Origin of the sequence: Streptomyces sp. NPDC004266, assembly GCF_042874095.1 — a bacterium.
In the GTDB taxonomy this organism is placed as follows: domain Bacteria; phylum Actinomycetota; class Actinomycetes; order Streptomycetales; family Streptomycetaceae; genus Streptomyces.
In genome coordinates this window covers 609971-656257 of sequence record NZ_JBIAMM010000003.1, presented here as the reverse complement: position 1 = coordinate 656257, position 46287 = coordinate 609971, and the positions used below count along the sequence as shown (strand labels likewise).

The following is a 46287-nucleotide window of genomic DNA, read 5'->3' as shown; positions in this document are numbered from 1 at the left end:
GTAGTAGGTAAGCGATGGGGTGACGCAGGAAGGTAGTCCAGCCCGGGCGGTGGTTGTCCCGGGGTAAGGGTGTAGGGCGCTGTCTAGGCAAATCCGGACAGCATGAAGCCTGAGACCTGATGCCGAGCCGATTGTGGTGAAGTGGATGATCCTATGCTGTCGAGAAAAGCCTCTAGCGAGTTTCATGGCGGCCCGTACCCTAAACCGACTCAGGTGGTCAGGTAGAGAATACCGAGGCGTTCGGGTGAACTATGGTTAAGGAACTCGGCAAAATGCCCCCGTAACTTCGGGAGAAGGGGGGCCACGCCTGGTGACGGAGTTTTCCTCCTGAGCTGGGGGTGGCCGCAGAGACCAGCGAGAAGCGACTGTTTACTAAAAACACAGGTCCGTGCGAAGCCGTAAGGCGATGTATACGGACTGACGCCTGCCCGGTGCTGGAACGTTAAGGGGACCGGTTAGCTTGGTTTCGACCAGGCGAAGCTGAGAACTTAAGCGCCAGTAAACGGCGGTGGTAACTATAACCATCCTAAGGTAGCGAAATTCCTTGTCGGGTAAGTTCCGACCTGCACGAATGGCGTAACGACTTCTCGACTGTCTCAACCATAGGCCCGGTGAAATTGCACTACGAGTAAAGATGCTCGTTTCGCGCAGCAGGACGGAAAGACCCCGGGACCTTTACTACAGTTTGATATTGGTGTTCGGTTCGGCTTGTGTAGGATAGGTGGGAGACCGTGAAGCCGTGACGCCAGTCATGGTGGAGTCGCCGTTGAAATACCACTCTGGTCGTGCTGGATGTCTAACCTCGGTCCGTGATCCGGATCAGGGACAGTGTCTGATGGGTAGTTTAACTGGGGCGGTTGCCTCCCAAAGGGTAACGGAGGCGCCCAAAGGTTCCCTCAGCCTGGTTGGCAATCAGGTGTTGAGTGTAAGTGCACAAGGGAGCTTGACTGTGAGACCGACGGGTCGAGCAGGGACGAAAGTCGGGACTAGTGATCCGGCGGTGGCTTGTGGAAGCGCCGTCGCTCAACGGATAAAAGGTACCCCGGGGATAACAGGCTGATCTTCCCCAAGAGTCCATATCGACGGGATGGTTTGGCACCTCGATGTCGGCTCGTCGCATCCTGGGGCTGGAGTCGGTCCCAAGGGTTGGGCTGTTCGCCCATTAAAGCGGTACGCGAGCTGGGTTTAGAACGTCGTGAGACAGTTCGGTCCCTATCCGCTGTGCGCGTAGGAATATTGAGAAGGGCTGTCCCTAGTACGAGAGGACCGGGACGGACGAACCTCTGGTGTGCCAGTTGTCCTGCCAAGGGCATGGCTGGTTGGCTACGTTCGGGAGGGATAACCGCTGAAAGCATCTAAGCGGGAAGCCTGCTTCGAGATGAGTATTCCCACCTCCTTGAGAGGGTAAGGCTCCCAGTAGACGACTGGGTTGATAGGCCGGATGTGGAAGCCCCGTAAGGGGTGGAGCTGACCGGTACTAATAGGCCGAGGGCTTGTCCTCAGTTGCTCGCGTCCACTGTGTTAGTTCTGAAGCAATGAACTCCCGTGCCGGTTGAGTTCAACTTCATAGAGTTTCGGTGGTCATAGCGTTAGGGAAACGCCCGGTTACATTCCGAACCCGGAAGCTAAGCCTTTCAGCGCCGATGGTACTGCAGGGGGGACCCTGTGGGAGAGTAGGACGCCGCCGAACAATTTTTAGCCTCAACCCCCGGACTCCGTCCGGGGGTTGAGGCATTTTTGCGTTCATTTCCTTTTCAGGCCGGCGTGACGAGGTGGGTGTCGTAGGCCAGGATGACCGCCTGGACGCGGTCCCGGGCGCCGGTCTTGGCGAGGATGCGGCCCACGTGGGTCTTGACCGTCGATTCCGCCAGGTGGAGGCGTTCCGCGATCTCCGTATTGCTCCATCCCTTGCCGATGACCGTGAGGATCTCGCGTTCCCGGTCCGTGAGGGAGGCGAGGCGGGCGTCCTCGGGCTGCGGGGTCGTCGTGGGGGAGGCCGGCAGGTGGTGGATGTAGGCGTCCAGGAGGCGGCGGGTGAGGCTCGGGGCGACGACCGCGTCGCCGCCGGCCACCGCGCGGATCCCCGCGAGGAGTTCCTCCGGCTGGGCGTCCTTCACGAGGAAGCCGCTCGCGCCGGCGCGGAGGCCGTCGTACGCGTACTCGTCGAGGTCGAAGGTCGTGACGATCAGGATCCGGCTCCGGGCGCCCGTGGCGATGACGCGGCGCGTGGCCTCGATGCCGTCCAGGCCGGGCATCCGGATGTCCATCAGGACGACGTCGGGGTGGTGCCGGTCGACCAGGCGGATCGCCTCGGTGCCGTTCGACGCCTCGCCGACGACCGTCATGTCGTCCTGGCTTTCGAGCAGCATGCGGAAGCCGAAGCGCTGCATCGGCTGGTCGTCCGCGATGAGAACGGTCGTCACGAGGGGGTGTCCTCCCGGGGGAGTCGGAGCCGGACGGTCCAGCCGCCGGTCGGCAGCGGGCCGCATTCGAGTGTGCCGTCGTAGAGGGCCGCGCGCTCGCGCATTCCGGTGAGCCCCTGGCCGTGGCCCCGGGCGGGGGCCGGGGCCGTCTCACCGGTGTTCGTGATGTCCGCCCGTACGTCGTCCGCTGTGGAGGTGAGGGTCACCCGTGCCTTCGCTCCCGTGCCCGCGTGTTTCAGGGTGTTCGTCAGGGCTTCCTGGACGACGCGGTAGACCGTCAGCTGGGCGCCCGGCGGGAGGGGGCGGGCGGTCGGGTCGTCGTGGGTCTCGAACCGTACGGGCAGGCCTGCCTTCCGTACGCCGGTGATCAGGGTGTCGAGGTCGGCCAGGGTGGGCTGGGGGTCGCGGGCCGCGTCCTCCTCGTCGTCGCGCAGGACGCCGAGGAGGCGGCGGAGTTCGGCGAGGGCCTGACGGCTCGTCGTGCCGATGGCTTCGAGGGCCTGGGCGGCGCGCTCGGGGTTCCTGGCCGCCGCGTAACGGCCGCCGTCCGCCAGGCCGGTGATGACGGACAGGTTGTGGCCGATGATGTCGTGCATCTCGCGGGCGATGCGGGTGCGTTCGGCGGCCGCCGCGAGCCGGACCTCCTGGTCGCGTTCGATCTCCAGGCGACGGGCGCGGTCGACGAGGCCGGCGGTGTAGTCCTTGCGGGAGCGGACCGCGATGCCGAGGAGGGCGACCAGGGCGTACGCCCACAGGGTGGGGACGACGCGCTGGTCCCAGGACTCCGAGGTGAAGCGGACCGCTCCCGTCACGAGCGGCGGCAGGATCAGGGCCAGGGACCACAGGAGCGCGCGGGGCGGGCGGCTGAGCGCGATGTGGAAGAGCGGGAGCATCTGGAGGTACGCGGCCTGCAGGAAGGCCCCCGAGCCGTCGCTGACCAGGGTCGCGCCGGCCATCACCGCCAGGACGGCCGTGGGGTGACGTCGGCGCCAGTACAGCGGCAGGGTGAGGGCCAGGGAGAGGGCGACCACGAGCCAGGCCGGGACGGACGGGTCGCGGGCGGTGTTCCGCCAGCCGCCGGCCGCGTCCACGAGGGCCGCGGTCGTCCAGAGGAGGGCCACCGCGGCGTCCCACACCCAGGGGCGGTTCTCGTCGAAGGCCCGTACGCGGGCGAGGAGGCGCTGGGCGTGTCTGCTCGGGCCCGTCGTCCCGGGCGGCTGCGGTGTCTCCTCCGTGATCACGCCGTCATCATCCTCATACGTCCCGGCGGTTGAGCAACAGGGCGGGGACGGCGAGTGCCGCGGCGGCCCACAGGAGCAGGGCGAGGAGGGCCGCGCCGGGCGAGGCCGCGCCCGGGAGCGGGGTCGCGGAGCCGAGGACGCCGGCCGCCTGCGTGGGGAAGTACCGGACGACGGTGTCCATCGCCGCGTACGGGAGCATCCCGAGGATCTCCGGAACGATCAGGACCCCGCCGACGAAGGCGCCGATCGCGCCCGGCACCGAGCGGAGTGCGGCGCCGAGGCCGAGGGCGATCAGGCCCAGGAGGGTGACGCCGGCGGCGTTGCCCGCGACGGCGGCGAGGACGCCGTCGTCGGTGAGGGAGGCGGCCTGGTCGGTGTCGGAGAGGAAGATCTGGGCGGTGAGGAAGGTCAGCAGGGCGGCCGTGAAGGAGATCGCGAAGACGGCGGCCGTGTAGACCGTGGCCTTCGCCCACAGGACGGGGAGGCGGCGGGGGACCGCCGTCAGGGAGGCGCGGATCATGCCCGTCGCGTACTCGCCGGCGGTGACGAGGATGCCGAGGACGGCGAGGGCGATGCCGCCGAGCTGGGAGCCGTACAGGGTGAGGACGACGGTGTCGACGTCGGAGTCGCCGCCGTCGGAGGTGTAGGTGGCGCCCATGAGGATGCCGACGCCGAGGAGGAGGGCGACGGAGGCGAGGACGGTGATCCAGGTGGAGCGGACGGTCCGGAGCTTGTGCCACTCGGAGCGGAGGACTCGGGACGGGGTGAGGGCGGGGGTGGTCATGCGGGGGCTCCCTGGTACTCGACGGAGTCGCGGGTGAGGTCCATGAACGCCTGCTCCAGCGAGGGGGCCTGCGGGGTGAGTTCATGGAGGGGGACGGCGTGGGCGGCGGCCGTGCGGCCGATCTCCGGCGCCTCCAGGCCGGTGACGAGGAGGGTGTCCGGTCCCTCCGTGGTGATCCGGGCGTCGGGGAGGAGCGTGCGCAGGCGGTCCGCCTCCGGGGTGACGACCTTGACGCTCGCGCCGCCCGAGGCGCGGACGAGTTCGTCGACGGTGGTGTCGGCGAGGAGGCGGCCCTTGCCGATGACGATCAGGTGGTCGGCGGTGAGCGCCATCTCGCTCATGAGGTGGGAGGAGACGAGGACGGTACGGCCCTCGGCCGCCAGGTTCTTCAGGAGGGTGCGGATCCAGAGGACGCCCTCCGGGTCGAGGCCGTTGACCGGTTCGTCGAGGACGACGGTGGCCGGGTCGCCGAGGAGCGCGGCAGCGATGCCGAGGCGCTGGCCCATGCCGAGGGAGAAGCCCTTGACGCGTTGGTGGGCGACGTGGGTGAGGCCGGCGAGGGCGAGGACCCGCTCCACGCGGGCGCGTGGGATGCCGTGGGTGTGGGCGAGCGCCATGAGGTGGTGGTGGGCGGAGCGGCCGGGGTGCACGGAGCGGGCTTCGAGGAGGGCGCCGACGTGGGTGAGCGGGGCGCTGTGGGCGGCGTAGGGGCGGCCGTCGACGGTGGCGTGGCCGCGGGTGGGGGCGTCGAGGCCGAGGATCATGCGGAGGGTGGTGGACTTGCCGGCGCCGTTGGGGCCGAGGAAGCCGGTGACGGAGCCCGGGCGGACGGTGAAGCTGAGGTCCTGGACGACGGTGGTGTCCCCGTACCGCTTGGTGAGGTTCTCTGCTCGGATCATGCCTTCGACGCTAGGGAGCGGGCGGCGGCGGGGCGTCGGACCCGGGGCGGGTGTGCGGCGGCGGGCGTAGTACCCGGGTACGACGGGGAAAAAGGCCTTGTCAGGGGGGTGTGGGGCTCGCCAGGATCGGTGGCATGGACTATTCGATACGCACCATCCGCGCCGACGAGTGGGAGAAGACCCGCGAGATCCGGCTGGCGGCCCTTCAGGACCCGATCGCCCACCTGGCGTTCCTCGACACGTACGAGGCGGCCGTGGAGCGGTCCGACGACTTCTGGAAGGAGCGGGCGGAGGGCGCGTCCGAGAGCGGCGACGGGAAGGTGCGGCAGTTCGTGGCCGAGGCGCCGGACGGCAGCTGGGCGGGCACGATCTCGCTGCTCGTGGAGCGGCCGTCGGACGAGGTGCGGTTCGGTGAGGCGGCGAAGGTCGACCAGACGCACATCGTGGGTGTGTACGTGCGTCCCGAGGCGCGGGGGACCGGGGTGATCGACGCGTTGTTCCAGGCGGGGGTGGAGTGGTCCTGGACGCTGCCGGCCCCGGAGGTCGCGCGGGTCCGGCTGTACGTCCACGAGGAGAACGCGCGGGCGGCGGCGTTCTATCGGCGGTTCGGGTTCGTGGCGACGGGGGACACGGTGGCGGTGCCGGGGTCCGAATCGGCGCTGGAGCTGGAGTACGAGTTGGTGCGACCCTCGGCGGGTGCGGGTGCGGGTGCGGGTGCGGGTGCGGGTTCGGGTTCGGGCTCGGGCTCGGGAGCCTAGGCGCGGCTGGGGGTGCCGTCCGTCGTGCCCACCCGTTCCGCCCCAGCGGAACGACTGCCCACAACGGAGTTCGGCCAGCGGGTCTTGGCCTGTTCCTCGGAGCGCATCAGGGCCAGCGTCGGCAGGCCCTGGCCCTTGCCCGTCTCCAGGAGGTCCGGGAGTTGGGGGAGGGGGGCGACGGCGGCCACGTCGTCGAGGACGAGGGTGAGTGGTGGGTCGAGCCGACCGTCGGATGACCGTGCGGCCATGCGGCGGCCGTGCTCGACCACGCTTGCGGCGAGGGCCGTGAGGAGCGGCATCGCGCCGGGGTGGGTGCGGGGATCCTCGATCGCCTCGCCCACCACGTAGAGCGTGCCCCCTTCGGCGAGGAAAGATGCGAGTGCCAGCGAATCAGTTCGATTCGGTACGCACGCCTCCCTGATGTGGATCGAGGAGAGGGCCGCGAGCGCACGTGCCGTCAGTTCCTGTGCCAGGCGGCGGCTTTCGGGGTGCGCGGTGAGCGCCGATTCCAGGAGGCCCGCCATGCCCGAGGCGGCCTTCGGGTGGCTGCGGAGGACGCGTACGGGCTCGTGGGCGCCCGCGCCCTGCGCCCAGCGGTGGACCTGTCGGAAGGGGCGGCCGTCGACGGCGGCGGCGTGCAGCCAGCAGCGCAGGAGCGTCTCCGCGGTGTCGGCGGTGGCCGCGTCGAGGCGGGAGTGCGGGCGTACGGGGGCGAGGAGGGCGATCGCCCGTTCCTGTGCCACCGCCGGGTCCTCGCAGTGCTCGGACGGTGACCAGTGGAGCCGTGCGGGGGTGTCGCAGAGGTGGCCGGGGTCGTGCACCAGGACCGGGCCGAGTTTGCCGCGGGCGTCCTTGGTGGAGGACCAGACGGCGGGGTCGGAGGTGACGACCAGGGCCGGGCCCTCGGCGTCCAGGATCGCCTGTACGGCGGCCGGGCGGCGGGTCTCCGGGGGGCCGTAGACGGTGCGGGGGGTGGCTATGGGGGCGGGCGGTGCGGTGGCGGGTGCGACCACCGGTGCCGGGGCGGGTGCGGGTGCCGGGGTCGGTGCGGGTTCGGGTGCCGGGGCCGGCGTCGGCGCTGTGGCCGGTGCCGGGGTCGGCTTCGGGGGGAGCTCCTCCGTCGGGCGGCGCGGGGTCGGGGGTGCGGCGGGCTCCTGCCGTACGCCCGCCTCCTCCCGTACCCGTGCGGCGGTCGTCCCGTACGCCCCCGCCTTCCGGTGCGCGCGGACCGCGCGCCAGCGGGCCAGGGTGCCGAGGACGAAGACGGCGAGGACCATCAGGATCATCGCCTCGCCGATCACCAGGCCCCAGAAGAGGCCGTACCCCGACAGCTGGTCCGGTGGGGTCGCCGGCCAGGCGGCCGGGAGGTCCGTCGGTGCCGTCGCCAGGGTGCGCAGGGCCGACGGGGTGCCCGTGAAGGCGACCCCCTGCGGCCAGGCGCCGTGGGCGAAGAGGCCGGCGAGGCCGGTGGCCGTCCACACCAGGACCGTGAGACCGAGGAGGAGGGCGATCAGGCTGAGGAGCAGCCCGTCGGAGATCCCTCCGCCTCCCTTCCGCGCCTGTTCCATCTATGCCACCGTCGACTGCGAAGTGCCGTTCATCTGCTGCTCGATGAGGATCGCCCGCTGTTCCGTCTCCCACTCCAGTTCCGGGTCCGTGACGGAGGACTCGGTCATGGCGCGGTCGGTGTAGACGAGGGGGCGTTCCTTCTCGGTGATGAGGTGTTTGACCACCTGCACGTTGCCGTTGACGTCCCAGACCGCGATGCCGGGGGTGAGGGTCGGGATGATCTCGACCGCCCAGCGGGGCAGGCCCAGGACGCGGCCCGTGTTCCGCGCCTCGTCGGCCTTCTGGGCGTAGATGGTCCGGGTGGAGGCCATCTTGAGGATCGCCGCCGCTTCCTTGGCCGCGGCGCCGTCGACCACGTCGCTGAGGTGGTGGACGACGGCGACGAAGCTCAGGCCGAGGCGGCGGCCGAACTTCAGCAGGCGCTGGAACAGCTGGGCCACGAAGGGGCTGTTGATGATGTGCCAGGCCTCCTCGACGAGGAAGATGCGCTTCTTCCGGTCGGGGCGGATCCAGGTGTGTTCGAGCCAGACGCCGACGATCGCCATGAGGATGGGCATGGCGATGGAGTTGCGGTCGATGTGGGACAGGTCGAAGACGATGAGCGGGGCGTCCAGGTCGATGCCGACCGTGGTGGGGCCGTCGAACATGCCGCGCAGGTCGCCGTCGACGAGGCGGTCGAGGACGAGGGCGACGTCCAAGCCCCAGGCCCGTACGTCGTCTATGTCGACGTTCATCGACTCGGCCGATTCGGCCTCCGGGTGGCGCAGGCGCTCGACGATGTCGGTGAGGATCGGCTGCCGGTCGGTGGTGTGCTCGGTGACGTACGCGTGGGCGACCTTGAGCGCGAAGCCGGAGCGCTCGTCGAGGCCGTGGCCCATCGCCACCTCGATGATGGTGCGCAGGAGGGCCAGCTGGCCCGTCGTGGTGATCGACGGGTCCAGGGGGTTGAGGCGGATCCCGGAGTCGTTGGCGACCATCGGGTCCAGGCGGATGGGGGTTATCCCCAGCTCCTGGGCGATGAGGTTCCATTCGCCGACACCGTCCTCGCCCTGGGCGTCGAGGACGACGACCTGCCGGTCGCGGAAGCGGAGCTGGCGGAGCACGTACGTCTTCTCCAGGGCCGACTTGCCGTTGCCGGATTCGCCCAGGACCAGCCAGTGGGGGGCCGGGAGCTGCTGCCCGTACAGCTGGAAGGGGTCGTAGATGTAGCCCTTTCCGCTGTAGACCTCGCGGCCGATGATGACGCCGGAGTCGCCGAGGCCCGGTGCGGCGGTCGGCAGGTAGACGGCCTGGGCCTGCCCGGTGGAGGTGCGGACGGGCAGGCGGGTCGTCTCCACCTTCCCGAAGAGGAAGGAGGTGAAGGCTTCGGTGAGGACGGACAGCGGATCTCGCATGGGTCTGTGCCCCTTCGGCCCTAGCGGCGGATGCCGGTCGCGAACGGCAAGGTGTTCACAAAGGCCCGGTGGTGCTCGCGGTCGCACCACTCCAGCTTCAGGTACGACTTGCCGGCGGAGGCCCTGATCGTGCGCTTGTCCCGGGCGAGGGCCTCGGGCGAACGCGACGACACCGTGATGTACCCGACGAGGTTCACTCCTGCCGCGCCGCTGGCGAGATCTTCACCCCGCTGGTCGAGTCGTCCGTGGGCGGCGATGTCGCGGGGGTCGACCGTGCGGTTCATCTTGGCGGCGCGGCTGGCGTCGGCCTCGTCGTTGGTCTTCTCGGTGAGCATGCGCTCGATGGCGACCTCGGTGGGCTCCAGGTCCATGGTGACGGCGACCGTGCGGATGACGTCCGGGGTGTGGACGAGGAGCGGGGCGAGGAAGTTGACGCCGACGGGGGTCATCGGCCACTCCTTGACCCAGGCGGTGGCGTGGCACCAGGGGGCGCGGGTGGAGGACTCGCGGGTCTTGGCCTGGAGGTACGTCGGTTCCATCGCGTCCAGCTCGGCGGGCCAAGCGTTTCGTTTCGTCATGGCCTGGATGTGGTCGATGGGGTGGTCCGGGTCGTACATGGAGTGCACGAGGGACGCGAGCCGGGACTGGCCGAGGGGCTGGCGGACGCGGATGTCGGCCTCGGCGAGGCGGGCGCAGATGTCGGTGAGCTCGCGGGCCATGACGACGGCGAGGCCGGCGTCGCGGTCGAGCTTGCGGGCGCCGGAGGCGTGGCGGGCGGCGCGGGCCATGGCGTTGGCCTCGGCGGCGAGCTCGCGGGTGTAGTGCATGCAGGCGACGAGGTAGGCGCGGTGCTGCTCGCTGGAGGTGGAGACCATCGACTGGAGCTGGTCGTACGACTCCTGGAGCCACGCGGGCGCGTGCGGGTCGCCGCGCTGGCCGACGTCCTTGGCGTGCGCGTCGGGGTCGGCGGGGAGGGTGCGGGCGAGCATCTGGAGGCGGGTGACGAAGCCGTCGCCGTTGGCCACGTGCTTGAGGAGGGTGCCGAAGCGGTCGACGAGGGCCTCCTGGTCCTCGCTGTCGCGCAGGCCGACGCCGGGGCCCTCGATCTCGATGGCGGCGGTGACGGTGCGGCGGTCGGCGTGCAGGAGGACGGCGATCTCGTCCGGGCCGAAGGGGGCTGCGAGCCAGCCGACGTTGCCGATGCCGGGGGGCGGGCCGATCTCGACCTCGCGGCCGTCGAGGCGGGTGCCGGCCTCGTGGGCGACGGAGCGGTAGGTCGTGCCGCGCTTGAGCATCCGTTTGTAGCTGCGGTTGATCTCGAACCACTTGTAGAACGTGCGGTGCTTGTACGGGAGGTACACGGCGGCGATCGCGAGCATGGGCAGGCCCGCGAGGAGGACGATCCGCAGGGGGAGGAGGGGGACGAGGAGTCCGCTCATCATGCCGAGGAAGGCGCCGACGATGATCAGGGCGATCTCGCCGGTCTCGCGGTTCTTGCCGACGATCGCGTTCGGCCGGGCACGGCCGACGAGATACGTGCGACGGGGCGCGACCGGCTGGGACTGGGTCGTCAACGCCCTGCACCTCCAGAGTTCTTGCGGTTGCTGTGCGGGGTACCCGCGGTGGGACTGCTGCTACGGGGCGGGGGCGTCGAGCCGCCGGTGCCGCCGGCGCCACCGCCTCCGCCGCGGCTGCTGTGCGCGGCCATGCCGCCGGAGACGGGGTTGGCGGGGCGGGGGGCGGAGCCCTGGGACTGGCCGCCGCCGCTGTCGCGGGTGCTGTGGGTCTTGATGCCCTGGGAGACGAGGGACGCGGGGGAGGAGATGACGGCCGCGGCCGCGTTCTCGCCGGCGCGGTGGAGGCGGTTGTCGCGGGAGGCGGCGATCTCGTCGCCGAAGCCGGGGACGAAGCGGTAGATCATCGCGGAGGCGAAGATGGCCAGCAGGATGATCGACAGGCCGGAGACGACGGCGGAGACCGAGTCGGGGCCGGTGCCGGAGGAGAGCGCGCCGGCGAGGCCGAGGACGATCACGATGACCGGCTTGACCAGGATGATCGCGATCATGATGCCGGCCCAGCGGCGGACGTGGCCCCACATGTTCTTGTCGACGAGGCCGGAGTAGACGACGACGCCGAGGAGCGCGCCGACGTACAGCAGGACGGCGCGGAGGAACAGCTCCAGGTAGAGCACGCCGGCGGCGAGGACGGTCACCAGGGACACGATGATCAGCATGATGGGGCCGCCACCGATGCTGTCGCCCTTCTGGAGGGCCTCCTTGAAGCTGCCGAAGAAGATGTCGGTCTGCTCGCCGGTGCCGGAGGCGATGACCTCGGTGATGGCGTCGGTGGCGTTGACGACGGTGTAGAGGATCAGGGGCGTGAACGCGGAGGCGAGGACCGTCAGCCAGAGGAAGCCGATGGCTTCCGAGAGGGCCGTGGTGAGGGGGACGCCGCGGACGGCCCGCTTGGCGACGGCGAGGAGCCAGAGGAGGAGGGTGAGGAAGGTGGCGGCGGCGAAGACGATCGCGTAGCGGCCGAGGAACTGCATGTTGGTGAAGTCGACGTCGGCGGTCGCCTTGACGGCCTTGGAGAGCTCGTCGACGACCTTGATGGCGGCGTCGGCGAAGCCGCGGGAGAGGGAGGTGAGGGGGTCGAGGGCGGTGGTGGGGTCGGTGACGGGGGTTTTGCCGGCTCCGCCGCCGGTTCCGGCACGGCCGTTCTCGCAGTAGTCCCGTGCGGGGCCGCGGATCAGGTCGCAGGGGTTGTTGCTGCCGGTCGGGCCGGGAGTTGGCGTGGGTGTGGGGGCGGCGAGGGCGCGGCCGGCGAAGAGCACGACGGCCGTCTGTGCCGCGCCGAGCGCAGCGGCGATCCTGGCGAGGCGCGGGAGGTGCTTACCGGGCATAGGTGAAGCCTCCGAACTGACCGACCGCGTCGCTCATCTCCTCCGCCGTGGACGCCCGCTGGTCCCGGCCGACGGGCACCGGACCCTCCTTCTGGTCGAAGCCGGTGACCTTCCAGTCGCCGTCGACCCACTGCAGCTCGTACGAGCCGGTGTACCAGGCCTCGGAGACGGGGTTCTTGGAACCCTCGCCGGCCATGCCGAAGAGGGACGAGTACCAGACCGACACCGTGGCCCTGTCGTCCGTGTAGCTGTCGACCCTCGCTCCCACGGGGACGGTGCGGGAGATGAACGTCATGCCCTGCGGGGCGGAGCCGTCGTCCTGGAGACCGATCCGGCTGAGGAACCCCTTGTCGGCGTAGACCTTGTCGAGGTCGCTCTGACGGGCGGCGGCCACGGCGGGCGCGTACACGGTGTGCACGATCTCGTTCCGCGTCGAGGCGCTGAACATCTCCGCCGACCCCAGCGCCACCGCGTAGTTCGTCGCCGCGCTCTGTGCGCCCTGGTCGTCGTGGCTGTAGCCCGTGGGGATCGCGCCGTTCTTGCCGGTGACCGGGCGGACGCCCGTCGCGGCGGTGGGGGCGGTCCTGTCCGGTGTGCCGGAGCGGGCGCCGGCCGCGTCCGCCGGTTCGCCGCCGCCGCGGTTGGCGAAGGCGATCGCGGCGATGAGGAGGACCACCACGCCCACGACCGTGATGAGGGATCGGGAGCTGCGGACGGGGCGGCGGGCGCCGCCGTAGACGTCGCCGCTGTTGCCCTCGGGCAGGCGGGTCCGGGTCTGGCCCGAGCCGCCCACGCCGCCGAAGCTGTCGTGCTCGTCGCCGGGACTCATGCCGGGTACGCCCCCTCACTCGTTCGCGGGTACGGCCGTGCTTCAACATGACTGGGCATCAGGGAACGCATTCTCAGGAAGGTCGGGTCCGACGGGAGATCAGACGGCCATCCCGTACACGATGGTGAACAGCGTCCCCAGCGATCCGATGATGAAGACGCCGGTCAGGCCGGCGACGATGAGGCCCTTGCCCTGTTCCGCGCTGAACGTGTCCCGGAGGGCGGTCGCGCCGATGCGCTGCTTGGCCGCTCCCCAGATGGCGATGCCGAGGCAGAGCAGGATGGCCACGGCCATCACGACCTCGATCATCACCTTGGCCTCGTTGCCCAGGCTCCCGAAAGGTCCCCAGTTGGGGGCGATTCCACCGATGATGGTGGTGATGTCGCCCTTTTCGGCCGCCAGGTACATATAACTCACCGCCCCTGTTGGGTACTTGTGCGCCCTTGCCGGACGGCATGGGTCATCGCCCTATCTTCGCTGATGAAACCGCCCACGTGTGACGGCTTGGCGGCTCTCTTTACCCGATCCCCGCACACTTGACCGGTCTGACCGTCTTGACCTGCGGTGGTGTGGCCGGTTTCCATGCGAAGAAGCGTATGGTCACTCTGTGTATCACGGAGAGTGACTCCGGGCAATGATTGTCGTTGTTGCACTCTTGGGGCCGCGTCAGACGCCATCCCCTCGCGGTGCCTCGGCGCCTAGACTGACCGCCCGGGCGTACTGCCATGAACCGAGGGGTGGTTGACGGTGCGTAGGGCTGGCAAGGCCTGGTGGTGGGCCGGCGGGGGGCTGGGGGTCTGTCTCGGTCTCGTCGCCCTGCTCGTGGTCGGCACGTACTCCGCGGCGGCCGGCATCGCCGGTGGCGCGGGTGCCAAGAACGGTGCCGTGGCCCTCGCGAAGGGCTCCGTCCCCGCCCTCTACCAGGGGCTCGTGCAGCGGTGGGGGAACCTGTGCCCCGCCATCAACCCGGCGCTGCTCGCCGCCCAGCTCTACCAGGAGAGCGGCTGGAACCCGCGAGCGGTCTCCCCGGCCGACGCCCGGGGCATCGCCCAGTTCATCCCCGGCACCTGGGCCGGGCACGGCATCGACGGCGACGGGGACGGGGACCGGGACATCTGGGACCCGCAGGACGCCATTCCGTCGGCCGCCTCGTACGACTGCGAACTCGCCGGCTACGTGAAGGACGTCCCCGGGGACCCGGCGAACAACATGCTGGCCGCGTACAACGCGGGCGCGTACCGGGTCATCAGGCACGGCGGGGTGCCGCCCATCAGCGAGACGCAGAACTACGTCCGCATCATCCGGTCCCTGGAGAAGAGCTTCGCCCGGCCGGTGGGCCGGGTCGCGCCCTCGCAGCAGGCCGCGGCCGCCATCCACTACGCGCAGCAGAAGCTGGGCACCCCGTATCTCTGGGGCGGTACGGGCACGGCCGCGCAGAACGGGCGCTTCGACTGCTCCGGGCTCACCCAGGCCGCGTACGACAGCGTCGGCGTGCAGCTGCCGCGCGTCGCCAACGACCAGTACAACGCCGGTCCGCACCCGGGCCGGGACGAGCTGCTCCCGGGCGACCTCGTGTTCTTCTCGGACGACCTGACCAACTCCCGGGCCATCCGGCACGTCGGCATCTACGTCGGCGGCGGCTACATGATCGACGCGCCGCGCACCGGGGCAGTGATCCGCTTCGACCGGATCGACACCCCGGACTACTTCGGGGCCACCCGGGTCACCCAGGAGGGCGCGGCGGCGCTGCCCACCCATCTCCCGCAGGCCTGAGGGAGGCAGACGGGGCGTCGGACGGCCTTCGGGGCGTATCGGGCATGGCTGGAACTCTCCGTCATGCGCGGGCCCTGGGCTGCGGCGGGCCGTCACTCTTCGATAACGTCGGCATGATCCACCGGAGAGAGCGGAACGTACGCCTCAGGCGGTTCGTTCCCTGATCCGACCGCTCTGACCACGGGGGTTGGAAACCAGACACGAGAGCAAGGGGCCGCAGCAGATGGCTGGACTCGCATCGGACGGCTCGAACCCCGATGTCGGCCTGCTCTACGACATCAACGGGCTGGCCAAGGCCGCTCCGCCGTGGTTCGACCGCGTCATGGAGTTCGTCGGCGAGTACGGGATCGTGCTCGCGATGGTCCTCGTCGTGCTCTGGTGCTGGTGGAGCGTCCGCAGGCGCGGCACCCTCACCGACTCCGTCTCGGCCGTCGCCGGGCTCGTGTGGGCCCCGCTGGCGGCCGGAATCGCCCTCCTGGTCAACATCCCCATCCGCGGCTTCGTCGAGCGCCCCAGACCCTTCAGGGACCACCAGGGTCTGGAGGTCCTCGTCGACGGGAAGACGGACTTCTCCTTCGTCAGCGACCACGCCACGCTGACGATGGCGCTCGGCGTCGGCCTCTTCGTCGCCCACCGCCGGTTCGGCCTCGCCGCCATCGCCCTCGCCCTCGCCGAGGGCTTCGCCCGGGTCTACATGGGCGTCCACTACCCGACCGACGTCATCGGCGGCTTCGCCCTGGGCACGGCCGTGGCGCTGCTCCTCGCCCCGGTCGCGCTCGCCCTGCTGACGCCCGTCGTCTCCGCCGTCGCCCGCTCCGGCCGCGGCGCCCGGCTCGTCCGCTCCCGCCGGGGCGACGCGGCGCGCCGCCACGAGACCGTCGGCATCCCCGAGACCCGGCTCGGCGGCACCGCCGACACCGGCCGGAACGACCTCGCCGCGTAGGGCCGATCCGGGGGCCCGGTCCTAGGAGTTGCTCGCCCGCAGGTGTTCCGCCGCGTCCGTGCGGGCCTTGTCGCGGGATCTGCGGGCCGGTCCCGTCCAGCCGCAACTGCACCGTGCCAGCGCGAACGATCCGCGCTCCGTCGTCGTGGTGGTGTGGGAGGAAGCCTGCGCGTGCACCCCACCACCGTACTGCGCGTGACGGCACGCCCCCACCGTCGTTATGCGGATCGGGTGTCCCCGGGCCCGCGGGCCCCGGGAAGGGCGGTGCCGGGCGAACAGCGGTGAGGCGTTGGGGGTTGGCGGCGATGGTGGTGCAGCGGTACGGGCGTCCGCAGGGCTTCGGGAGCGGGGCGTTCGCCGCCGCCGTCCTGGTCGGCTCCCTCGTCGGGACCGCGGCGGTCACGGGCTGCGCCGCCCCCCAGGACCCGAAGGCGGCGGCCGCCGACTCCGCCCTCGCCGTACGGAACGCCGCCGACGTCCTGGCGAGGGCCGGCACCTCCAAGGCGAGCACCTCCATGGAGATGGCCGCCGGCGGGACCCGGGTCACCATCCGCGGCGAGGGCGGCTACGACTTCCGGCGCCGCACCGGGCGGCTCCAGGTGCTGCTGCCGAAGGACCCGGCGGGGGCGAGCGAGCACCGGCCGATCACCGAGCTCCTCATCCCCGGCGCGCTCTACATGAAGAACAGGGGTGCCGGAGTGCCCGCCGACAAGTGGGTCCGCATCGACACCACCGCCCTCGACGACGGGAACTTCGTCACCAACGGTGCCACCGACCCGGCCGCCGCGGCGGAGCTGCTGCGGGGCGCCCGCGAGGTCACGTACCTCGGCGAGGTCGATCTGGCAGGGGTGAAAGTCGGCCACTACCGGGGCGTCGCCGACATCGCGCACGCCGCCCGGGCCGCCTCGCCGCAGCTGCGCGGGGTGCTCGCCGCGGCGGCGAAAGGGTTCGCCAAGGACACGGTGCCCTTCGACGCGTACCTCGACGGCGAGGGGCGGCTGCGGAAGGTGCGCCACCAGTTCAGCTTCAGCAACCAGGGCCGGACGGTCGCGGTCGCCTCGACGACCCTGCTGTACGGCTTCGGGGTCCCCGTCGAGGTGACGCTGCCGGACCGCCGGGACATCTACGCGGGGAAGATCGAGGCCTGACCCGGCCGTGGCGGCACGGAGCAGCGGTACGGACCATCGGCAAATGGTCCAGACGTGTCATGTGCCCTACGCGTCGCCGTACCTACGCTGGGAGACCGCTGGGAGACCGACGCCGGCAGGAAGAGGTGGATGCGCGTGGCCCCGCCCGGTACAGCAACCGTGCCCGCAGACCCGGACCGCGTCGCCCTCGCGGAGATCGAGCTCTGCGGCGAGCTGATCATCGCGGCGTCGGCCGCGGACGGGGAGCGGCTCAGCGCCGACCGGATCGACGAGGTGCTGCGGGTGGCGGCGGAGCGGGCCGCGGAGGAACTCTGACGGACACGGCCCCGCCCCGCCCGGCTCAGGTGCGCATCATGCGGGCGATGGCCTTCGTGGCCTCCTCGACCTTCTCGTCGATGCCCGTGCCGGTGGCCGCCGCGTCCGCGACGCAGTGCCGCAGGTGCTCCTCCAGGAGCTGGAGGGCGAAGGACTGGAGGGCCTTCGTCGAGGCCGACACCTGCGTGAGTATGTCGATGCAGTAGACGTCCTCGTCGACCATCCGCTGGAGGCCGCGGATCTGGCCCTCGATCCGGCGCAGCCGCTTGAGGTGCTCGTCCTTCTGCTTGTGGTATCCGTGCACGCCGTGGTCGTGCCCGTGCGCGTGGTCGGCCGGCTCGACGGCCCCGACGGCCTCGGGGGTGACCTGGTCCGCCTCGGTGGTCGTCATCGCGTCCTCCCGTTGTCCAGAAAAGGGGGTGTATACCCCTCGTGGGTATATGGTACCGATCCCCGCCGATCCGGGCGGGGGCCCGTGCAGTTCACTGTGCCTGATGGGCGACACTGAGAGACGCCGGTTAGCCGTGGCCGGATGATGCGCCTAGCATCAGCCTGACCGAAACCCAGCACACCCGAGGACCTCACGTGCGATTTCGTCTGACCCCCAGGGAGACGAGCTTCTACGACATGTTCGCCGCGTCCGCGGACAACATCGTCACGGGCTCCAAGCTCCTGATGGAACTGCTCGGAGCGGAGCCTTCCGCCCGGGCCGAGATCGCGGAGCGGATGCGGGCAGCGGAGCACGCCGGTGACGACGCCACCCACGCGATCTTCCACCAGCTGAACTCCTCCTTCATCACGCCGTTCGACCGCGAGGACATCTACTCCCTCGCGTCGTCCCTCGACGACATCATGGACTTCATGGAAGAGGCCGTCGACCTGGTCGTCCTCTACAACATCGAAGAGCTCCCCAAGGGTGTCGAGCAGCAGATCGAGGTCCTGGCCCGGGCCGCGGAGCTGACCGCCGAGGCCATGCCGAACCTGCGGACGATGTCCAACCTCACCGAGTACTGGATCGAGGTCAACCGCCTCGAGAACCAGGCGGACCAGATCCACCGCAAGCTGCTCGCCCACCTCTTCAACGGCAAGTACGACGCCATCGAGGTGCTGAAGCTCAAGCAGGTCGTGGACGTGCTGGAGGAGGCGGCCGACGCCTTCGAGCACGTGGCCAACACGGTGGAGACCATCGCGGTCAAGGAGTCCTGAGCTTCGTGGACACCTTCGCTCTGATCGTGACCATCGGGGTCGCGCTCGGCTTCACGTATACGAACGGCTTCCACGACTCCGCCAACGCCATCGCCACCTCGGTGTCGACCCGGGCGCTGACCCCCCGGGCGGCGCTGGCGATGGCGGCGGTCATGAACCTGGCGGGCGCCTTCCTCGGCAGCGGCGTCGCGCACACCGTCAGCAAGGGTCTGATCGAGACGCCGACGGGCAATTCGGGGATGGGCATCCTCTTCGCCGCGTTGCTCGGCGCGATCGTCTGGAACCTGGTCACCTGGTACTTCGGTCTTCCCTCGTCCTCCTCGCACGCGCTCTTCGGCGGCATGGTGGGCGCGGCGCTCGCGGGTGGCACGGAGGTCATCTGGTCGGGCGTCCTGGAGAAGGTTGTCATCCCGATGTTCCTCTCCCCGGTCGTCGGCCTGATCGCCGGTTACCTGGTGATGACCGCGATCCTGTGGATGTTCCGCAAGGCGAACCCGCACAAGGCCAAGCGCGGCTTCCGCATCGCGCAGACCGTCTCGGCGGCCGGCATGGCGCTCGGCCACGGCCTCCAGGACGCGCAGAAGACGATGGGCATCGTGGTGATGGCCCTGGTCATCGGCGACGTGCAGAGCGCGGACGCGCCGATCCCGGTGTGGGTGAAGTTCGCCTGCGCCGTGATGCTCTCGCTCGGTACGTACGCGGGCGGCTGGCGGATCATGCGGACCCTCGGCCGCAAGATCATCGAGCTGGACCCGCCGCAGGGCTTCGCCGCGGAGACGACGGGCGCGTCGATCATGTTCGTCACCGCCTTCATCTTCAAGGCGCCGATCTCCACGACCCACGTCATCACCTCGGCGATCATGGGCGTGGGCGCCACCAAGCGCGTCAACGCGGTCCGCTGGGGCGTCGCCAAGAACATCGTCCTCGGCTGGTTCATCACGATGCCGGCGGCGGCGATCGTCGCCGCGGTGAGCTACTACGTCGTGCAGCTGATCTTCGGGTAGGACCCTCCGGACGTGGTCGGGCCCGGCTCCCCCGTGGGGGAGCCGGGCCCTTCGTCTTGCGGTGGCACCGCCATGCAGCACCACAAGACGGGTCTTATCCGAAGCGGCCGGAGATGTAGTCCTCGGTCGCCTGGACGCTCGGGTTGGAGAAGATGCGCTCGGTGTCGTCCAGCTCGATCAGCTTGCCGGGCTGGCCGACGGCCGCCAGGTTGAAGAAGGCCGTACGGTCCGAGACGCGGGCGGCCTGCTGCATGTTGTGCGTCACGATGACGATCGTGAAGCGCTCCTTCAGCTCGCCGATCAGGTCCTCGATGGCGAGGGTGGAGATCGGGTCGAGGGCCGAGCAGGGCTCGTCCATCAGCAGGACGTCCGGCTCGACCGCGATCGCGCGGGCGATGCACAGACGCTGCTGCTGGCCGCCGGAGAGGCCGGAGCCCGGCTTGTTGAGGCGGTCCTTGACCTCGTTCCAGAGGTTGGCGCCCTTGAGGGACCGCTCGACGATGTCGCTGAGCTGCGACTTCTTGTACTTGCCGTTGAGGCGCAGGCCCGCCGCCACGTTGTCGAAGATCGACATGGTGGGGAAGGGGTTCGGGCGCTGGAAGACCATGCCGACCGTGCGGCGCACGGCGACGGGGTCGACGTTCGCCCCGTACAGGTTCTCGTCGTCCAGCATCACCTTGCCCTCGACGCGACCGCCGGGGGTGACCTCGTGCATGCGGTTCAGGGTGCGCAGGAAGGTGGACTTGCCGCAGCCGGAGGGGCCGATGAAGGCCGTCACGGAGCGGGGCTCGACGGTCATCGAGATGTCGTCGATCGCCTTGTGGGCGCCGTAGTAGGCGGAGAGGCCGCTGACGTCGATTCGCTTGGCCATGTGAATCACTTCCAATTTACCGCGGTCAGCGGCCGGTCTTCGGGGCCTTCCAGCGGGCGATGCCGCGGGCCACCAGGTTGAGGATCATGACGAAGGCGATCAGGACGAGCGCGGCGGCCCAGGCGCGGGCCACGGCGGCGTCGGTGCCGACCGCGTACTGCTCGTACACGTAGAGCGGCAGGGAGGACTGGGCGCCTTCGAAGGGGTTCGGGTTGATGAGCTTCGTACCGAACACGAGGAGCAGGACCGGGGCCGTCTCACCGGTGATGCGGGCGACCGCGAGCATGACGCCCGTGGTGATGCCGCCGATCGCGGTGGGCAGGACCACCTTCAGGATGGTGCGCCACTTGGGGATGCCGAGGGCGAGGGAGGCCTCGCGGAGCTCGTTCGGGACGAGCTTGAGCATCTCCTCGGTGGAGCGGACCACGACCGGCATCATCAGGATGGCGAGGGCCATCGCGCCGGCGAAACCGGAGGGGCCGAAGCCCAGGATCAGGTTCCAGGTGGCGAGGATGAAGAGGCCGGCGACGATCGACGGGATGCCCGTCATGACGTCGACGAAGAAGGTGACGGCGTGGGCCAGCTTTCCGCCGCCGTACTCGACGAGGTAGACGGCGGTGAGGAGGCCGATGGGCGCGGCGATCAGCGTCGCGATGCCGACCTGCTCGATGGTGCCGAGCAGCGCGTGGTAGACGCCGCCGCCCTCCTCGGCGTCGAGGACGCCGTTCATCGAGTGGGTCAGGAAGTACGGGCTGAGGGCTTCCAGGCCCTTGCTGATCGTGACCCAGGCGAGGGAGAGCAGCGGGACGACGGCGAGGACGAAGCAGACCCAGACGAGGCTGGTCGCGACGCGGTCCTTGGCCTGGCGGCGGCCCTCGACCTTGGTGGTCACGGCGAAGGTGACGAGGACGAAGAGCAGCGCGGAGATCAGGCCCCACTGGACCTTGCTGTGCCAGCCGGCGGCGAGGCCGATGCCGATGCCCGCGGCGATCGAGCCCGCGGCGACGGCGGCCGGGGTCCAGCGGGGGAGCCGGGCGTGGGAGAGGGACCCGCGGCGCGGGGCCACCGAGACCGGACGTTCCTGTATGGCGTGGCTCATGCCGCGGCCCCCGAGTACTCCTTGCGGCGGCCGATGATCCAGCGGGCGGCGCCGTTGACCAGCAGGGTGATGACGAAGAGGACGAGACCGGAGGCGATCAGCGCGTCCCGGCCGAACTCGTTGGCCTCGTTGAACTTCGCGGCGATGTTCTGGGCGAAGGTGCCGCCGCCCGGGTCGAGCAGGTGGCCCGAGAGCACGAAGCTGGGGGAGAGGACGACGGCGACGGCCATCGTCTCGCCGAGCGCGCGGCCGAGGCCCAGCATGGAGGCGGAGATGATGCCGGAGCGGCCGAAGGGCAGCACCGACATGCGGATGACCTCCCAGCGCGTGGCGCCGAGGGCGAGGGCGGCTTCCTCGTGCATCCGCGGGACCTGGAGGAAGACCTCGCGGGTCACGTTGGTGATGATCGGCAGGATCATGATCGCCAGCAGGATGCCCACGGTGAAGAGGTTGCGGGCGACGCCGTCGCTGGACTTGTCGAAGACGTACGTCCAGCCCAGGTACTGGTCGAGCCACTTGTTGAGGCCGTCCAGGTACGGGACGAGGAAGATCGCGCCCCAGAGGCCGTAGATGATGCTGGGCACGGCGGCGAGCAGGTCGACCACGTACGCGAGCGGCTTGGCCAGCTTGCGCGGCGCGTAGTGCGAGATGAAGAGGGCGATCCCGATCGCGACGGGCACGGCGATGAGCATCGCGATGACCGAGGAGACGAGCGTGCCGAAGGCGAGGACGGCGATGCCGAAGACCGGCGGGCTGCCCGCCGGGTTCCACTCGAAGGTGGTGAAGAAGCTGGTGCTGTCCTTCGAGATGGCGAGGACGGCACGGTAGGTCAGGAAGACCGCGATCGCGGCCATGATCACGAGGAGGGTGATGCCGGAGCCTCGGGACAGGCCGCTGAAGATGCGGTCCCCGGGGCGGGTCGCGCTCTTGGCGCTCCGGCTCCTGTGTATGTCGGGTGAGGTGGTAGCCATCGGTTTTCTCCGGTCTGCGGGTCCCGTACGCGAGTACGGGGGCCCTGGCGGCGGTGCACCGGATGCCGGGGCCGGCCCCTCCACGGGAGGTGAGGGGCCGGACCCGGCCGGGGGTCAGGACAGGGTCGGGACGATCGCGCGGACCTTGGCCGCGATCTCGGCCGGGAGCGGGGCGTAGCCGGCGTCGGAGAGGACCTTCTGGCCCTCCTCGCTGGCGGTGTAGGTGAGGAACGCCTTCAGGGTCGGCAGGGTCTCCGCCTTGTTGCCCTTGTCGCAGGCGATCTCGTACGTGACGAGGGTCAGCGGGTAGGCGCCCTCGGCCTTGGTCGTGTAGTCGAGGGAGAGGGCCAGGTCGCTGCCCGTGCCCTTGACCTTGGCGGCGGCGATGGCCTTCGAGGCGTTCTCCGTGGAGGCGGCGACCGGGGCGGCGGCACCGGTGTTGATGCTGACCGTGGAGATCTTGTTGGCCGTCGCGTAGGAGAGCTCGAAGTAGCCGATGGAGCCCTCGGCGTCCTTGACCGCGGTGGCGACACCGGAGGAGCCGTTGGCGGCCTGGCCACCCGGGGCGGGCCACGACTTCGTCTTCGGGTCGTACTTCCAGTCGGCCTTCGCGGTGGCCGAGAGGTACTTGCCCAGGTTCTGGGTGGTGCCCGACTCGTCCGAGCGGTGGAAGGCCTGGATGGTGGTGTCGGGGAGCTTCGCGCCCGGGTTCAGCTTGGAGATCGCCGGGTCGTTCCACTTGGTGATCTTCGTGTCGAAGATCTTGGCCAGGGTGGGGGCGTCCAGGACCAGGTTGTCCACGCCCTCCAGCTTGTAGCCGATGGCGATGGGGCCGCCGACCATCGGCAGGTTGATGCCCTTGCCGCCCTTGCAGATCTTCTGCGACTCGGCGACCTCTTCGTCCTTGAGGGCGGAGTCGGAGCCGGCGAAGGTGACCTGGCCCTGGTTGAACTTGGTGATGCCGCCGCCGGAGCCGATGGCCTGGTAGTTGACCTCGACGCCGGAGCACGCGGCCTGGAAGTTCTTGACCCACAGGTCCATCGCGTTCTTCTGCGCGCTGGATCCGGCGGCGAGGAGCTGGCCCTTGGCGCCGTCACACGCGATGTTCGACGCGGCGGCGGAGGTCTTGGTGCCGCCGTCCTTGGTCGGGGTCTCCGTGTTGTTGTCCGAGCCACACGCCGAGAGGACGAGCGCACCGGAGACGACGAGGGCACCGATCGCGGAGGCGCGAAGCCCGTTCTTGCGCGAAAGCTTCACTTTCGGGTGTTCCTTCCAGAAGCCGCCTTGTCGCGGACCGTGTGTCCTGACCGTTCTACGGCGGCGTGTGTCGGTTGGTCGGTGCGTCGTTGTGCTCCTTGCACCGTGTACGGCCGAAATTAGGCAGAACAGGTGAAGCGGTCGACGGGGGAGGGTGAACGGGAAGTGAACCGTGCCGGAAGCGCGGGTGCGGGGCCCTTGGGCGGGCGGCGGTCGCGGGTGGGCGTTTCCTCTGCCGGGGCGGTGCCCGCCCCGGCCCCGCTCCGTTGTGGGCAGGCGTTCCGCCCCAGCGGGACGATTGCCCACACGGGCGGGGCGGGAGCCCCGGAGCGGGGTGCGGCCCACACGGCGGGTGGGAGCCGCCCTGCGGGGTGCTTGCCCACACGGCTGGGGTGGTCAGGGGCGCCGGGGTGCGGGTGTGGTCCGCGTCGGTCAGGGGTGGGTGGTGGCCATGGCTACGTCCAGGAGTTCTCGGTCTCTCGGTTGGGTGAGGCGGTGGCGGGCCGTCGACGGGGGGAGCCAGACGAGGGCGTCGATCTCCCTCGTCGGGACGAAGCCGCCGTCCAGCGCCCGGGCCGACCAGTACGCGACCTCCTTGGGCCGCCCGTCCACCGTGTAGTGGGCCGTCGGCAGGCGCGGGCCGAGCTCGCAGCGCCGGCCCGTCTCCTCCAGGACCTCGCGCAGCGCGCACGCCTCCGCCGTCTCGCCGCGCTTCCGTTTGCCCTTGGGGTGCGACCAGTCGTCCCACTTCGGTCGGTGGACCAGGGCGATCTCGATGCCCTGGCCGGAAATCGCCGGCCGCCACAGCACGCAGCCCGCCGCCAGGATGGGGGTCGGCGTGCTCATGGGACCGGTGCCGTCGTTCTGCGCCAGGCGCGCTGGAAGGCGAAGCGCGCGGCCTCGACCTCGTGGCGCTGGTCGGCGTGGAGGACGCCCAGGGCGTAGGCGGTGGCGGGGGCGATGCGCGGGGTGCGGGCGGCGGTGGCGGCGGCCGCCGCGGCCTCCGCCGCGTCGCGGTGCCGGTCCAGGGCCCTGGCCGCCTCGTACAGGACGGAGTCGGGTTCGCCGCCGGTGTGCAGGGCCTCGGTGGCGTACCGGTGCAGGCGCAGCAGGAGCCGGGTCTGGTGCCAGGGCGCGTCCTGGCTCTCGCCGGCGGCCAGGGCGAGGGCGTCGGCGTTGTACGGGTGGGCCGCCCGGGCGAGGGGGAGTGCGGCGACCGCGTCGAGGAGGCGCCGCTCGGCGAGCTCGGCGGGGGCGTCGATGACCTCGATGGCCGGGGCCGCGCCGGCCGGGCCGAGCGGGACCTCGGAGGCGAGGAGGGCGACGGCGTCGGCGACCGCGTGGAAGCGGGCGGAGCCGAGCGCCTGGAGGGAGGCGGAGTGGGCGCGCGTGCGGGCCAGGGTCAACTGGCGTTCGAGGAGGGCGCCGGCGCGGGCGGCACCCACCGTGAGGCCCGTGCCGCCCTCCGTGCCCCTGGCCGCCGGCACCGGACCCCCGCCGCTCGACAGGCGGGACAGTGCGTCCACCAGCCGGACGAGCCGGGAGGTGCAGGCCTGTTCCAGGGCCAGCGTGCCGGAGAGCCAGGCGAGTTCGGTGCGCAGCTGGTCGGCCCAGGCCGTGTCGAGCAGCGGCCGGAAGGTGTGGAGGGTGCCGCCGATCCGGCGGGCCGCGCCCCGCAGCGTACGGGCGGCCTCCTCCGCTCCGGCCGTGTCGGAGCCGCTCTCGGTGTGCAGGCGCAGGCCGCGGAGGAAGTCCGCGGCCCGCGCGTGCAGGTAGGGGGCCAGGACCTCGCCCGCCGTGACGTCCTGCGAGTGGTCAGGGTTGTGCACGCCGGCGCCTCCGCGCGTCGATGAGCATCTCCTGGACGTGCCGCAGGGGCCTGCCCTCGGGGTCGGTCGCGTGCCGCGTCCAGTTCCCGTCGGGGCCGAGGTGCCAGGAGGAGGTGGTGTCGGACATCCCGGTCTCCAGGAGCCGGGTGAGCGCTGCCCGGTGCGCCGGGTCGGAGACCCGTACGAGGGCCTCGATCCGGCGGTCCAGGTTGCGGTGCATCATGTCGGCGCTGCCGAACCAGACCTCGGGTTCGCCGCCGTTGCCGAAGGCGAAGACCCGGGAGTGCTCCAGGAAGCGGCCGAGGATCGAGCGGACCCGGATGTTCTCCGAGAGGCCGGTGACGCCGGGGCGGACGGCGCAGATGCCGCGGACCCAGATGTCGACGGGGACGCCGGCCCGGGAGGCCTGGTAGCAGGCGTCGATGACGGCCTCGTCGACCATCGAGTTGACCTTGATGCGGACGTACGCCGGGCGTCCCGCGCGGTGGTGCGCGATCTCCTTGGTGATCCGGGAGACCAGGCCGTCCCGCAGGGACTTGGGGGCGGTGAGCAGGCGGCGGTACGTCTCGCGGCGGGAGTAGCCGGAGAGCCGGTTGAACAGGTCGGAGAGGTCGGCGCCGACCTGCGGGTCCGCGGTGAGCAGGCCCAGGTCCTCGTAGAGCCGGGCCGTCTTCGGGTGGTAGTTGCCGGTGCCGACGTGCGAGTAGCGGCGCAGGAGCTCGCCCTCCTGCCGTACGACCAGCGACAGCTTGCAGTGGGTCTTCAGGCCGACGAGGCCGTAGACGACGTGGCAGCCGGCCTCCTCCAGCTTCCGTGCCCACTTGATGTTGGCCTGCTCGTCGAAGCGGGCCTTGATCTCGACGAGGACGAGGACCTGCTTGCCGGACTCGGCGGCGTCGATGAGGGCGTCCACTATCGGGGAGTCGCCGGAGGTCCGGTACAGCGTCTGCTTGATCGCGAGGACGTCCGGGTCGGCCGCGGCCTGCTCCAGGAAGGCCTGCACGGACGTGGAGAAGGAGTCGTACGGGTGGTGCAGGAGCACGTCCCGCTCGCGCAGCGCGGCGAATATGTCGGGCGCGGACGCCGACTCGACCTCGGCGAGGTCCCGGTGGGTGCCGGCGACGAACTTCGGGTACTTCAGCTCGGGCCGGTCCTGGCCGGCGATCCCGAAGAGGCCGGTGAGGTCGAGCGGGCCGGGCAGCGGGTAGACCTCGGCGTCGGAGACCTTCAGCTCGCGCACCAGCAGGTCGAGGACGTACGGGTCGATGGACTCCTCGACCTCCAGGCGCACCGGGGGCCCGAAGCGGCGCCGCATGAGCTCCTTCTCCAGGGCCTGGAGCAGGTTCTCCGCGTCGTCCTCCTCGACCTCCAGGTCCTCGTTCCTGGTCACCCGGAACATGTGGTGCGCGAGCACCTCCATGCCGGGGAACAGCTCCTCCAGGTGCGCGGCGATGACGTCCTCCAGGGGCACGTACCGCTGCGGGGAGGCCTCCAGGAAGCGGGAGAGCAGCGGCGGCACCTTCACGCGCGCGAAGTGGCGGTGGCCGCTGACCGGGTTGCGCACGACCACGGCGAGGTTGAGGCTGAGGCCGGAGATGTACGGGAAGGGGTGGGCCGGGTCCACGGCCAGCGGGGTGAGGACCGGGAAGATCTGCTGGCGGAAGAGGGTGAAGAGCCGCGCCTGCTCCTTCTCCGTGAGCTCGGGCCAGCGGATCAGGTGGATGCCCTCGTCGGCGAGGGCCGGGGCGACGTCCTGCTGGTAGCAGGCGGCGTGCCGGGCCATGAGCTCGCGCGAGCGGGTCCAGATGAGGTCGAGGACCTCGCGGGGCTGGAGGCCGGAGGCGGAGCGGGTGGCGACGCCGGTGGCGATGCGGCGCTTCAGGCCGGCGACGCGGACCATGAAGAACTCGTCGAGGTTCGAGGCGAAGATCGCGAGGAAGTTCGCTCGTTCGAGGAGGGGGGTCGTCGGGTCCTCGGCGAGTTCGAGGACGCGCTCGTTGAACGCGAGCCAGCTGCGTTCCCGGTCGAGGAAACGGCCCTGCGGCAGGTCGTCGCCGAGTGCGCCGTCGTCCTCGTAGGTGTCGGGATCGGAGTCCAGGTCGGGGTCGATGTCGGTCACGACGGCCCCGTTCACCACGGCCGCGCGGTGCGCGGTCATGGAACCGAGGGACGGCGTGGTGGACGGCGTTCCGGACGACAGGACGGACGGCGTGGCGGAGGACTGGACCGGGACCTCGGCGGGCTGCTGGCTCATGGCCCCATTCTTCCGCGCGAAGGGGTGGTCGGGCGCGTCGGAGCGGGCCGTGGGGGAGGGAAGTCTCCCCTTGGGGAGGGCGGACACGGAGCGCTGCATTGCGTGAGCGTCGCAAGCGCGTCTGAATGGCCGGTAACGACGACATGTCGTACGGGAATCGGGGGTGGGGCCCTTGGCGGGGCCCCGCCCCCGGTATGTCTACGCGTGTCCTCTACGCGCGTCTTCCGGGACGGTGCCGGGGGAGGCGGGCGCGCAGGACGCGGAAGGCGGCGTGGGTCGCGAGGGCGGCGAGGGCGAGGAGGATGCCGGACTCGATGAGCTGGGTGGGCCAGAAATGGGCGAAGGGGTGGTAGTCGAGGTACTGGGCGCTGATCGCCTCGTCGGGACGGCAGCTGCCGTCGGGGACGTCCGTGTCGTAGCAGAAGTACCCGGGGAGCCGCTGTCCGCCGGCGCTGATCAGCCCCTGTTCCATGAGCAGGCCGCTCCCGGGCGCCTGGAGGGCGTAGACGCCCTCGTGGGCCCGGCCGGTGATCGTCCGTACCGGAAGGAGGTCCCAGCGGAAGGCGCCGAGGGCGAGCATGACCAGGCCCACCACCCCGCCGGTGGCGGCCATGGCCACCAGAGTGCGGCGGACCAGCTGGCCGACGAGGGCGCCGACGGCGATGGCGAGCAGGACGTACGAGGCGAGGACCGTGCCGGTGGCCTCGTACGGGCCGCGCTCGGCCCAGTGGAGGCCGTAGGTGCCCGAGACCCGCTGCCAGCCGATCAGATAGACCGCCGTGAGGGCGAGAGTGGTCGCGAGGGAGGCGGCGGTCGCGGTGAGGAGCTTGGTCCGGAGCCAGGTGACCGGGGTGATCGACTGGGTGAGCGACAGCTTGTACGTCCCCGACTCGAACTCGCGGGCGATCAGGGGGCCCGCGACGAAAGCCCCGACGAGCAGGGGCAGCGCGAGCATGCCCTGGGAGAACTGCGCCATGGCGGCGCGCAGCAGGTCGTAGCCCCGGCCCCACCTGTCCGGGAGCTCGGCGTCCTTGCTCGCGTCCCAGATCCGCAGCCCCCCGATCACCGCCAGGGACACGGCCACCGCCGCGACCGCCAGCCACAGCGCCCGCCGGTGCTGGCGGGCCGTCGCCCAGGAGGGGCCCTTCAGGGTGAGGGTGCTCATGCCGGGGCTCCTTCGGGAGTGCGGAGGTGGGCGAGGAGGAGGTCCTCCAGGGAGGGTTCGGTGGCCACCCACGGGCCTTCGACGGGGCCCTCGCGGCGGACGAGGGCGGTGAGCTGACGGCCCGTCGTCCGGGACTCGACGACCGTGTGCGGGGAGAGGTCGGAGACCGGGCCGGTCACCAGGGTGTGCGCGGCGAGCAGGTCGTCGATCGCGCCGTCGAGGCGGATGCGGCCGCCCTGCACGAGGAGCAGGTGGTCGCAGGCGCCCTCCAGCTCGGTGAGGATGTGCGAGGACATGACGACGGTCGTGCCGCGTTCCGCGGCGTCGGCCAGGAGGGCGCCCATGAGTTCGCGCCGGGCGAGGGGGTCGAGGTCCGCCATCGGCTCGTCCAGGAGCAGCAGTTCGGGCCGCTTGCCGAGGGCGAGGGCGAGGGCGAGCCGGGTGCGCTGCCCGCCGGAGAGGGAGCGGACCCGGGCGTCCGCGGCCAGTGGGCCGGCCGCGACGACGCGCTCGGCGACGGCCGGGTCCCAGCGGTCGGGGTTGAGCTCGCGGCCCAGGCGCAGCGTCTCGGCGACGGTGAGCTGTCCGTACAGGGGCTTGTCCTGGGCGACGTACGCGAGGCCGTCCCTCGCGGGGGCCGTGATCCGGCCCTCCGTGGGGCGCAGCAGGCCGGCGGCCAGGCCGAGGAGGGTCGACTTCCCCGCCCCGTTGGGGCCGACGACGGCGACGACCCGGCCGGCGGGCAGGGCGAACGTGCAGTCCTTCAGGGCCCAGGCCCCGCCACGGCGTCGGTAGCGCAGGCCGAGGCCCTCGGCCTCGATCACCGGGTCGGTCGTTCGTCCCCCTCGAAGTGTTCCTTCAGCACGGATGTGAAGAGCGCGGCCACGTCCTCCCGCTCCAGTCCCGCGGCGCGTGCCCGGCGGGCCCAGTCGGTGAGTTCGCCGCGCAGCGGCGAGTCGGCGGGGCCGGTGCCGAGGGTGGCGCGGACGAAGGTGCCGAGGCCGCGGCGGGCTTCGACGAGGCCTTCGCGTTCGAGCTCGCGGTAGGCCTTGAGGACCGTGTTGGGGTTGATGGCCGTCGCTTCGACGACCTCGCGTGCGGTGGGCAGCCGGTCGCCGGGCTCCAGGAGGCCCATCCGGAGGGCCTGCTTCGTCTGCTGGACGATCTGGAGGTAGGTGGCGACGCCGCTGCGCCGGTCGATGCGGTACTCGACCACGATCCCTTCCACCACCCTTTCACTAATCAAGTAGTGAAAGGGTGGTGGAAAGGAGGGGGCGGTGTCAACCGCCCCCTTCCCGAAGCGACTTACGACTCCGTGCGGTACGGGCCGGTCACGACTCCGTGCGGTACATCAGGTCCACCTCGTGCGTCGTGAACCCGATGCCCTCGTAGACCCGCACCGCCGCCTTGTTGTCCGCGTCCACGTACAGCATCGCCGTCGGCAGCCCCTGCGCCGCCAGGTGCCGCAGGCCGATCGCGGTCAGCGCCTTGCCGAGGCCGCCGCCCTGGGCGTCCGGCAGGATGCCGACCACGTACACCTCGCCGAGCTGCTCCTCGGCGTGCGTCTTGGTCCAGTGGAAGCCGACGAGCCGCCCGTCCTTCTCCGCGAGGAAGAAGCCCTTCGGGTCGAACCACGGCTCGGCCATCCGGTCGTCCAGGTCCCGCTGCGCGAGCGAGCCCTGCTCCGGGTGGTGCGCGAAGGCGGCGGCGTTGACGGTGAGCCAGGCCGTGTCGTCCTGGCCGGGGACGAAGGTCCGGACGGTGACGCCCTCGGGCAGCACCGGCTCCGGGATGTCGAGCGGCACCAGGGGGCGGCGCAGCTGGCGCAGCTCGCGGAAGAGCGTCAGGCCGAGGACCTGGGCGAGGTGCCGGGCCGCCGCCTTGCCGCCGTGCGCCCAGACGCGCAGCCGCTTGCCGGAGGCGTTGAGCAGGGCGGTGCCGAGCGCGCGGCCGTGGCCGCGGCCCCGGTGGGAGGGGTGGACGACCAGCTCCGCGGCCGGGGCCTCGATCGGGTCGGTCTCCTCCAGCTGGGCGTAGCCGTAGAGCCGGGGGCCGACGGTGAGGAGGAAGTGCCGCACGCCCTCGCGCCTGCCGTGGCGCAGGTAGAGCCGCCCCTGCTCGGACACGGCGTGCATGCCGTCGGCCTGGGCGGCGGCCGTGAGCAGCTCCAGTACGTCCTGGACCTGCTCGGGCGTGAGCTCGTCATACGTGTGGATCTGCCGTCCCGGTTCGAGGGCCGGCACCGTGTCGGAAGTCATGGCTACGAGCCTACGGCGACACCTCGTCAGCCAAGGGCAACTGTCTTGTAACCCACTCCCCCCTGTTGCGCTACGCGCGTTGACTCTAGGCTGCACGCGCAACGGGGGAGCAGATCAACGCCGCGAAACGGGGCAAGGGGCCTAGGGGAGAGATGGCAGCGACACAGAGGAAGAACAAGACGGCACGGCGAATTCTCGCCGCCGGGGCCGGGCTTGCGACGGTCGGCGCGCTCGTCGCCGCGATGCCGTCGGCCGGGGCGGCCGGGGACGAGTACGCCGCCGGGCAGGGGACGAACGGCAAGGGATGGGGCCGGATGGTCGACGTCCAGCTGCTGTCCTTCAACGACCTGCACGGCAACCTGGAGCCGCCGGCCGGCAACTCCGGCCAGGTCACCCGGATCAAGGAGGACGGCACCACCGAGAAGATCGACGCGGGTGGCGTCGAGTACCTGGCCACGCACCTGCGCCAGGCCCGTCAGGGGAATCGTTACTCCATCACCGCCGCCGCCGGTGACATGATCGGCGCCTCGCCGCTGCTGTCCGGTCTCTTCCACGACGAGCCGACCATCGAGGCGCTCAACGACCTGGACCTGGACGTCACCTCCGTGGGCAACCACGAGTTCGACGAGGGCGCGACCGAGCTGGCCCGTATGCAGAACGGCGGCTGTCACCCGACCGACGGCTGCTACGTCGCCGGCAAGACCTTCCAGGGCGCGGACTTCCCGTACCTCGCGGCCAACGTGACGAACGAGAAGACGGGCAAGCCGATCCTCGACCCCACCTTCATCTGGGAGAAGGACGGCGTCCGGATCGGCTTCATCGGCGTGACCCTGGAGGGCACCCCGAACGTCGTCACCGCCGCGGGCGTCAAGGGCCTCAAGTTCGGTGACGAGGTCGAGACGATCAACAAGTACACGAAGATCCTGGAGCGCAAGGGCGTCAAGTCCATCGTCGCGCTGGTCCACGAGGGCGGCATGCCGGCCTCGGACGCGTTCAACTACAACTGCGACGGGGACGGCGACGGGGACGGCGAGGGCGTGTCCGGCGCGATCGTCGACATCGCCAAGAACGTCTCGCCGCAGGTCGACGCGCTGGTCACCGGCCACACCCACCAGGCGTACGTGTGCACCATCCCGGACCCGGCGGGCAATCCGCGCCTGGTCACCTCGGCGTCCTCGATCGGCAAGCTGTACACGGACACCACGCTGACCTACGACCGCCGCACGAAGGACATCGTGCGCACCGCGGTCGCCTCGGCCAACCACGTCGTCTCGCGCGACGTGCCGAAGGCCGGAGACATGACCAAGCTCATCCAGGACTGGAACACGCTGGCGGCCCCGATCGCCAACCGTCCGCAGGGCTGGATCGCCGCCGACATCAACGGCCGCGGCTCCACGGCGTACGAGAAGCCGCTCGGCGACGTGATCGCCGACGCGCAGCTGGAGGGCCTCGCCCCGGCGGACAAGGGCGGCGCGCAGCTGGCCCTGATGAACCCGGGCGGCATCCGCGGCGACCTCGTCTTCAAGGCGTCCGGCGCCGAGGGCGACGGCGTGGTGACCTACCGCGAGTCCTTCACGGTCCAGCCCTTCACCAACATGATGAACGTGGTCGACCTGTCCGGTGCGAACCTGATCACCGCGCTGAAGCAGCAGGTCAGCGGCGCGAACCTGAAGTCGGTGAAGATCCTCCAGGTCTCCAGGGGCCTGACCTACACGCTCGACATGACCAAGACGGGCGCGGACCGCGTCGTCGACGGCACGATCAGGCTGAACGGTGAGCCGATCGACCCGGCGAAGACCTACCGCGTCGCGATGAACGAGTTCCTCGCGGGCGGCGGCGACGGCTTCGGCGCCCTGGCCACGGGCACGAACAAGCTGGTCGGCGCCTCGGACCTCGACCTCTTCAACGGCTACCTGGCGGCCCACTCCTCGGCGGCGGCCCCGCTCCAGGTGCCGGCGGCGGACCGCATCACCGTGGTGAACCCCCCGAAGCCGTAACCGGCCTCCGGGGCCACAGCGCCGGGACCCCGCCGGGCCGTGACGGCCCGGCGGGGTCCCGTGCTTCCCGTACGAAAGCCGGCTCCGGCGCAGGCCGCATGGTTCACGGGCATTTCACTCCGAACCCGGGACCCGGGCGGAGGACGACCCTATGCTGCTGGTGATCTTGTCAGTGCACGATCAACTCATGCGATCTCTGGAGGGGCAAGACCGTGAGACATCCCGTCAGACGCTCCATCGTCGTCGTCCTGGCGCTGTTACTGGCGTCCGCGGGCGTATCGACTCCCGCGCACGCCAGTTCGACCGTGGGTGACCGGGCCCTCTACTGGAACGACGTGCTGCTCGACGCCTACGTCGCCGTGGGCGGCTCTCCGGGCCCCCTCGCACGGGCCGGGGCCATGATGCATCTGGCCATGTACGACGCCGCGAACGCGAGCCGATGTCACAGCAGCGGCGGTTTCAAGCCGGAGAACTGCATCGGGGCGCTCTACACCCCCGGCATCAGCGTGAAGGCCGGCGTCGCCCCCAACGTCGACGCGGCCCTGGACCACGCCGCCTACAACGTCCTCAAGTCCACCTTCCCCGCGCTGGACTTCGCCCCGTACCTCACGGCGGCCCGTACGGGCGAGCCGGTCGACGCCACCACCACCGAGGGCAAGAGCGTCGGCGAGAAGGCCGCCGCGGCGATGATCGCCCGCCGTACCGGCGACGGATCGCAGGACACCACGCCGTACACCCCGAGCACCGCCCCCGGCCAGTGGCGGCCGACGGGCTCGGGTCCCGCGGCGGATCCGAACTGGGGCAAGGTCAAGAAGTTCGTCGACTACGGCGACTACCCGTGGACGCACACCAAGACCACGGCGGCCGACCTGCGTCCGCAGCCGCCCGCCGGGATCGCGACGATGCCCGAGCTGCTGAAGAGCCCGGCCTACACGGCCCAGTTCAAGGAGGTCGCCGAGCTCGGCGCGGCCAACAGCACGACGCGCACCCCGGAGCAGACGCAGATCGCCTGGTTCTGGGCCAACGACCTGAACGGCACCTACAAGCCGCCGGGTCAGCTCTTCACCCACACCCGGATCGTCTCCACGCAGCGCGGACTCGACCAGATCGCCAACGTCCAGCTCTTCGCGCTGATCGCGGGCGCGATGGCGGACGCGGGGATCTCCGCCTGGGACCAGAAGTACCAGACCGCCATCGATCTGTGGCGGCCCGAGAGCGCCGTCAAGCTGGCGGACTCGGACGGCAACCCGGACACCGTGCAGAACAGCTCCTGGCAGCCGCTCTCGGCCGACGCGGCCGGGAACCACTTCAGCCCGCCGTTCCCCGCGTACGTCTCCGGACACGCGACCTTCGCCGGGGCGTGGGCCGAGTCCATGAAGCAGTTCTTCGGTACGGACGACATCTCCTTCACCGGCACCACCGAGGACCCGCACGCGGTCGGGGTCACCCGCACCTTCGCCAACTTCAGCGCGGCGGCCACCGAGAACGCCCGGAGCCGGGTCTACCTCGGGGTGCACTACCAGTGGGACGGCGACCTCGGCGTCGCCACGGGCCGGAAGGCCGCCGGGCAGATCCTCAACAACTCGTACGGCCCGACGAGCCCCAGCGACAAGACGCCCGTGTACGGCGGCGCCCGCGTCACCACGGTGGGCAAGCAGTGGCTGATCAAGCCCATGGGTGCCACGTCCGTCGGGAACTTCTACGACGGAGCCCACGCCTCCTGGTACTACTGCGACGACTACGGGGCGGAGAACGTCTACAACCAGCTCATCTGGAACTCCTACGGATGCGCGAACGGCTACGACGGCTCCACGCACCTCTACTACACCCCGCGCTAGTCCCGGAAAGGATGGTCCTCCCGTGAACAGAAAGCACCTCCGACGCATCGGCGCGACCGCCGGTGTGGTCGCCGCGCTCGTCTCCGTCGCGGTCGTCAGCGCGACGAACGCGACGGGATCGCAGGTCGAGCCCACCGTGCCGGGAACGCTCCGGGTCTTCGCCGGACCCTACGAGCAGGCGCAGTTCTGCGAGAACGGCCCGGCCCCGGTGATCTCGGGCGCGAACGGCGGGGCGCTCGCCGCCTCGCCCGTGAAGTTCGGCAAGGACGCGGGCAAGAACAGGAGCTACCACTCCCTGAAGGCCGCGTTCGAGGTCGGCAGGCCCGGCGAGGCCGCGCTCATCACCAGGACCGAGAAGATCTGGCCGAACGGCATGGTCTTCAACCTGGCGCTCGGCGCGGGTGAACTGGAGCCGGGTGCGTACCGGTTCCGGCTGCGCACGATCGGCGGCAGCCAGGCCTCGGACTGGACGCCGTGGTGCGGATTCACCGTGACCAAGTGACCCCGTAGGGCCCGGAGGGGGCGGCGGACCGTTTCGGCGGTGCGCCGCCCCCTTTTCCGTACGCCATCTGGTGCAGTTGACGTGCTCCTGCCATAGTCCGAGCCATGGACCGACGACGATTCCTCGTGGGGGCCGCGGGCGCCGGAGCCGCTCTGCTCGTGGGAGCGCCCGCCGCCTCGGCCGTGGACGCGCGCGCGTGGATGGGGGCACAGGGGGACGGGACCGATCTGCGACGGCTCACCATCCCCGGCACGCACGACTCCGGCGCCCGGTACGGCGGGCCCTGGAGCGAGTGCCAGAACACCACGATCGCCCAGCAGCTGGACAGCGGCGTCCGGTTCCTGGACGTGCGGTGCCGGGTGACCGGCGGGTCCTTCGCCATCCACCACGGCGCCTCCTACCAGAACATGATGTTCGGCGACGTCCTCGTCGCCTGCCGGGACTTCCTCGCCGCGCACCCCTCCGAGACCGTCCTCATGCGGGTCAAGCAGGAGTACTCCGAGGAGTCCGACGCCACCTTCCGCGCCGTCTTCGACGACTACCTCGACCGGAGGGGATGGCGCTCCCTCTTCCGGATCGGGAACACCCTGCCCCTCCTCGGCGAGGCGCGCGGCCGGGTCGTGCTCCTCGCCGACAACGGCGGTCTCCCCGGACTGAGATGGGCCGACCCGGCCGTCTTCTCCGTCCAGGACGACTGGAACGCCCTGCCCGACGCCAAGTACCCGAAGGTCCAGGCCCAGTTCCGCGCCGCCGTCGCCCAGCCCGGCCGGCTCTACGTGAACTTCGTCAGCACCTCCGCCTATCTGCCGCCCCGCTGGAACTCCGACCGGCTCAATCCCTGGGTGCACGGCTTCCTGGACGGCTCCGAACTGGCCGGGCGCGTCGGCCTCGGGATCGTGCCCCTGGACTTCCCCAACACCCGGACGGGGCTGGTGGAGGCGCTGCTCCGGCACAACTAGGGCCTGTCTCCCGGACCGGGCCCCGCGAGCCCGGCCCGGTCCGGAGGACGCCCCGGCGGGACGGTCCTCACAGCTCCGGCGGCGGCGTCGGCGCCCCCGGCAGCCGCAGCCTCGCCACCGTGCCGCCGCCCTCCGCCGGCTCCAGCGACACCGTGCCGCCCGCCTGCTGGACCGTGCGCGCCACGATCGACAGGCCCAGGCCCGAGCCCGGCAGGCTGCGGGCCGACGGGGAGCGCCAGAAGCGGTCGAAGACGTGCGGGAGCTCGTCCGGGGCGATGCCGGGCCCGTGGTCGCGGACGGTCAGCTCGCCCCGCATCAGGCCCACCTCGACCGTGCCCCGGGGCGGCGAGAACTTCACCGCGTTGTCCAGGACGTTCACGAGGGCCCGTTCGAGGGCCGGCGCCTCGGCCCGTACGTACCAGGGGGCGAGGTCCGTGACGAAGGTCAGCTCCGGGCCGCGCAGCCGCGCCCGGTCCAGGGCCGTCCGCAGGATCGTGTGGAGCGGCACCACTTCGAGGGGCCCCGGCTGCACCGCGTCCGGGCGGGCCAGCTCCTGGAGGTCGCCGATCAGCGCGGCCAGCTCCGTCATCTGCGCCTTCACCGAGGCCATCAGGGCCCGCCGGTCGTCCGGCGGGATCGCCCGGCCGGTCTCCTCGCTGCGCGCGAGGAGCTCGACGTTCGTACGGAGGGACGTGAGGGGCGTCCGCAGCTCGTGGCCCGCGTCCGCGATGAGCTGCGCCTGCCGGTCCCGGGAGCTCGCGAGCGCCGCCGTCATCGCGTTGAAGGAGCGGGACAGGCGGGCGATCTCGTCCTCGCCCTCCACCGGGATGCGGACGGTGAGGTCCTCGGTCGCGGCGACGTGCTCGACCGCGCCGGTCAGCCGGTCCACCGGTTCGAGGCCGGTCCGCGCGACCCACAGGCCGGCCGCGCCCGCGCCGACGACGCCGATCCCGGAGACCAGGAGCAGCACCCAGCGGAGCGTGGACATCGAGTTGTCGATCTCGGAGAGCGGCCGGGCGACGGAGACCGCGAGCCCGACGGGGCCGTCCTGCGGATAGGTGTAGACCCGCATCTCACGGCCGGCGTCGTCCTTCACCGTGTGCAGGACGTACTCCAGCTGCCCGCGCGCCACCCCGAGGTCGCCGGAGCCGACGGGGATCGCGGCCTTCCCCGAGGTGCACACGCTGCCGTTGGCCAGGACGACCTGCACCGTGTACGAGCCCGCCACCGGCGGCGGCGTCGTGCCCTGGCGGCACATCGCGAGCAGGCTCTGCACGCCGTCCGGGTCCAGTCGGGTGCTGCGCAGGGAGGAGTCCAGCTCGTTCTCCAGCTGCGCCCGCGTCACGAACCAGCAGGCCAGCGACACGCCGGCCACCGCGAGCGCCACGGCGGCCGCGGTGAGCAGCGCGAGCCGCGAGCGCAGCGGCCGCGAGCGGAACCAGTTCCGCAGGGGGGCGACCGCCCTCCGGGGCGCGGTCGTCCTCAGGGGGCCCGTCACTCCCCGCCTCCTCCGCGCAGCGCGTAGCCCACGCCCCGTACGGTGTGGACGAGGCGCGGCTCGCCGCCGGCCTCGGTCTTGCGCCGCAGATACATCACGTACACGTCCAGCGAGTTGGAACTGGGCTCGAAGTCGAAGCCCCACACGGCCTTCAGGATCTGCTCCCGGGTCAGGACCTGGCGCGGGTGCGCGAGGAACATCTCCAGGAGCGTGAACTCGGTCCGCGTCAGCTCCACGGTCCGCCCGCCCCGGGTCACCTCGCGCGTGGCCAGGTTCATCCGCAGGTCCTCGAAGGCCAGGACGTCGTCCTCGGCCGGGGCGGCGGCGGACGCCGAGGCGTAGGAGCTGCGGCGGAGCAGGGCCCGGATGCGGGCGAACAGCTCGTCCAGCTCGAAGGGCTTCACCAGGTAGTCGTCCGCGCCGGCGTCGAGGCCGGTGACCCGGTCGCCGACCGTGTCGCGGGCGGTGAGCATCAGGATCGGCACGGTCGAGCCGGCGGCCCGGATCCGGCGGGCCGCCGTCAGCCCGTCCATGCGGGGCATCTGGACGTCGAGGACGACGAGATCGGGGGCGTACGACTCCATGGCGTCGAGCGCGTCGAGACCGTCGACGGCGTCCCGCGTCGCGTACCCCTCGAAGGCGAGGCTGCGGCGCAGGGCCTCCCGCACGGCGGGCTCGTCGTCGACGATGAGGATGCGCTCGGCTTCGTTCTGCTGTCCCGTCATGGGGGCAGCGTCCCACGTGTTCAGTTGCCGCCGCCCGAGCGGAGGCCGTCCAGGTCGGCCTTCACCGTGTCGATCGGGATCGCGAATCCGAGACCGACGCTTCCGGCGGTGGAGCCGCTCGAAGAACTGGGCGAATACATGGCCGAATTGATGCCGATGATCTCGCCGTTCATATTGATCAACGCGCCGCCGGAATTCCCCGGATTGAGCGAGGCGTCGGTCTGGATCGCCTTGTACGTGGTCTTCGACGAGCCGGTGTCGCCGTTGAACTGCTGCCCGCCGAACTCGAACGGCCAGCCCTGCCGCGGGTCCCACTGCTGCTGCCCCTGCTGCTGGTCCTGGCCGCCGTCGTCCTTGGCGACGGTCACGTCCCGGTCGAGCGCGGAGACGATGCCGCTGGTGACGGTGCCGGTCAGGCCCTCGGGGGAGCCGATCGCGACGACCTCGTCGCCGACCCTGATCTTCGAGGAGTCGCCGAGCGTGGCGGCCTTGAGCCCGGAGGCGCCCTGGAGCTTGATCAGGGCGAGGTCCTTGTCGGGGTCCGTGCCGACGACCTCGGCCCGGTACGTCTTGCCGTCGCTGAGCTGGACGGTGACGGAGGAGGCGCCGGAGACCACGTGGTTGTTGGTGACGATCTCGCCGTCGGAGGTGATGATCACGCCCGAGCCGGTGGACTTGCCGGAGCCGGAGGTCGCGGAGATCTCCACGATGGAGGGGGAGACCGCCTCGGCGACCCCGGCGACCGTGCCCTTGGTGCCGGTGGAGACGTTGGTGCCGTTCGCGACGGGGGCCGCCGCGCTCACCGGGGCGTCGGAGGTGAGCTGCTGCACCAGCGTCGCCGCGCCGCCGCCGACCGCCGCGGCCGCGATGGCCACGGCCGCCATGAGCCCGACCCCGCGCTTGGCACGACGGCGCGGCGAGGGGACCGGAGCGGGGACGGCGGCGACGAGGGGCGGGTCCACCGGCGGCGGCACGTGACCGCCCGAGGGCCAGACGGTCGTGCCCGGCTCGGTGGTGATCGGCCGCGTCTGCTCGTACGGCGCCCGCATCGGCCGCGTCGGCTCGTACGGCGGCTGCGGCGGGTAGTACGGCTGCTGCGGCTGCTGCTCCTGGAAGTCCGTCATGGCTATGACTCTCGGAGCCGTACATGAGAACGGTCTGAGGAGCGGCTGAGAAGCCCGACAGAACCCCGTATGTCCCGTATAAAGACGGTCCCTGCGGGGTCCTCTACTCGTGGCAGCCGCAGGAGCGGCGGACGATCAGGGCCGACGGGAAGAGCTTCACGCGCTCCCGGCGCGAGCCGGACACGCGGACCGAGTCGTCGAGGACCAGGTCCACGGCCGCCCGGGCCATCGCGGGGCGGTCCGAGGAGATCGTGGTCAGCGGCGGATCGGTGAGCGCCGCCTCCTTCACGTCGTCGAAGCCCGCGACCGCCAGCTCCGTCGGCACCTCGATGCGCAGCTCGCGGGCGGCCCGGAGGACGCCGAAGGCCTGGTCGTCGGTGGAGCAGAAGATGGCCGGCGGCCTGTCGGGGCCGGCGAGCAGCTTCAGGGCGACCTGATAGGCGTCGTACCGGTTGTACGGGGCCTCGAAGAGCCGGCCCTCGGTCGAGCGGCCCGCCTCCAGCATGGCGCGCCGCCAGCCCTCGACGTGGTCGGCGACCGGGTCGCCGACGGCCGGGGTGTTCGGGATGCCGCCCAGGCACGCCACGTACGGGTGGCCGTGCTCCAGGAGGTGCCGGGTGGCGAGCTGGGCGCCGCCGATGTCGTCGGTCACCACGGCCACGTCGTCGATCGCCTCGGGCCGCTCGTGCAGCAGCACCACGCGCGCGTCCCAGGCCTCGATCTCGCTCGCGGCCTGCTCGCTCATGCCCTGGCTGACCAGGATCAGGCCGGAGACCCGCATCCCGAGGAAGGCCCGCAGGTAGTGGACCTCGCGCTCGGTCCGGTAGTCGGAGTTGCCGACGAGGACCATCTTCCCGCGCTCGGCGGCGGCCTGCTCGACCGCGTGCGCCATCTCGGCGAAGAACGGCTGCCGCGCGTCCGGGACGATCATGCCTATGAGGTCGGTGCGCCGCGAGGCCATCGCCTGGGCCACCCGGTCGGGCCGGTAGCCCAGCTCCTTGATGGCGGCGAGGACACGCTCGCGCGTGGCCGGGGCGACCGGCCGGGGTCCGTTGTTGATGACGTAGCTCACGACCGCGGTAGAAGTACCTGCAAGTCGAGCTACGTCATCCCGCGTCACCTTGGCCACGCGCGGAAGTCTACGCGGGGGGACCTACCTACCGGCAGGTCGTACTGTGGCATCCGCCACCTTCCCGTCCTCCGCGAGGGTGATGTCCTCCGTGGCGCCCTTGACACGGCCGTTCGCGCGGGCCCCCTCCTTGGCGCGGGCCTCCTCCGCCGCCCGCTCCACCTTCTCGGGCGCGACGAAGCGGTAGCCGACGTTCCGCACGGTGCCGATGAGCGACTCGTGCTCGGGGCCGAGCTTGGCCCGAAGCCGCCGCACGTGGACGTCGACCGTACGGGTGCCGCCGAAGTAGTCGTACCCCCACACCTCCTGGAGGAGCTGGGCGCGCGTGAAGACCCGGCCCGGATGCTGGGCCAGGTACTTGAGCAGCTCGAACTCCTTGAAGGTCAGGTCCAGGACCCGGCCCTTGAGCTTCGCGCTGTACGTCGCCTCGTCGACCGACAGGTCGCCGTTGCGGATCTCCATCGGGGAGTCGTCGGAGACGATCTGCTGGCGGCCCGTCGCGAGCCGGAGGCGCGCCTCGACCTCGGCGGGGCCCGCCGTGTCGAGCAGCACGTCGTCGATGCCCCAGTCGGCGGTGACCGCCGCCAGGCCGCCCTCCGTGACCACCAGGATCAGCGGACAGCCGGGCCCGGTGGAGCGCAGCAGCTGGCACAGCGAGCGCACCTGCGGGAGGTCGCGCCGCCCGTCGACGAGGATCACGTCCGCGCCGGGGGTGTCCACGAGGGCGGGGCCCTCGGCCGGGGCGACCCGGACGCTGTGGAGCAGCAGGCCGAGGGCGGGGAGCACCTCGGTCGAAGGCTGGAGGGCGTTGGTCAGGAGCAGCAGTGAACTCATCGCGCCTCACCCGCCCATGCCGTGGTCGGTCCGTGGTGCGTCGTTCGCTCGTCCATGACGTCGGTTCCTCCTCGGTCCCTGCGAGGACGTCTACGTGTACTCACGTGTGGCTCTCGCGCCCTGAGAGCTTTTGTTCATCCATCCGTAACAACGGTCGGAAAACACAAAAGGACCCGGGGGCTGCGTTGCCCGGATCCTCTGGCAGCAGAATAGCCGACATGAGTTCCGAGGGAGAGGGCCGATTTCACATGGTGGATGTTTCCTCGCTCACTTCCGTCCACCCCCGGATGCCCCGGCGGGCGATGCTGCGTACCGATGACGGTGTCCGGATCGAGGCGGTTTACGAACCCTCACGGGCAAGTGTCACCGATACGGCGGTGGTCCTCGCCCACGGCTTCACCGGGTCGGCCGACCGGCCGGCCGTCCGGCGCGCCGCCGGCGTCCTCGCGGAGCGCGGCGCGGCCGTCGTCACCTTCTCCTTCCGCGGGCACGGCCGGTCCGGCGGCCGCTCCACCGTCGGCGACCGGGAGGTCCTCGACCTGTCCGCCGCCGTCCGCTGGGCCCGTGACCTCGGCCACGCGCGCGTGGCGACCCTCGGCTTCTCCATGGGCGGCTCCGTGGTCCTGCGCCACGCGGCCCTGGAGCGGGGGACGGAGGCCCGCGCCGACGCGGTGGCCGCCGTGTCCGCGCCCGCCCGCTGGTACTACCGGGGCACGGCCCCGATGCGCCGCCTCCACTGGGTGGTCACCCGGCCGGCGGGCCGCCTCGTCGGGCGGTACGGCTTCGGCACCCGGATCGACAGCAGGGCCTGGGACCCCGTGCCCCTGTCTCCCGTGGAGGCCGTCCCGCTGATCGCGCCGACCCCCCTGCTGATCGTGCACGGCGACCGCGACGCGTACTTCCCGCTCGACCACCCGCGCACGCTGGCCGCCGCGGGCGACGCGGAGCTCTGGCTGGAGCGGGGGATGGGCCACGCCGAGAACGCGGCCGACGAGAAGCTGCTCGCCCGGCTGGGGGACTGGCTCACGCGCGCGTAGCCACGGCCCGGCCCGCCCGCGTGGCAGCGGGGACCGGCCCACGCGCGCATGGCTCATGATGGGGGGCGGCGCGCACACGAACGAAGGGAGCGCCGCTATGGCAGCGGGAACCATCCGCTACTGGGCCGCGGCCAAGGCCGCGGCCGGTGTCGCCGAGGAGCCGTACACCGCCGAAACCCTGTCCGAGGCACTCGACGCGGTCCGCGCGCAGCACCCGGGCGAGCTCGCCCAGGTCCTCAAGCGGTGCTCGTTCCTGGTCGACGGCGACCCCGTCGGGACCCGGAGCCATGAGACGGTACGGCTTGCCGAGGGCGGCACGGTCGAGGTGCTCCCCCCGTTCGCAGGAGGGTGAACCCCACACCATGAGCAACGACCAGTACTACGGCGGGCAGCAGCACGACCCGTACGCCGACGCGAACGGGCCGCAGAACCCCGCCGAGGTCACCCAGACCTGGGAGGGCCAGACCTGGGACACCCAGTACCAGCCGGCCGTCTCGTACGACCGGATCCAGGCCGACCGGGCCCAGGCGCAGGCCCAGGCGCAGGCCGCCGAGACCCGGTTCCAGCCGCAGGCCGTGCCGCCGCACCAGCCCCAGGACCCCGCGGGCGACTGGACGCCGGAGCCGTACGAGCAGCGGCCGTACCAGCAGCAGCCGTACGAGCAGTACCCGTCGCAGGGGAACCCCGCCGCGTACTACGCGGAGCCCGCCCCGACGCCCGCGCCGGCGGCCTTCGCCGAGCCCGCGCCCGCGCCGGCGGCCGCTCCCGCGGCCGACGAGGGGCCCGCCTACTCCTCTCCCACCACCTCCGGGAACACCCGCGTCACCGACGCCCAGCGCGCCCGTGCCGAGGGCCGTTCGCCGATCATCGAGCCCGGCATGCAGCCCGCCGCCCTCACCGCCGTCCTCGGCCTGCTGCTCGCGGGCGGCGCCGCCCTCGGCTCGTACGGGCTCCTCGTCCCGCTCGTCCTGCTCCAGGGCCTCACCGCCGCCGGCTGGTTCCGGCTCAACGGCATGTGGCCCGCCCGGCAGGGCATCGCCCTCGCCTTCCTCGGCGGCCTCGTCGCCGACGCCGCCCTGCTCGCCACCGGCCGGGAGCACGCGGCCGCCGCGATCCTGGGCACCCTCGGCGTCTGGGTGCTGCTCTGCCTCGTCCTCCAGCTGCGCAGCCACGCCGACCCCGACGAGCGCATGTACGGCCTGATGGCCACCATCGCCTCCGCCGCCCTGACCGTCGTCGCCACCGGCCACCTCGGCGCCGCCCCGGACGCCGTGGTCGTCGGCGGGGTCGCGGTCGCCGCCGCCGTCCTCGCCCGGGCGCTGCCGCTGCCCGGACCGGTCTCCGCGGTCGCCGCCCTGCTCGCCTCGGCGGGCGCCGGGATCGCGGCCGGCGGCCTCACCGACCTGGGCACCTCCGGAGCGCTGCTCGGCCTCGGCGCCGGGGTCTGCGCGCTGGTCGGCCTGCGGGTGGCCAGCTACGACTACCCGTCGCGCTTCGTCCACATGACCGCGGGCGTCGCGCTGCCGCTCACCGCCGCCGCGCCCGCCGTCTACCTGCTGGGCCGCGCCCTGGTCTGACCTGCGGCCCGTCCCGGCCACGGGAACCAACCGGCCCCCTGACACGTCGATCTTCGTGTCGGGGGGCCGGAACTTTCACGAGAACCATCACGGGGGGACGCACAGCCCATGCGAGCACTGCGGATTCTGTTGATCACGGTCGTCGTGCTGGGCGGGATCCTCGTCGGGGTCGACCGGCTGGCCGTGGCGTACGCCGAGTCGGAGGCGTCGAGCCGGGTGAAGCTCTCGGCCTCGACCAGCGACTCGATCGAGGTCGACATCAAGGGCTTCCCCTTCCTCACCCAGGTCGCGGACAAGCGGTTCGACGAGGTCGACGTGCGGGCGACGGGCGTGCGGGCGAAGGCCGGCGACAAGGACATCCGGGTCGGCGAGCTCACCGTGGCCCTGCGGGACGTGACCGTGACCGGCGACTGGGCGGGCGCGAAGGCGGGCTCGGCGAGCGGCACGGCCCTCATCTCGTACGCGGACCTCACCGCCGCCTCCGACCGCGAGGCCACCGTCGCCTACGGCGGGAACGGCAAGGTGAAGGTCACCGGCAGCGTGGACATCCTGGGCCGCACCCTGACCCGTTCGGTCCTGTCCACGGTGACCGTCGTGAACGGCGACACCATCCGGGTCCGCGCCGACGAGGTGCCGGGCGCGGGCATCCCGGGCGTGGAGGACCTGGTCCGGGCGCGCACCGACTTCGAGCGTCCGATCGGCGTGATCGCCGGCATGAAGGTGCAGAAGGTCGAGCCGCGCCCGGACGGCCTGGCGGTCACCGTGACCGGCAAGGACGTCGCCCTGGCGGGCTGACGGGGGCCCGGACCGCACCCTTGGTCACATGCTGAGACGGGTCCGTCCGATCCGCAGAAGGTGAAGCGGACACCTCGGCGCGGAGGCGTCCGGAGCCGACTTCCACGGTGATCACGTCTCGCATCTCGGACGATCGCGTCTCAAAATACGACACACCGGTGACACGGCCGCCTGTCCGTCCCTACGATCGAGGGCATGAAGCGACAGGCGGATCTCACGAAGCGGCGGGCAGTAGACCTGTGCCGCGTCGCCGCCATGCTCTGTCGCTCAGTCTGAGCGGGACGCCAACTCCCGTATCCCTCAGGCCCGTTGACCGATGTCGGGCCGCCCTTGTGCAGAGCCGTACGCATGCCGCCGTCCGTACGCACGCGCCGACGCGTACCGCACCGCACGCCGCACCACCGCAGCACGCCCCCGCACACTGCCCCGGAGGAGAACAGCATGGCTCGCAGCGACGTCCTGGTCGACGCGGACTGGGTCGAGGCCAACCTCGACAACCCGCAGGTCGCCATCGTCGAGGTCGACGAGGACACCTCGGCCTACGAGAAGAACCACATCCGCAACGCCATCCGCATCGACTGGACGAAGGACCTGCAGGACCCGGTCCGCCGCGACTTCATCGACCAGGAGGGCTTCGAGAAGCTCCTCTCGGCCAAGGGCATCGCGAACGACACCACCGTCGTCCTCTACGGCGGCAACAACAACTGGTTCGCCTCCTACGCCTACTGGTACTTCAAGCTCTACGGCCACCAGGACGTCAAGCTCCTCGACGGCGGCCGCAAGAAGTGGGAGCTCGACTCCCGCGACCTCGTCGCCGAGGTCCCGACCCGCCCGGCCACCGAGTACAAGGCCAAGGCCCAGGACGCCTCCATCCGCGCCTTCCGCGACGACGTCGTGGCCGCGATCGGCGCCCAGAACCTGGTCGACGTCCGCTCGCCCGACGAGTTCTCCGGCAAGCTGCTCGCCCCGGCGCACCTCCCGCAGGAGCAGTCGCAGCGCCCCGGCCACGTGCCCAGCGCCCGCAACATCCCGTGGTCGAAGAACGCCAACGACGACGGCACCTTCAAGTCGGACGACGAGCTCAAGGCCCTCTACGAGGCCGAGCAGGTCGACCTGGCGAAGGACACCATCGCCTACTGCCGCATCGGCGAGCGCTCCGCGCTCACCTGGTTCGTCCTGCACGAGCTGCTCGAGGTCCCGAACGTCAAGAACTACGACGGCTCCTGGACCGAGTACGGCTCCCTCGTCGGCGTGCCGATCGAGCTCGGCGCCAACAAGTAACCCGGTCGCGCGACCCCCGAAACCTCTAGGACAGGACAGAGAACATGTGTGGAGCCCAGGTCGGCGGCCCCGACGTCAGCACGCTCAAGCCCGGTGAGA

46 protein-coding genes and 2 rRNA genes (1 of these 48 running past the window's edge) are annotated in these 46287 nt (G+C 71.1%); 20 read left to right on the top strand and 28 right to left on the bottom strand.

Annotated features, from left to right (window positions below):
- Positions 1-1501 (top strand): 23S ribosomal RNA (locus tag ACFYUZ_RS11165); the annotation flags it as partial.
- A gap of 72 nt (positions 1502-1573) precedes the next feature.
- Positions 1574-1690, top strand: a 5S ribosomal RNA gene (gene rrf, locus ACFYUZ_RS11160).
- Between the two features lie 64 nt (positions 1691-1754).
- Here rrf and ACFYUZ_RS11155 read toward each other — a convergent pair.
- From ACFYUZ_RS11155 to ACFYUZ_RS11140, 4 genes are read right to left on the bottom strand one after another with little or no spacing between them, the layout of a single operon-like run.
- Positions 1755-2423, bottom strand: coding sequence for a response regulator (locus ACFYUZ_RS11155; protein WP_389307731.1), 669 nt, complete (start codon positions 2421-2423; stop codon positions 1755-1757).
- Positions 2420-3664, bottom strand: coding sequence for a sensor histidine kinase (locus ACFYUZ_RS11150; protein ID WP_389307729.1), 1245 nt, complete (start codon positions 3662-3664; stop codon positions 2420-2422). Before ACFYUZ_RS11150 ends, ACFYUZ_RS11155 begins: the two co-directional genes overlap by 4 nt.
- A 13-nt stretch (positions 3665-3677) precedes the next feature.
- Entirely contained in the window at positions 3678-4448 is a 771-nt protein-coding gene (locus tag ACFYUZ_RS11145; RefSeq protein WP_389307727.1) for an ABC transporter permease, read from the bottom strand.
- Complete coding sequence (locus tag ACFYUZ_RS11140) at positions 4445-5347, bottom strand: ABC transporter ATP-binding protein (RefSeq protein ID WP_389307726.1); 903 nt, start codon at positions 5345-5347, stop codon at positions 4445-4447. The genes ACFYUZ_RS11145 and ACFYUZ_RS11140 overlap by 4 nt, the downstream gene beginning before the upstream one ends.
- Positions 5348-5481: 134 nt before the next feature.
- Between ACFYUZ_RS11140 and ACFYUZ_RS11135 the strand changes: the two genes are divergently transcribed.
- Positions 5482-6105, top strand: a complete 624-nt coding sequence (locus ACFYUZ_RS11135) for a GNAT family N-acetyltransferase (protein ID WP_389307724.1) — start codon at positions 5482-5484, stop codon at positions 6103-6105.
- On the opposite strand, the gene ACFYUZ_RS11130 is transcribed toward ACFYUZ_RS11135, so the two are convergent.
- The 6 genes from ACFYUZ_RS11130 to ACFYUZ_RS11105 form a co-directional block, all read right to left on the bottom strand.
- Positions 6102-7673 carry a type IV secretory system conjugative DNA transfer family protein gene (locus ACFYUZ_RS11130; RefSeq protein ID WP_389307722.1) on the bottom strand — a complete coding sequence of 524 codons (1572 nt, stop codon included), beginning with the start codon at positions 7671-7673 and terminating at the stop codon, positions 6102-6104. The genes ACFYUZ_RS11135 and ACFYUZ_RS11130 overlap by 4 nt on opposite strands.
- Positions 7674-9068 carry an ATP-binding protein gene (locus ACFYUZ_RS11125; RefSeq protein WP_389307720.1) on the bottom strand — a complete coding sequence of 465 codons (1395 nt, stop codon included), beginning with the start codon at positions 9066-9068 and terminating at the stop codon, positions 7674-7676.
- Between the two features lie 20 nt (positions 9069-9088).
- Positions 9089-10642 carry an SCO6880 family protein gene (locus ACFYUZ_RS11120; RefSeq protein ID WP_389307718.1) on the bottom strand — a complete coding sequence of 518 codons (1554 nt, stop codon included), beginning with the start codon at positions 10640-10642 and terminating at the stop codon, positions 9089-9091.
- Positions 10639-11970, bottom strand: a complete 1332-nt coding sequence (locus ACFYUZ_RS11115) for a hypothetical protein (protein ID WP_389307716.1) — start codon at positions 11968-11970, stop codon at positions 10639-10641. Before ACFYUZ_RS11115 ends, ACFYUZ_RS11120 begins: the two co-directional genes overlap by 4 nt.
- Positions 11960-12799, bottom strand: a complete 840-nt coding sequence (locus ACFYUZ_RS11110; protein WP_389307714.1) for a hypothetical protein — start codon at positions 12797-12799, stop codon at positions 11960-11962. The genes ACFYUZ_RS11115 and ACFYUZ_RS11110 overlap by 11 nt, the downstream gene beginning before the upstream one ends.
- A gap of 99 nt (positions 12800-12898) precedes the next feature.
- Positions 12899-13207, bottom strand: coding sequence for a hypothetical protein (locus ACFYUZ_RS11105; RefSeq protein WP_024757447.1), 309 nt, complete (start codon positions 13205-13207; stop codon positions 12899-12901).
- Positions 13208-13540: 333 nt separating this feature from the next.
- Here ACFYUZ_RS11105 and ACFYUZ_RS11100 point away from each other — a divergent pair, with 333 nt between their 5' ends.
- Both ACFYUZ_RS11100 and ACFYUZ_RS11095 read left to right on the top strand, forming a co-directional pair.
- The gene (locus tag ACFYUZ_RS11100; RefSeq protein WP_389307713.1) at positions 13541-14572 is read left to right on the top strand and encodes an NlpC/P60 family protein; all 1032 of its coding nucleotides are present in this window, start codon (positions 13541-13543) and stop codon (positions 14570-14572) included.
- A gap of 223 nt (positions 14573-14795) precedes the next feature.
- Positions 14796-15515, top strand: coding sequence for a phosphatase PAP2 family protein (locus ACFYUZ_RS11095; protein WP_389307711.1), 720 nt, complete (start codon positions 14796-14798; stop codon positions 15513-15515).
- A gap of 21 nt (positions 15516-15536) precedes the next feature.
- On the opposite strand, the gene ACFYUZ_RS11090 is transcribed toward ACFYUZ_RS11095, so the two are convergent.
- Positions 15537-15728 (bottom strand): hypothetical protein, encoded by a 192-nt coding sequence (locus tag ACFYUZ_RS11090; RefSeq protein WP_389307710.1) that lies wholly within the window; start codon positions 15726-15728, stop codon positions 15537-15539.
- A 92-nt stretch (positions 15729-15820) separates the two neighbouring features.
- On the opposite strand from ACFYUZ_RS11090, the gene ACFYUZ_RS11085 reads away from it, so the two are divergent.
- Together ACFYUZ_RS11085 and ACFYUZ_RS11080 are read left to right on the top strand one after the other, a co-directional pair.
- Positions 15821-16663: a hypothetical protein gene (locus ACFYUZ_RS11085; protein ID WP_389307708.1), complete on the top strand. Its 843-nt coding sequence runs from the start codon at positions 15821-15823 to the stop codon at positions 16661-16663.
- Positions 16664-16792: 129 nt separating this feature from the next.
- Entirely contained in the window at positions 16793-16978 is a 186-nt protein-coding gene (locus ACFYUZ_RS11080; protein WP_030694181.1) for a hypothetical protein, read from the top strand.
- A 25-nt stretch (positions 16979-17003) separates the two neighbouring features.
- Here ACFYUZ_RS11080 and ACFYUZ_RS11075 read toward each other — a convergent pair whose 3' ends face one another.
- Entirely contained in the window at positions 17004-17369 is a 366-nt protein-coding gene (locus tag ACFYUZ_RS11075) for a metal-sensitive transcriptional regulator (RefSeq protein WP_123453933.1), read from the bottom strand.
- Between the two features lie 194 nt (positions 17370-17563).
- Between ACFYUZ_RS11075 and ACFYUZ_RS11070 the strand changes: the two genes are divergently transcribed.
- On the top strand, positions 17564-18184 hold the full coding sequence (locus tag ACFYUZ_RS11070; RefSeq protein WP_041130381.1) for a DUF47 domain-containing protein: 621 nt from the start codon (positions 17564-17566) through the stop codon (positions 18182-18184).
- A 5-nt stretch (positions 18185-18189) separates the two neighbouring features.
- On the top strand, positions 18190-19188 hold the full coding sequence (locus tag ACFYUZ_RS11065; protein ID WP_389307706.1) for an anion permease: 999 nt from the start codon (positions 18190-18192) through the stop codon (positions 19186-19188).
- A 94-nt stretch (positions 19189-19282) separates the two neighbouring features.
- On the opposite strand, the gene pstB is transcribed toward ACFYUZ_RS11065, so the two are convergent.
- From pstB to mshD, 11 genes are all read right to left on the bottom strand, one after another.
- A complete protein-coding gene (gene pstB, locus ACFYUZ_RS11060; RefSeq protein WP_389307704.1) occupies positions 19283-20059 on the bottom strand; it encodes a phosphate ABC transporter ATP-binding protein PstB in 777 nt (258 codons plus the stop codon).
- A gap of 25 nt (positions 20060-20084) precedes the next feature.
- Complete coding sequence (pstA, locus tag ACFYUZ_RS11055) at positions 20085-21158, bottom strand: phosphate ABC transporter permease PstA (protein WP_389307702.1); 1074 nt, start codon at positions 21156-21158, stop codon at positions 20085-20087.
- Positions 21155-22129 (bottom strand): phosphate ABC transporter permease subunit PstC, encoded by a 975-nt coding sequence (gene pstC, locus ACFYUZ_RS11050; RefSeq protein ID WP_389307701.1) that lies wholly within the window; start codon positions 22127-22129, stop codon positions 21155-21157. Before pstC ends, pstA begins: the two co-directional genes overlap by 4 nt.
- A 114-nt stretch (positions 22130-22243) precedes the next feature.
- Entirely contained in the window at positions 22244-23386 is a 1143-nt protein-coding gene (gene pstS, locus ACFYUZ_RS11045) for a phosphate ABC transporter substrate-binding protein PstS (RefSeq protein ID WP_389307700.1), read from the bottom strand.
- A 432-nt stretch (positions 23387-23818) separates the two neighbouring features.
- Positions 23819-24232 (bottom strand): NUDIX hydrolase, encoded by a 414-nt coding sequence (locus ACFYUZ_RS11040; protein WP_389307699.1) that lies wholly within the window; start codon positions 24230-24232, stop codon positions 23819-23821.
- On the bottom strand, positions 24229-25215 hold the full coding sequence (locus tag ACFYUZ_RS11035) for a CHAD domain-containing protein (protein ID WP_389307697.1): 987 nt from the start codon (positions 25213-25215) through the stop codon (positions 24229-24231). The genes ACFYUZ_RS11040 and ACFYUZ_RS11035 overlap by 4 nt, the downstream gene beginning before the upstream one ends.
- On the bottom strand, positions 25202-27469 hold the full coding sequence (locus ACFYUZ_RS11030) for an RNA degradosome polyphosphate kinase (protein ID WP_389307695.1): 2268 nt from the start codon (positions 27467-27469) through the stop codon (positions 25202-25204). The genes ACFYUZ_RS11035 and ACFYUZ_RS11030 overlap by 14 nt, the downstream gene beginning before the upstream one ends.
- A 211-nt stretch (positions 27470-27680) precedes the next feature.
- Positions 27681-28634, bottom strand: a complete 954-nt coding sequence (locus tag ACFYUZ_RS11025) for an ABC transporter permease (RefSeq protein ID WP_389307694.1) — start codon at positions 28632-28634, stop codon at positions 27681-27683.
- Positions 28631-29458, bottom strand: a complete 828-nt coding sequence (locus tag ACFYUZ_RS11020; RefSeq protein WP_389307692.1) for an ABC transporter ATP-binding protein — start codon at positions 29456-29458, stop codon at positions 28631-28633. The genes ACFYUZ_RS11025 and ACFYUZ_RS11020 overlap by 4 nt, the downstream gene beginning before the upstream one ends.
- Positions 29455-29850 (bottom strand): GntR family transcriptional regulator, encoded by a 396-nt coding sequence (locus ACFYUZ_RS11015; protein WP_389307775.1) that lies wholly within the window; start codon positions 29848-29850, stop codon positions 29455-29457. The genes ACFYUZ_RS11020 and ACFYUZ_RS11015 overlap by 4 nt, the downstream gene beginning before the upstream one ends.
- A gap of 115 nt (positions 29851-29965) precedes the next feature.
- A complete protein-coding gene (gene mshD, locus ACFYUZ_RS11010) occupies positions 29966-30892 on the bottom strand; it encodes a mycothiol synthase (protein WP_389307691.1) in 927 nt (308 codons plus the stop codon).
- Between the two features lie 152 nt (positions 30893-31044).
- On the opposite strand from mshD, the gene ACFYUZ_RS11005 reads away from it, so the two are divergent.
- The 4 genes from ACFYUZ_RS11005 to ACFYUZ_RS10990 all read left to right on the top strand — a co-directional run bounded on the left by ACFYUZ_RS11005 (position 31045) and on the right by ACFYUZ_RS10990 (position 36188).
- Positions 31045-32889, top strand: coding sequence for a bifunctional metallophosphatase/5'-nucleotidase (locus ACFYUZ_RS11005; protein WP_389307689.1), 1845 nt, complete (start codon positions 31045-31047; stop codon positions 32887-32889).
- A 212-nt stretch (positions 32890-33101) separates the two neighbouring features.
- Positions 33102-34727 carry a vanadium-dependent haloperoxidase gene (locus tag ACFYUZ_RS11000; RefSeq protein WP_389307688.1) on the top strand — a complete coding sequence of 542 codons (1626 nt, stop codon included), beginning with the start codon at positions 33102-33104 and terminating at the stop codon, positions 34725-34727.
- Positions 34728-34749: 22 nt separating this feature from the next.
- Complete coding sequence (locus tag ACFYUZ_RS10995) at positions 34750-35229, top strand: hypothetical protein (RefSeq protein WP_389307686.1); 480 nt, start codon at positions 34750-34752, stop codon at positions 35227-35229.
- 104 nt (positions 35230-35333) lie between these two features.
- Positions 35334-36188 carry a phosphatidylinositol-specific phospholipase C gene (locus ACFYUZ_RS10990; protein ID WP_389307685.1) on the top strand — a complete coding sequence of 285 codons (855 nt, stop codon included), beginning with the start codon at positions 35334-35336 and terminating at the stop codon, positions 36186-36188.
- Between the two features lie 67 nt (positions 36189-36255).
- On the opposite strand, the gene ACFYUZ_RS10985 is transcribed toward ACFYUZ_RS10990, so the two are convergent.
- The 5 genes from ACFYUZ_RS10985 to ACFYUZ_RS10965 form a co-directional block, all read right to left on the bottom strand.
- Positions 36256-37686 (bottom strand): sensor histidine kinase, encoded by a 1431-nt coding sequence (locus ACFYUZ_RS10985; protein WP_389307683.1) that lies wholly within the window; start codon positions 37684-37686, stop codon positions 36256-36258.
- Positions 37683-38411, bottom strand: coding sequence for a response regulator transcription factor (locus ACFYUZ_RS10980; protein WP_389307682.1), 729 nt, complete (start codon positions 38409-38411; stop codon positions 37683-37685). The genes ACFYUZ_RS10985 and ACFYUZ_RS10980 overlap by 4 nt, the downstream gene beginning before the upstream one ends.
- Before the next feature lie 20 nt (positions 38412-38431).
- Positions 38432-39535 carry a S1C family serine protease gene (locus ACFYUZ_RS10975; RefSeq protein WP_389307680.1) on the bottom strand — a complete coding sequence of 368 codons (1104 nt, stop codon included), beginning with the start codon at positions 39533-39535 and terminating at the stop codon, positions 38432-38434.
- A 103-nt stretch (positions 39536-39638) separates the two neighbouring features.
- Complete coding sequence (locus ACFYUZ_RS10970; RefSeq protein ID WP_389307678.1) at positions 39639-40664, bottom strand: LacI family DNA-binding transcriptional regulator; 1026 nt, start codon at positions 40662-40664, stop codon at positions 39639-39641.
- 24 nt (positions 40665-40688) lie between these two features.
- The gene (locus ACFYUZ_RS10965) at positions 40689-41498 is read right to left on the bottom strand and encodes a winged-helix domain-containing protein (RefSeq protein WP_389307676.1); all 810 of its coding nucleotides are present in this window, start codon (positions 41496-41498) and stop codon (positions 40689-40691) included.
- Positions 41499-41716: 218 nt separating this feature from the next.
- Between ACFYUZ_RS10965 and ACFYUZ_RS10960 the strand changes: the two genes are divergently transcribed.
- The 7 genes from ACFYUZ_RS10960 to ACFYUZ_RS10930 all read left to right on the top strand — a co-directional run.
- Entirely contained in the window at positions 41717-42535 is an 819-nt protein-coding gene (locus ACFYUZ_RS10960; RefSeq protein WP_389307675.1) for an alpha/beta hydrolase, read from the top strand.
- 97 nt (positions 42536-42632) lie between these two features.
- The gene (locus tag ACFYUZ_RS10955; RefSeq protein WP_389307673.1) at positions 42633-42887 is read left to right on the top strand and encodes a MoaD/ThiS family protein; all 255 of its coding nucleotides are present in this window, start codon (positions 42633-42635) and stop codon (positions 42885-42887) included.
- Between the two features lie 10 nt (positions 42888-42897).
- On the top strand, positions 42898-44112 hold the full coding sequence (locus ACFYUZ_RS10950) for a hypothetical protein (RefSeq protein WP_389307671.1): 1215 nt from the start codon (positions 42898-42900) through the stop codon (positions 44110-44112).
- 108 nt (positions 44113-44220) lie between these two features.
- A complete protein-coding gene (locus ACFYUZ_RS10945; protein ID WP_389307669.1) occupies positions 44221-44907 on the top strand; it encodes a DUF2993 domain-containing protein in 687 nt (228 codons plus the stop codon).
- A 195-nt stretch (positions 44908-45102) separates the two neighbouring features.
- Entirely contained in the window at positions 45103-45183 is an 81-nt protein-coding gene (locus ACFYUZ_RS10940) for a putative leader peptide (RefSeq protein ID WP_350497993.1), read from the top strand.
- Positions 45184-45348: 165 nt separating this feature from the next.
- Positions 45349-46188 (top strand): sulfurtransferase, encoded by an 840-nt coding sequence (locus tag ACFYUZ_RS10935; RefSeq protein ID WP_190160544.1) that lies wholly within the window; start codon positions 45349-45351, stop codon positions 46186-46188.
- 44 nt (positions 46189-46232) lie between these two features.
- Positions 46233-46287: the start of a DUF1416 domain-containing protein gene (locus ACFYUZ_RS10930; RefSeq protein WP_389307668.1), read on the top strand. It continues 236 nt past the right edge of the window; 55 of the gene's 291 nt are visible here — the first part of the coding sequence; it begins with the start codon at positions 46233-46235; the stop codon falls past the right edge of the window.

Coding starts and splice junctions, on each gene's coding strand:
- ACFYUZ_RS10960 (WP_389307675.1), top strand. CDS start 41,717: ATGAGTTCCGAGGGAGAGGGCCGATTTCACATGGTGGATGTTTCCTCG.
- mshD (WP_389307691.1), bottom strand. CDS start 30,892: ATGACTTCCGACACGGTGCCGGCCCTCGAACCGGGACGGCAGATCCAC.
- ACFYUZ_RS11105 (WP_024757447.1), bottom strand. CDS start 13,207: ATGTACCTGGCGGCCGAAAAGGGCGACATCACCACCATCATCGGTGGA.
- ACFYUZ_RS10935 (WP_190160544.1), top strand. CDS start 45,349: ATGGCTCGCAGCGACGTCCTGGTCGACGCGGACTGGGTCGAGGCCAAC.
- ACFYUZ_RS10980 (WP_389307682.1), bottom strand. CDS start 38,411: ATGACGGGACAGCAGAACGAAGCCGAGCGCATCCTCATCGTCGACGAC.
- ACFYUZ_RS10975 (WP_389307680.1), bottom strand. CDS start 39,535: ATGACGGACTTCCAGGAGCAGCAGCCGCAGCAGCCGTACTACCCGCCG.
- ACFYUZ_RS10955 (WP_389307673.1), top strand. CDS start 42,633: ATGGCAGCGGGAACCATCCGCTACTGGGCCGCGGCCAAGGCCGCGGCC.
- ACFYUZ_RS11115 (WP_389307716.1), bottom strand. CDS start 11,970: ATGCCCGGTAAGCACCTCCCGCGCCTCGCCAGGATCGCCGCTGCGCTC.
- ACFYUZ_RS11140 (WP_389307726.1), bottom strand. CDS start 5,347: ATGATCCGAGCAGAGAACCTCACCAAGCGGTACGGGGACACCACCGTC.
- ACFYUZ_RS11145 (WP_389307727.1), bottom strand. CDS start 4,448: ATGACCACCCCCGCCCTCACCCCGTCCCGAGTCCTCCGCTCCGAGTGG.
- ACFYUZ_RS11040 (WP_389307699.1), bottom strand. CDS start 24,232: ATGAGCACGCCGACCCCCATCCTGGCGGCGGGCTGCGTGCTGTGGCGG.
- ACFYUZ_RS10950 (WP_389307671.1), top strand. CDS start 42,898: ATGAGCAACGACCAGTACTACGGCGGGCAGCAGCACGACCCGTACGCC.
- ACFYUZ_RS10945 (WP_389307669.1), top strand. CDS start 44,221: ATGCGAGCACTGCGGATTCTGTTGATCACGGTCGTCGTGCTGGGCGGG.
- ACFYUZ_RS11135 (WP_389307724.1), top strand. CDS start 5,482: ATGGACTATTCGATACGCACCATCCGCGCCGACGAGTGGGAGAAGACC.
- ACFYUZ_RS10965 (WP_389307676.1), bottom strand. CDS start 41,498: ATGAGTTCACTGCTGCTCCTGACCAACGCCCTCCAGCCTTCGACCGAG.
- ACFYUZ_RS11025 (WP_389307694.1), bottom strand. CDS start 28,634: ATGAGCACCCTCACCCTGAAGGGCCCCTCCTGGGCGACGGCCCGCCAG.
- ACFYUZ_RS10990 (WP_389307685.1), top strand. CDS start 35,334: ATGGACCGACGACGATTCCTCGTGGGGGCCGCGGGCGCCGGAGCCGCT.
- ACFYUZ_RS11085 (WP_389307708.1), top strand. CDS start 15,821: ATGGTGGTGCAGCGGTACGGGCGTCCGCAGGGCTTCGGGAGCGGGGCG.
- ACFYUZ_RS11095 (WP_389307711.1), top strand. CDS start 14,796: ATGGCTGGACTCGCATCGGACGGCTCGAACCCCGATGTCGGCCTGCTC.
- ACFYUZ_RS11130 (WP_389307722.1), bottom strand. CDS start 7,673: ATGGAACAGGCGCGGAAGGGAGGCGGAGGGATCTCCGACGGGCTGCTC.
- ACFYUZ_RS11075 (WP_123453933.1), bottom strand. CDS start 17,369: ATGACGACCACCGAGGCGGACCAGGTCACCCCCGAGGCCGTCGGGGCC.
- ACFYUZ_RS11005 (WP_389307689.1), top strand. CDS start 31,045: ATGGCAGCGACACAGAGGAAGAACAAGACGGCACGGCGAATTCTCGCC.
- ACFYUZ_RS11080 (WP_030694181.1), top strand. CDS start 16,793: ATGCGCGTGGCCCCGCCCGGTACAGCAACCGTGCCCGCAGACCCGGAC.
- ACFYUZ_RS11125 (WP_389307720.1), bottom strand. CDS start 9,068: ATGCGAGATCCGCTGTCCGTCCTCACCGAAGCCTTCACCTCCTTCCTC.
- pstA (WP_389307702.1), bottom strand. CDS start 21,158: ATGAGCCACGCCATACAGGAACGTCCGGTCTCGGTGGCCCCGCGCCGC.
- ACFYUZ_RS11030 (WP_389307695.1), bottom strand. CDS start 27,469: ATGAGCCAGCAGCCCGCCGAGGTCCCGGTCCAGTCCTCCGCCACGCCG.
- pstC (WP_389307701.1), bottom strand. CDS start 22,129: ATGGCTACCACCTCACCCGACATACACAGGAGCCGGAGCGCCAAGAGC.
- ACFYUZ_RS11110 (WP_389307714.1), bottom strand. CDS start 12,799: ATGAGTCCCGGCGACGAGCACGACAGCTTCGGCGGCGTGGGCGGCTCG.
- pstB (WP_389307704.1), bottom strand. CDS start 20,059: ATGGCCAAGCGAATCGACGTCAGCGGCCTCTCCGCCTACTACGGCGCC.
- ACFYUZ_RS10940 (WP_350497993.1), top strand. CDS start 45,103: ATGAAGCGACAGGCGGATCTCACGAAGCGGCGGGCAGTAGACCTGTGC.